The 46,041-nt window shown below is 36.3% G+C and carries 38 protein-coding genes (1 of these 38 running past the window's edge); 7 read left to right on the top strand and 31 right to left on the bottom strand.

Annotated features, from left to right (window positions below):
* Positions 1-173 precede the first annotated feature (173 nt).
* The 7 genes from MW695_RS11630 to MW695_RS11600 all read right to left on the bottom strand — a co-directional run bounded on the left by MW695_RS11630 (position 174) and on the right by MW695_RS11600 (position 9,377).
* Positions 174-1,271, bottom strand: a complete 1,098-nt coding sequence (locus tag MW695_RS11630) for a GntR family transcriptional regulator (protein WP_247105484.1) — start codon at positions 1,269-1,271, stop codon at positions 174-176.
* 181 nt (positions 1,272-1,452) lie between these two features.
* Positions 1,453-2,919 (bottom strand): L-arabinose isomerase, encoded by a 1,467-nt coding sequence (gene araA / locus MW695_RS11625; RefSeq protein ID WP_247105483.1) that lies wholly within the window; start codon positions 2,917-2,919, stop codon positions 1,453-1,455.
* A 51-nt stretch (positions 2,920-2,970) separates the two neighbouring features.
* Positions 2,971-3,660, bottom strand: a complete 690-nt coding sequence (araD, locus tag MW695_RS11620) for an L-ribulose-5-phosphate 4-epimerase (RefSeq protein WP_247105482.1) — start codon at positions 3,658-3,660, stop codon at positions 2,971-2,973.
* A gap of 207 nt (positions 3,661-3,867) precedes the next feature.
* Complete coding sequence (locus tag MW695_RS11615) at positions 3,868-4,914, bottom strand: aldose epimerase family protein (RefSeq protein ID WP_247105481.1); 1,047 nt, start codon at positions 4,912-4,914, stop codon at positions 3,868-3,870.
* A 191-nt stretch (positions 4,915-5,105) separates the two neighbouring features.
* Positions 5,106-6,617, bottom strand: a complete 1,512-nt coding sequence (gene arfA, locus MW695_RS11610) for an arabinosylfuranosidase ArfA (protein WP_247105480.1) — start codon at positions 6,615-6,617, stop codon at positions 5,106-5,108.
* Between the two features lie 260 nt (positions 6,618-6,877).
* Positions 6,878-8,377 (bottom strand): alpha-glucosidase/alpha-galactosidase, encoded by a 1,500-nt coding sequence (gene melA / locus MW695_RS11605; protein ID WP_247105479.1) that lies wholly within the window; start codon positions 8,375-8,377, stop codon positions 6,878-6,880.
* Between the two features lie 106 nt (positions 8,378-8,483).
* Positions 8,484-9,377, bottom strand: coding sequence for an AraC family transcriptional regulator (locus MW695_RS11600; protein WP_247105478.1), 894 nt, complete (start codon positions 9,375-9,377; stop codon positions 8,484-8,486).
* Between the two features lie 200 nt (positions 9,378-9,577).
* Here MW695_RS11600 and MW695_RS11595 point away from each other — a divergent pair, with 200 nt between their 5' ends.
* Entirely contained in the window at positions 9,578-10,141 is a 564-nt protein-coding gene (locus tag MW695_RS11595) for a hypothetical protein (RefSeq protein WP_247105477.1), read from the top strand.
* A gap of 31 nt (positions 10,142-10,172) precedes the next feature.
* On the opposite strand, the gene MW695_RS11590 is transcribed toward MW695_RS11595, so the two are convergent.
* From MW695_RS11590 to desA, 11 genes are all read right to left on the bottom strand, one after another.
* Positions 10,173-11,873 carry an ABC-ATPase domain-containing protein gene (locus MW695_RS11590; RefSeq protein WP_247105476.1) on the bottom strand — a complete coding sequence of 567 codons (1,701 nt, stop codon included), beginning with the start codon at positions 11,871-11,873 and terminating at the stop codon, positions 10,173-10,175.
* A gap of 20 nt (positions 11,874-11,893) precedes the next feature.
* The gene (locus tag MW695_RS11585) at positions 11,894-12,901 is read right to left on the bottom strand and encodes a BMP family protein (protein ID WP_247105475.1); all 1,008 of its coding nucleotides are present in this window, start codon (positions 12,899-12,901) and stop codon (positions 11,894-11,896) included.
* Between the two features lie 166 nt (positions 12,902-13,067).
* Positions 13,068-13,787, bottom strand: coding sequence for a nucleoside phosphorylase (locus MW695_RS11580; RefSeq protein ID WP_247105474.1), 720 nt, complete (start codon positions 13,785-13,787; stop codon positions 13,068-13,070).
* 1 nt (position 13,788) lies between these two features.
* Positions 13,789-14,451: a sulfite oxidase-like oxidoreductase gene (locus MW695_RS11575; RefSeq protein ID WP_247105492.1), complete on the bottom strand. Its 663-nt coding sequence runs from the start codon at positions 14,449-14,451 to the stop codon at positions 13,789-13,791.
* 16 nt (positions 14,452-14,467) lie between these two features.
* Positions 14,468-15,385, bottom strand: a complete 918-nt coding sequence (locus MW695_RS11570; RefSeq protein ID WP_247105473.1) for an ABC transporter permease — start codon at positions 15,383-15,385, stop codon at positions 14,468-14,470.
* Positions 15,372-16,433 carry an ABC transporter permease gene (locus MW695_RS11565; RefSeq protein WP_247105472.1) on the bottom strand — a complete coding sequence of 354 codons (1,062 nt, stop codon included), beginning with the start codon at positions 16,431-16,433 and terminating at the stop codon, positions 15,372-15,374. Before MW695_RS11565 ends, MW695_RS11570 begins: the two co-directional genes overlap by 14 nt.
* On the bottom strand, positions 16,414-17,940 hold the full coding sequence (locus MW695_RS11560; protein WP_247105471.1) for an ABC transporter ATP-binding protein: 1,527 nt from the start codon (positions 17,938-17,940) through the stop codon (positions 16,414-16,416). Before MW695_RS11560 ends, MW695_RS11565 begins: the two co-directional genes overlap by 20 nt.
* A 224-nt stretch (positions 17,941-18,164) precedes the next feature.
* A complete protein-coding gene (locus MW695_RS11555; protein ID WP_247105470.1) occupies positions 18,165-19,214 on the bottom strand; it encodes a BMP family lipoprotein in 1,050 nt (349 codons plus the stop codon).
* A 258-nt stretch (positions 19,215-19,472) separates the two neighbouring features.
* Positions 19,473-20,072, bottom strand: a complete 600-nt coding sequence (locus MW695_RS11550) for a response regulator transcription factor (protein ID WP_247105469.1) — start codon at positions 20,070-20,072, stop codon at positions 19,473-19,475.
* A 20-nt stretch (positions 20,073-20,092) separates the two neighbouring features.
* Positions 20,093-21,202 (bottom strand): sensor histidine kinase, encoded by a 1,110-nt coding sequence (locus MW695_RS11545; protein WP_247105468.1) that lies wholly within the window; start codon positions 21,200-21,202, stop codon positions 20,093-20,095.
* A 104-nt stretch (positions 21,203-21,306) separates the two neighbouring features.
* The gene (gene desA, locus MW695_RS11540) at positions 21,307-22,359 is read right to left on the bottom strand and encodes a Delta(5) desaturase DesA (protein WP_247105467.1); all 1,053 of its coding nucleotides are present in this window, start codon (positions 22,357-22,359) and stop codon (positions 21,307-21,309) included.
* Between the two features lie 282 nt (positions 22,360-22,641).
* Here desA and MW695_RS11535 point away from each other — a divergent pair, with 282 nt between their 5' ends.
* Positions 22,642-23,256 carry a YesL family protein gene (locus MW695_RS11535; RefSeq protein WP_247105466.1) on the top strand — a complete coding sequence of 205 codons (615 nt, stop codon included), beginning with the start codon at positions 22,642-22,644 and terminating at the stop codon, positions 23,254-23,256.
* A 97-nt stretch (positions 23,257-23,353) separates the two neighbouring features.
* On the opposite strand, the gene MW695_RS11530 is transcribed toward MW695_RS11535, so the two are convergent.
* The 3 genes from MW695_RS11530 to MW695_RS11520 are packed head-to-tail and all read right to left on the bottom strand — an operon-like array spanning position 23,354 to position 26,906.
* Complete coding sequence (locus tag MW695_RS11530) at positions 23,354-24,253, bottom strand: carbohydrate ABC transporter permease (RefSeq protein ID WP_247105465.1); 900 nt, start codon at positions 24,251-24,253, stop codon at positions 23,354-23,356.
* Positions 24,254-24,273: 20 nt separating this feature from the next.
* Positions 24,274-25,242: an ABC transporter permease gene (locus tag MW695_RS11525; RefSeq protein WP_247105464.1), complete on the bottom strand. Its 969-nt coding sequence runs from the start codon at positions 25,240-25,242 to the stop codon at positions 24,274-24,276.
* Positions 25,243-25,295: 53 nt separating this feature from the next.
* On the bottom strand, positions 25,296-26,906 hold the full coding sequence (locus MW695_RS11520; RefSeq protein ID WP_247105463.1) for an extracellular solute-binding protein: 1,611 nt from the start codon (positions 26,904-26,906) through the stop codon (positions 25,296-25,298).
* A gap of 261 nt (positions 26,907-27,167) precedes the next feature.
* Between MW695_RS11520 and MW695_RS11515 the strand changes: the two genes are divergently transcribed.
* Positions 27,168-28,070 (top strand): AraC family transcriptional regulator, encoded by a 903-nt coding sequence (locus MW695_RS11515; protein WP_247105462.1) that lies wholly within the window; start codon positions 27,168-27,170, stop codon positions 28,068-28,070.
* A 49-nt stretch (positions 28,071-28,119) separates the two neighbouring features.
* Here MW695_RS11515 and MW695_RS11510 read toward each other — a convergent pair whose 3' ends face one another.
* Positions 28,120-30,396, bottom strand: a complete 2,277-nt coding sequence (locus tag MW695_RS11510; RefSeq protein WP_247105461.1) for a glycoside hydrolase family 127 protein — start codon at positions 30,394-30,396, stop codon at positions 28,120-28,122.
* A 324-nt stretch (positions 30,397-30,720) separates the two neighbouring features.
* Here MW695_RS11510 and MW695_RS11505 point away from each other — a divergent pair, with 324 nt between their 5' ends.
* The 4 genes from MW695_RS11505 to isdG are packed head-to-tail and all read left to right on the top strand — an operon-like array spanning position 30,721 to position 33,842.
* On the top strand, positions 30,721-31,680 hold the full coding sequence (locus MW695_RS11505; protein WP_247105460.1) for an ABC transporter substrate-binding protein: 960 nt from the start codon (positions 30,721-30,723) through the stop codon (positions 31,678-31,680).
* Positions 31,677-32,672 (top strand): FecCD family ABC transporter permease, encoded by a 996-nt coding sequence (locus MW695_RS11500; protein ID WP_247105459.1) that lies wholly within the window; start codon positions 31,677-31,679, stop codon positions 32,670-32,672. The genes MW695_RS11505 and MW695_RS11500 overlap by 4 nt, the downstream gene beginning before the upstream one ends.
* Entirely contained in the window at positions 32,672-33,469 is a 798-nt protein-coding gene (locus tag MW695_RS11495) for an ABC transporter ATP-binding protein (protein WP_247105458.1), read from the top strand. Before MW695_RS11500 ends, MW695_RS11495 begins: the two co-directional genes overlap by 1 nt.
* Positions 33,470-33,497: 28 nt before the next feature.
* The gene (gene isdG / locus MW695_RS11490) at positions 33,498-33,842 is read left to right on the top strand and encodes a heme oxygenase (RefSeq protein WP_247105457.1); all 345 of its coding nucleotides are present in this window, start codon (positions 33,498-33,500) and stop codon (positions 33,840-33,842) included.
* 49 nt (positions 33,843-33,891) lie between these two features.
* On the opposite strand, the gene srtB is transcribed toward isdG, so the two are convergent.
* The 9 genes from srtB to MW695_RS11445 all read right to left on the bottom strand — a co-directional run.
* Entirely contained in the window at positions 33,892-34,644 is a 753-nt protein-coding gene (srtB, locus tag MW695_RS11485; RefSeq protein ID WP_308446086.1) for a class B sortase, read from the bottom strand.
* 19 nt (positions 34,645-34,663) lie between these two features.
* Positions 34,664-35,434 carry an ABC transporter ATP-binding protein gene (locus tag MW695_RS11480; protein ID WP_247105456.1) on the bottom strand — a complete coding sequence of 257 codons (771 nt, stop codon included), beginning with the start codon at positions 35,432-35,434 and terminating at the stop codon, positions 34,664-34,666.
* Entirely contained in the window at positions 35,421-36,407 is a 987-nt protein-coding gene (locus MW695_RS11475; protein WP_247105490.1) for a FecCD family ABC transporter permease, read from the bottom strand. Before MW695_RS11475 ends, MW695_RS11480 begins: the two co-directional genes overlap by 14 nt.
* Before the next feature lie 19 nt (positions 36,408-36,426).
* Positions 36,427-37,344, bottom strand: coding sequence for a heme ABC transporter substrate-binding protein IsdE (gene isdE, locus MW695_RS11470; protein ID WP_483299856.1), 918 nt, complete (start codon positions 37,342-37,344; stop codon positions 36,427-36,429).
* Positions 37,345-37,481: 137 nt separating this feature from the next.
* Positions 37,482-39,548, bottom strand: a complete 2,067-nt coding sequence (locus MW695_RS11465; protein ID WP_247105455.1) for an NEAT domain-containing protein — start codon at positions 39,546-39,548, stop codon at positions 37,482-37,484.
* Positions 39,549-39,563: 15 nt separating this feature from the next.
* A complete protein-coding gene (gene isdC / locus MW695_RS11460) occupies positions 39,564-40,238 on the bottom strand; it encodes a heme uptake protein IsdC (protein ID WP_247105454.1) in 675 nt (224 codons plus the stop codon).
* A 368-nt stretch (positions 40,239-40,606) separates the two neighbouring features.
* Positions 40,607-41,263, bottom strand: coding sequence for an RlpA-like double-psi beta-barrel domain-containing protein (locus MW695_RS11455; RefSeq protein ID WP_247105453.1), 657 nt, complete (start codon positions 41,261-41,263; stop codon positions 40,607-40,609).
* A gap of 295 nt (positions 41,264-41,558) precedes the next feature.
* Positions 41,559-43,439 (bottom strand): molecular chaperone HtpG, encoded by a 1,881-nt coding sequence (gene htpG, locus MW695_RS11450; protein ID WP_247105452.1) that lies wholly within the window; start codon positions 43,437-43,439, stop codon positions 41,559-41,561.
* 409 nt (positions 43,440-43,848) lie between these two features.
* A protein-coding gene (locus MW695_RS11445) for a glycosyl hydrolase 115 family protein (protein WP_247105451.1) crosses the window boundary here: on the bottom strand, positions 43,849-46,041 show its 3' portion. 1,236 nt of this gene lie beyond the right edge of the window; 2,193 of the gene's 3,429 nt are visible here — the last part of the coding sequence; its start codon lies beyond the right edge, outside the window — the gene reads right to left on this strand; the stop codon is at positions 43,849-43,851.

The following is a 46,041-nucleotide window of genomic DNA, read 5'->3' as shown; positions in this document are numbered from 1 at the left end:
TTCGTTTTATAGAAGTTGGTTTGACGGCCATTTTCTATTATAACGATTGGAGATTTTTTCTGTCACTTTACCACTCTAGAAGTTTTATTTTCACACGTGTAGAACACGTGGTTTTAAACCCATATAAATGAAAAAGCCATTAAAAGAATGATGAATTCTTTTAATGACTACATTTAATTTATATCTGTCGTTGATTGCCTTACGATTAACTGTGGATGGTAAACAATTGATTCCAACGACTGCGTTTCTTTATTGCGTTGTTCTTTTTCAATCATTTGAATAATCATTTCAGCGGCTTGCTCGCCCATTTCCGTTTTAGGATGACTAACGGTCGTTAGTTTCACTTCAGAAATTTCAGCGAGAAATGAATCATCATAACCAACAATTGACATATCCTTAGGCACTTGCAATTTTTTAGCTCGTAAAAGATCGAGTAAAATTAATGCTAGTTCATCATTATAGCAAACGAGTGCCGTCGGCTTCTCATTTTGTGATAGTAACTTTTCTAGTTCTTTTGTAGGCTTTTCAAGCTTTTCTTCAGAATAGTACGTAACAATATTTTGAGGATTAATAGAAACTTGATGCTTTCGGTGAGCTTTAACGTACCCTTTCATTCTCTTGATCCCTTGATTATCATCCGTCTTAAATAAGCCAACAATATTGGTATGTCCTTGATTAATTAGATGCTCCGTTTGCAAATAGCCGCCTTTTTCGTCATCTACTAATAAGCAAACAGGCTCCAACTCATCATAGAAAGCGTTAATCATTATATACGGAATATTCATTCTTTCTAAATTGAAATAATAGTTAATATTAGGATTCGCAAATGAACTTTTCGTTGGCTCTACGATGATGCCATCCACAGGTTGAGATAATATATTCTCAAGAATGCGTTGTTCATGTTCGATTTTATTATTCGTACTAAATAAACTAACTTGATAACCCCGCTCACTTAAATAAGATTCAGCTCCACGTATGATGCTTGGAAAAATATAATCTGAAATAAATGTTGTAATAATCGCTATCGTTTTCGTATCATTGGAATGTGTTCTATCTTGTTTCGTCCTATCTGCACAGAAAGTACCTGAACCTTGCTCACGATATAACCAGCCTTCTGATACTAATTCACCAATCGCAATACGAATAGTATGTCTACTTACTTCGAATTCCTTCATTAATTCATTTTCAGAATTAATTTTTTGATTAGGTACATATGTCCCATCTAAAATTCTTGACTTAATCGCTTGTTTTACTTTACTGTATTTTGTCACAACCGAAACCTCAATTCTACACGTACTTATAAATATACGTACATGTTACCACATTATCCATCCAACACGCAAAAATACTTCAATATTCTAACACATTCATAAGTGAGAATGATGAGAAAGTGTCTTAAATGGTAAGCCCATCTAAGACACTTTTCTTTTGATTATTCGTAGGATTTACACCTTAACGAAAGGCAATATCATTCCATCTTAATTCATTTTGGAATGCCATTACATTTGTCGAATCATTAATAAAGACACATTCAATATTTACCATCGTTGCCCAATCATATAATTGCTCTGGAGTCACTTTAAATGAAAAGACCGTATGATGAGCTCCGCCCGCATAAATCCAGGCTTCCGCAGACTCACTCAACGACGGCTTAGGTTTCCAAAGAACCTTAGCAACTGGTAAATGAGGCATTTCCTTCTCCGGTTTGACTGCTTCAACTTCATTAATTACTAGGCGGAAACGATTCCCTAAATCAACAATCGATGCATTTAATGCTGCACCTTCATCACCATCAAATACCATACGCGCTGGATCATCTTTACCACCAATACCTAGTGGATGCACTTCTAGCTTTGGACGAGTTGCCGCTACAGTTGGGCATACCTCCAACATATGAGAGCCGAGTACTAACTCATTACCTTCTTCTAAATGATACGTATAATCTTCCATAAATGAAGTTCCTTCACCATCAGCTATGATTTTCATTAAACGAACAAGAGCTGCTGTTTTCCAATCACCTTCACCAGCAAATCCATAACCTTGCTCCATTAAACGCTGAACAGCTAAACCTGGCAATTGATCCATTCCATGTAAATCTTCGAAGTTCGTTGTAAAGGCTGTAAATCCACCTTCTTCTAAAAACGCTTTCAAGCCAAGCTCGATTTTCGCTTGATATTTAATCGATTCAATGTTCTCTCCATCAGCAATGTCATACTGTTCTTTATATTCATTGAACAGTCTTTCCACATCATCTTGAGAGAATTCATTCATCTTGGCAACTAAATCACCAATACCGAAATAAGATGTAGACCAACCGAATTGGATTTGTGCTTCGACTTTATCACCTTCAGTAACCGCCACTTCACGCATGTTATCACCAAAGCGAGCAATTTTTAATGTTTTGCTTTCTTCAAAAGCAGCAGCTGTTTTTAGCCAACTACCCACACGGCTGATCACTTTTGGACTTTGCCAATGACCTACAACTACTTTACGTCCAATTTTCATTCTAGTACCGATAAAGCCATATTCTCTGTCACCATGAGCTGATTGATTTAAATTCATGAAATCCATATCAATTTTATCCCAAGGGATATCGCGATTAAATTGAGTATGCAAATGTAATAATGATTTGCGTAATTCTGAAAGCCCAGCAATCCACATTTTAGCTGGTGAAAATGTATGCATCCAAGTAATAATACCTGCACACTTCTCATCTGAATTTGCTTCAATACACAATTTTCTAATTTCATCAGCTGTTTTCACAACAGGTTTAAAGACGATCTTATATGCAAAATCATTTTCATTTAACCCATCAACAATTTGCTGTGAATGATCAGCAACCTGATCTAGCGTCTCAGGCCCATATAAATGTTGACTACCTGTAACAAACCAAAACTCATATTCTTTTACCTTTAACATCTTTCATCCTCCTAAAAACGATTTAAATTCTAACTTATTACAAAGCAAGAACTACTTTTGTCCATAATAAGCATTTGCACCATGCTTACGTAAAAAATGTTTATCAAGTAAATCTTGATCCATTGCTGTCGTATGAGGGTTTAATTGCAAGGTACGAGATGCCATCTTTGCAACTTCTTCTAAAACAACTGCATTATGAACAGCATTATTAGGATCCTTACCCCATACAAACGGAGCATGAGACTTCACTAGTACTGCTGGAACTTGCATAGGGTCCACACCCTTAAATGTTTCGACAATGACATTCCCTGTCTCTAACTCATACGCACCTTGAATTTCCTCTTTCGTCATATCACGCGTACAAGGAACTTCTCCATAAAAATAATCAGCTTGAGTTGTACCAAATGCTGGTAATGATTTTCCTGCTTGAGCCCAACTTGTCGCCCACGGTGAATGAGTATGTACAATCCCTCCAATACTTGAAAAAGCTTTGTATAACGCAATATGAGTAGCAGTATCTGATGACGGCTTAAGGTCACCCTCTACCACTTCACCTTCGAGGTTGACAACAACCATGTCATCACGTTTTAAATCGGAATACTCTACTCCACTAGGCTTAATGACTACTAGGTTCGAACCTCGATCAATCCCACTTACATTTCCCCAAGTGAAAGTAACGAGTTCATGCTTAGGTAATGCAAGATTCGCCTCTAAAACAGATTCTTTAAGACTTTCTAACAACTATCACAACCCCTTTCAAAGTGCTAACTACCTTCAACTCTATTATACACTTGTACGTACAATAAATAAATAGTTTTCTCAATAAATTGAGATGAATCCTTTCTATAAAACGTCGTACAGGTTTCTTTCTTGGTTAAACTTACGATCAACCATGCTCAACGAACAAAAATGCCCCAAAGAATAACTCTTTTAGGGCATTTCCATCACTTAATTAGTTGTAAAAGTATACGTTGTTCTCTTCTTGTATTCAGTCCCTTTTTTAACAACAATAGAAGGGAAGTGATCGTGATGAATGGCATCAGGTAACCCTTGCGTTTCTAGACACAAGCCTAAATACTTTTCTGCGGGAACATTTCTAATTGAAAAGTCGTCACTTATCATATTCCCAGTATATAAGACGACGCTCGGTTCATTCGTTTCGATGATAAGTACACGACCACTTTTCTCATCTTCAAGACGAATTTCTTCATCTTGGTTTTCATCTAAAAGGAATGGGTGATCATAGCCATTTCCAGCCAACTCGTTTTGTTTTAAGTCTGATTGGATCCCCTCTTTAATTTTTCTTCCATTTGTAAAATCAAAAACAGTTCCTTCGCTATCAACGAATTCTCCAGTCGGCATTAAATCATCTTCCAAGCTTAAATATTGTTTGCTTTTCAATGTTAATTGGTGTTCTTTAATCGTTCTTTTTAAGTTCCCACTTAAGTTGAAATATGTATGATTTGTCATATTTATTAACGTATCTTGATCAGGTATAGCTTGATAATTGATAGCAAACTGATTATCGTTTGTTAACGTATACGTGACTTGTATTGAGACATTCCCAGGGTATCCTTCTTCTCCATCAAAGCTGTCATAAGTGAAAACAACACCAATTTTATTATGTTCTTCAAAAGATTCAGATTTCCAAATAACCTTATCGTAGCCTTTTATTCCTCCATGTAAGTGGTTAGAACCATCATTTTGCGCTAGATTATATGTTTGATTGTTTAAAGTGAACTGAGCTCCTTTTATTCGTCCCGCTACTCTACCACACACTGCTCCGAAATAAGGAGAATGCTCCACATATTCCTCAATTGTATCAAAACCGAGTACAACATTTTCAATTTGATTATTGCGATCAGCTGTAGAAATTCGTGTAATAATACAACCGTAATCAATGCTAGTAACTTCCATCCCCTTATCATTTGTTAATGTATATGCATATACATTTTGACCGTCAACTTGTCCGAACAGATCCTTAATAACCTTCATTAAAACTCTCCTCCTCTAATCACACACATCACTTCGCTCCAATTGAAAGAAAACGAATTCATTATCATCATACACTAGCATCCATACTTTTTACAATGTAAGAAAATACATTACGTGACATTATATACACCTTTTAATATGTAGCATTAACGATTAAAAGGCCGCCGCAAGACGACCTCCCTAGATGATTTTTAGCGTTTACTTAAACGAATAACATTCCAAGAAGCATTCGAAAGGACCGCTTGGATACTTCCATTATCAAGCTTTGCGTTCCCATTATGATGTGGTTTTACAACTTGTTCATCAACGGTATTCACTGCTTTCAAATCATCATGTTCTAATACGATATGTTCATCAAGGTGATAGCCTTCAAAGCTACGAACATCAATAGAAAATTCTAAAGACTCGTGTACATGACGATTTAAGGCAAAGATCGTTACTTCTTCTTGCTCTTCATTATAGACAACCGCACTATCAACATAAGGTACATCTGTAAAATCCTTCGTATCATATACAGGAGAAGAGATGGCCGGCTTCAATGATACCCCTCTTCCAAATACAGAAGCATGCATATACGGGTAATAAATCGTTTGCTTCCATGAACGTCCTTCATTTTCTGTCATAATTGGCGCAATAACATTAACCAATTGTGCCATACAAGCCATTTTAATTCGATCTGCGTTCTTTAAGAAAGTAATTAAAATACTACCAACTAATAAAGCATCTTCAAAATTGTAATGATCCTCAAGCTGAGGAGGTGCAATTGTCCATGGGTCAATTTGTTTATCAGCCTGATTTGAATGATACCAAACATTCCATTCATCAAAGCTTAAATACATTTGTTTCTTACTACGTTTTTTCGCTTTAATGTAATCACAAGTTGCAATGACCGTTTTAATAAAATGGTCCATCTCAAGGCCATTCGCTAAATAATTCTCTGAATCATTGTCTCGATTACCGAAATATTGATGTAAGGAAATAAAATCAACTTCGTCATACGTATGCTCTAATGTCGTTGCTTCCCATTGTGGAAATGTTGGCATTCTAGAATTAGAACTACCACAAGCAACAAGCTCGATAGAAGGATCAACTAGACGCATCGCTTTAGCCGTTTCTTGTGCTAGCCTGCCATATTCATCTGCTGTTTTGTGACCGACCTGCCAAGGTCCATCCATTTCATTTCCTAGACACCATGTTTTAATGTTATGAGGTTGTTCATAGCCGTGTTCTTTTCTCAAATCACTCCAATATGTACCACCCGGGTGATTGCAATATTCGATGAAATTTCTCGCAGCATCAATACCGCGAGTTCCTAAATTAATCGCCATCATCACTTCAGAGTTAACTTTTTTAGCCCAATCAACAAATTCATTTGTCCCTACATCATTAGGTTCGATTGTTCTCCATGCTAGCTCTAAACGACGTGGACGCTCTTCCTTAGGTCCTACTCCATCTTCCCAATCGTAAGCAGAAACCATGTTACCACCTGGATAACGTACGATCGGTACTTGCAAGTCTTTCACTAAATCAATGACGTCTTTACGAAAACCATGCTCATCTGCATTTTGGTGATCAGGTTCATAAATCCCACCATATACTGCTCTTCCTAAATGTTCAATAAATGATCCGTAAATTCTTGAATCGATTTCTGCAATTTTGAATTCCTTGTCTACAACCATTTTCGCTTTTTTTAACTGATTCATCGTTCTCCTCCTCTAGTACTGCTTTCCCATAAAGTTAAACGTTTACAAACTAATTAAAAAACTTATAATCGTTAATAAATTTATAAATAAATTAACCATTTGCTTTTATTATAGTAAAGCTTTCTGTTCTTGTAAATAGTTTGTGCATACAAATATACTTTCAATATACGATAGTTGTACGACTAACATTGAAGTGCGTTTACTAACTCATTAAAACAGGCATTCTAAAGTGATAACCATTTAGAATGCCTTACTACCTTTTACAATGAAGGTCTTTCTTTTGCTTTATCAGCTTCAGCTGCATTCTTCATTGCTTCATTACGGTTTTCCTGCATTTCTTTAATTGACTTTGTTTTTAATCGAGCTGCTCCTTTATAATGACGAGTAGGAATTAATTCCTCTGAGGACATTCTTACTTTCGCCAATTCTATCGCTTCTACATATTGTGGTAGCCATTTCTCTTGTGCCACAAGCATTTCATCTACTAATTGCCAGATCTCAGGTGGATTACAAACAGCTCCTACTAATGGATCCATCATAAATGCTTGTCGTAGTAGCTGATCTCTGCCATGAATAGCCGCTTCAACCGATAATCGTTGTACGGAAATGCTAGCCTGACAAACTGCCGCACACCCTAAAGGTAACTCTCCTATACGAGGCATATTAATACCATTGCGATCTACATAGCCTGGCGCCTCAACGATGGCATCATCTGGTAAATTGGTGATGATTCCATTGTTTACTACATTAAAATGTCCACGATAAATTCGGCCTGTCTCTAGACCTTCAATAATATACGAACCATGCTCCTCACCACGCTCTTCGGAAGAATATGTATAGGCCGGCTCCTTTAACCAGTTTGGAAAGTCTGTTTCAAACCATGTCCTTCCTTCCGTACAAACACGTAAATACCCTCCGGTTTCCCCATTAATCCAAGTTCCAAGGTCAATCCAATCATGAACCTCTTCTGGCCGCTTCCGATACCAAGGCACATATTCACTTAAATGTCCGTTGGATTCGGTACTATAATAGCCAAAACGTTTCAGCATATCGATGCGTACCTTTTCCGTCTTTTTAAATTCAGGATGACTCTCAAAGGCTTCTAACATACGGCCTGTCAAATCTTCTCCATTATGCTTTACTTGGATATACCATGTTTGATGGTTAATACCAGCACAAACAATATCAACTTCTTCTTTTTTCAATCCGAATGCTTCAGCAATTTGTCGATGTCCACCTTGAACGCCATGGCATAGACCAACCGTACGTACACCACCATACTTGTTACAGGCCCACGTTAACATCGCCATTGGATTTGCGTAGTTTAATTGTAAGCAATTAGGTTCACTTACTTCTCGAATGTCTTTACAAATATTCATCATTTCTGCTATACCGCGCTGACCGTACATAATACCACCAGCACAGAGTGTGTCACCCACACATTGATCAATTCCGTATTTTAGCGGAATTTCAATGTCTGTTGAGAACGCTTCCAATCCTCCTATTCGTACGACAGTAAAAATATAACGAGCGTTCTTCAAAACTTCCCTACGATTCAATGATGATTGAATTTGAATGTTCAATCCATTTTCATTAATATCTCGCTGGCAAAGTTCTGTTACCATATCCAAGTTTTGTTCATTAATATCCGTAAATGCGACTTCAATATTGTGAAACTCAGGAACAGATAACAAATCACGCAATAACCCTCTCGTAAATCCAATACTTCCAGCACCAATAAAAGCGACTTTAAATGACATATAATCATCTCCTTATTCAAAATCCATTTCAATGAAATTGTAGCATTAAGAAGAGATACACCGCTTTCAAATTTCTGACGTTTCTTCATGGTAAATGTATAAAATGCTAACTTATAATAGAAGAATGATTTCGCTCTTGTTTCGTTTCATTTCGAAATTGCAAGGGACTTACACCTACATTTTTTTTAAATAGAGTACTAAAGTATTGACCACTACTCATTCCAACATAATCAGCAATTTCTGTTATAGGAATATCTGTGCGTTTTAATAAATCTTTCGCTTTCTCGATACGATGAGAAAGTAAATAATCCATAATCGAAATTCCAGTGTACTCTTTAAAAATGCGATGCAAGTAACTTGGATGTAAATGTACAGAATCGGCAATATCCTTTACCTTAATCGAACAATCATAGTGATGATGAATATAATGTATCACCTTTTTCACATATGGATGATTCCATTTCGATTGAAATTGCTTTGCTTCTTGATCTAATTGAGCTATTTTTATTAAAAGTTGGCACAAGTATAGTGCGACCATTACTTGATTTTGCTTTTCCTTTTTATCAAGTTCGAGAATGAGGCTTTTTAATATAAGGTACACTTCACTTGAATCTTCAAGCACATTAAAATCACGTGCACATTTGAGGAATGACATTAAATACTGGTCGTCTGTGGCAAGATCGGAAATCGAAGGTATTGAAACGCTATTTTGACTGAACATAAATTCTACATTCAGCATTCGACAATATTGATCATTACGAACGGTTAATCGGTGCTTAACGTGTGAATCAATAAGAATAAACTGACCTTTCTTCATCCGTATTCTTTTCTGCTCAAAACCAATCTCACATTCTCCTGAAATAACATACATAATCTCAACTTGTGGATGACTATGATTATCCATTTGGTAATTATGCCATTTTTTATAATAATAAAATACAATTGTAGGATAAAAGTCAGATTGTATTAAAGCAGGATTATAGAGACTCATATAAGTCATGAACGTTTCCTCCTAATCAAATTAAAAAACCTATTCAAGTAAATACTTTTCATTGATAATACCTTATTTCTATTGAGTCAACAATCGATGAATACATTTTTTTATGTAAAAAGTGACAGCCTCGCCTGTTAAATGGATAAACCGTTTCATGTTGGAAACAATAGACATACAGAAGTATTAATGAGGGGGATCATACTTTTATGAAAAAAGAACAACTATACGAAAGCATTCTAAACAAAAAAGAGGAACTTGTTATACTAACCAAGCAATATTGGTCACAATATGCAGGAATTCATACGTGGTATTTTTGGACAAATATCGCTACTATCATTATACCGCTCTTTATATTGTATGTATTAATTGACCGCAAACGTATCTTCGAAATTTCCTTTTTTGGGTATACTGCTCATGTCCTATGGGCAAACATTGATAATATTCTTTCAATGAACAATTTACTTATACACCCACATAGCTTAACACATTTGCTCCCCGTAGGAGTTACGATTACTGCTGTATTGTTCCCTGTAACATTCATGCTTATCTATCAATTTTGCACAAATTATAATCGAAACTTTTACTTATATGCTGTCGTCGCTTCGATTATATTCGCTTTTGGCTTCGGGGGACTTTCACTACTTTTAGGCTTATTACATTTAGAAAACGGTATGAATTTGTTTTACCTATTTCTTATTGACCTTGTGGTTGCTTTTTTATCCCTATGGTTAACAAAATTATTTTTGAAAATAAAAGGAACGTACGTCTAATCCTAAAACTAGCGTACATTCCTATCATACATTATTTTATTTGGACTGAGCGCAATCGGTTTAGAGCTGCAACTATTTCAAAGACTCTTGGTCTAGCTATATCACCAGGATGCCCGTTATGTTGAGATACAAAAGTGATTCCTTGTTTATTCAGCTGTGTTTCAAGAAAGTCAGCAAGCTCCTTCAAACTATACTGTTTAGTTAAGTGATTATTTTGTTCTACGTAATACAATATATCCGCTATCATTCTCGTTTGACTTTCTTCAACCAATTGTTCGATATAATGAAGGTTAATGCTTTGGGAGCCGTATTGAATTTCATACATCCCCCGTGCTTTCACCTTTCTTTTTCTTCCTTCCATGCTTTTCAGACTATTGGGCAATAAATAGCGATCTGATACATAGCCAAATGAATGACCACCTTCATGCTGACGGTCTACCTTTATTTGTTGAGCTATCGCTTTAGCTTCACCTGTTACTTCGAAGGGGCGATATTCTTTCATTTTAATCACACAATCAGCTACATCGAAATAATCACCTGAACCACCCATAACAATGATGCTAGAGATATCCTTTTCTTTTTTTAATTGTTCGATCTTATCAATAAAAGGCGTAATAGGCTCTGATTCTTTCTCAATTAGTTGCTGCATTCTTGCATCGCGTATCATAAAGTTTGTCGCTGTCGTATCTTCATCAATAAGAAGTGCTTCCGCTCCGATTTCAATCATTTCCATCGCATTGGCTGCTTGTGATGTACTTCCACTAGCATTATCGGTTGAAAAACAAGTCGTATTGTTTGAAAATGGTAAAGACCTAATAAATGGAGAAATGTTTACACTTCTTACACTTCGTCCATCTTCAGCACGAATTTTCACCGCCTGCTTGTTTGTTATGACAAACTCTCGTCCATCACCTTCACAATGATCATATACACCACTTTCTATCGCTTTTAAAAGCGTCGATTTCCCATGATAGCCACCGCCAACGATTAATGTAATCCCTTTTTTAATGGCCATTCCTTTTATAGGCTCAACCTGATGAGGAATATTTATAGCTATTTCGAGACAACCTGGTGAAGCAAAAGGAACAACATCTGTTTTCATTGGCTGATCACTTACACCACTTTCACGAGCCAGTATTGCTTTATTTGCTATAAAAGCAATAAGCTGATGTTCTTTTAAATAACGCCGTATCGTTTGTTGTTGATCAGCTAATTTAATTTCATTGTACAGCTCCGCCTCAGTAAGTTTTAAAAGGGAGTTTTCGATAATAATAGGAATATATGAACACAATAGCCTCACAGCATCTTTACCAGCAATCCTTCTACCATTTGCAGGTAAACCGACACTAAGGCATATAGTAACAAACTTATGATCAATCATTACCGCTGAACGTTCAACCACTTTTTGCCTTGGTTCATCAAATAAGATTAGACCACTTTTCCCCGATCCTCTTATATTTCGATTTTGTTTTTTAACCGCTTGACCTACTTTTCTTGCTATTGTATCCTCACAACGTATTCGATGATGGGATAGCATACACCAATCTTCATTCATTTCTGTTTTGTTCAACGGGATACGAAGGCGTATTTTTGACGGACTTGCAAATGGATCCCCTTGAACATAATCAATATGAAGAAAGAAATGTGAAAATTGATACATACCTTGTATTTCTTTATAAGATTTGTACCCTTTTTGATCAATGTTAGATAAAAGTTTCTTTAATCGATCCATGTTATAACCCACCATTCAATTTATTGTATATCCTCCAAAGGGTTTGGAATAACAATCTCCTTCGAAATAATTTGTTCTTTGAAATTATTTAATACATGTAAGATCTCTTCATTTATAACATGATTTAATGGTGTGTTAGTAGGATGAGTAATATGTGTCACTCCGATAAATTCGTCTTGTAAACCATAAGTATATTCCTTTCCTTGAAAGGTCTCATTTAAGAATAACTCAAGTGTATGATAAACAGCCTCATCTGCCATTTTTAACTGTGAAATAAGAATGTGCTCTGGGTCAATTGTTAACTGATCATGATCTTGTCCAGCAGTATAAAACCCTTCCTCTATCGCTGCTTCAAAAACACCATAATTGCCAACAGCAGCTGCACCAGCAACAAAATCAGCATTATCACGTGCGAATTCAATGGCTATATCCTTTGCAGTTGCTGGATCTGAAAAATGACCGACATAGTCTATTAAAACCTTAGCATCAGGATTTACAGTATGAACTCCTAACTCATAACCAGTTACCCACTTTTGCAATAACGGAACATCCATTGCAGCCACCATTCCAACCACATTCGTATCCGTTATATTACCTGCTAGCACACCAAGTAAGAAAGAAGCTTCTTGCTCTTGAAACGTAATACTCGCCACATTAGGAAGATCAACGAAAAAGTCAACGATTAAAAAAGGTTGAGAAGAATATTCAGAAGCGACATCATGTAGTGCATCATGGGCTTTATACGTTCCAGTCACAATTAAATCATACCCTTCATTCGCATAATAGTTTAGATAATCATGTAATTGTTCCTCATCTCTTGATTCAATTGTTTCTACATGCATGTTATTATCTTCACTAAATCGTTCTAAACCCATTCGAATATCATTTAGAAATGGATTAGTACCCATTCTCTCAGGTAGAATTAACAAAATGGAATGTTCTTCCCCTGTAAATATTTCATCATTTTGATCAATTGCTTTACAACCTACTAGTAAGAAAATCGATAGCAAGAATAGTACATATTTCAAGATTATAGACCTCGTTTCTTAGAAAACTAACATAGTCCTTAAAATAAACAATAATAGTAAATACGTCAACTGAAATTATTCATCATATCAATAAATCCAGCTTAATCTTCTACAATTACAACTAAAACAACCGTTTTGCATGAAGTATACAAAACGGTTGTTCATATTAGAGTGTACTAATGGCATCGAGTGCGATAGTTGCTTCGAGATGAATGGCTCTACTTACACTTTCTCTATTAGGGTTATAGTTTTCTCGTAAGTTATCATCAGCATATCCATCAATGGCAACAATAGCCCCCGCACGTATTCCCCTTAAGCTTGCAATTGTAAACAGCGCAGCATTTTCCATTTCCACAGCTAATACATTCGATTGTTTATATATCTCATGTGGAAATGGAACACTCCCTAAATAAAAAGCATCTAATGTCAAAGTCATACCTTCAAAAGTAGCAATGGTCTCTTTCTGATTTGCAGCTGCGGTAGATAATGCTTGAATGATTTCTCGATTAGCAACTGCTGGAAAGCCTGAAGGAACTAATTGATTCGATAAACCATCACACCGAACAGCTGCAGTACTAATAACGATACTACCTGCTTCAATTTCTTTACGATATGAGCCAGCTGTACCAACACGAATCATCGTTTGGGCACCACCGATAATGAGCTCTTCAAAGCATACTGCAGCTCCAGGACCGCCAACTCCATGACTAACTATGGCGATGTTTTCTCCATGATAAGTGCCGAGATAAGAATGATATTCACGATTTTTTGCCAATACACATGCGTTTTCTAAATAAGATGCGATAACTTCCGCTCTATTTGGGTCTCCACAAACAAGAATCTTCTCAGGTAATTTCTTAGGATCAATTTTAAGATTTGCTAGCAAATCAATCAAACTCCTTTTTTTCCCACTCATCTTCTGGTATATCTAAATCTTCACCAGAAAAGCGTTCTTCTTTAAAGGGATCTCCGCGTAAATGAAATCCATTTTCCTCCCAAAATCCTGGTTCATTTTCATCAATAAATTCAAATCCTCGTAACCATTTTACACTTTTCCAAAAATAGAGATGGGGAACAACTAGTCTTAACGGCCAACCATGCTTGTCTGTTAGAGGCTTTCCATCAAATGAATGAGCTAATAAAATATCATCACCCATTAAATCCTTCAGTTCAATATTTGACGTATAATCATTGTCTCCATGAAGCATAACATAATTACTTTTTGGTTCGACTCCTATCTCTTTTAAAAAATCTTTAAACCGAACGCCAGTAAATGCATTATCAAACCTTGACCATCTAGTAACACAATGTATATCAACTGTAATATCGGTTTGCGGCATGTTCATAATGTCCTTATACGTTAGTGTTACTTCCTTATTTACGTTACCTGTCACTTTTAATGACCACTCGTCAAGGTCATAGGTTGGTACATCACCTTCATGCAAGATTGGGAATTTTTCTGTTAAAACTTGCCCTTCTGGAAGACGTCCATTAAATGAATCACGGTTTTTAGGCGTTTTCATTCGTTTAATTCGATCAGCTTTTTTCATCATATTTCACTTCCTTTTAGCGTGAACTTTGTTGATTAGAATGATTCATTTCTACTCCTCTTCCTTTAAGTAAAAACATCGCAACTAAAGTTAAAATATATGGAATCATACTCGTAAATTGAGTCGGAATTGAAAAGCTCTGCATCCGTGTACTAAGAGCATCTGTTAATCCAAATAATAGACTAGCTCCTAATACGCCAAATGGATGAGATTGACCTAGCATTGTTGCGACAAGAGCGATAAAGCCTCTTCCAGCTGTCATCCCTTCAGAAAACATCGTTACAAGCCCTAATGACAATTGGGCACCAGCTAACCCACAAAGCACACCACTCATTGCAACAGCTAAGTATTGTAACCCTTTAACTCGGATACCTAAACTATGTGCAGCAACTTGATTATAGCCTACGGATATCATTCGAAATCCAGTTACGGTACGATACATAAAGATAAACAAAATAAACGGTACAATTAAAGCAACATAAACAAGAATCGTATGTCCTGAAAATATTGTACCAAGAACAGGAATATCTTGCACAATTGGAATATGAATGTTTGATAAACCTGACATTGTATTATCGTAAAATGCACCTTTCACATCAAAAATTGTTCTCAACAAAAAGGTCGTAAGTCCTAAAGCTAAAAAGTTAATGGCAATACCAACAACAATCATATTTGCCTTAAACTGTATTGTCATAACAGCTAAAATAAGTGAAAAAAGCATACTCATTAATGCAGCAAAAAAGATTGAGAACCACAAGTTACCAGTAAAATAATTAGCGACAATGGCACTGAAGGCCCCAACTAATATTAAACCCTCAAGTCCGACATTAAATATTCCGACACGAGCACACAACATTCCACCGAGTGCTGCTAACAAAATAGGTGTGACCATTCTTAAAGTTGAATTTAAAAGAGAAAGATCAAATAGCTCCATTGTTTTTCCTCTCTTTCTTGAGTGCCTTAATCCACGTTAACGTTAATTGAGCAGAAATAAATAGAATGAGTACAGCTTGAATGACACTTGCGATTTCTAAAGGAACATCTGTATTACGCTCAACTCCTAAAGAACCAGTATGTAAGGCCGCCAAAAAGATCGAACTAAAGACGATCGCAATTGGATTAGATTTCGCTAGTAGAGCTGCCATAATGCCAATCCACGCATACTCCGGCACCGTTAAGGCATTATCAACAAAACGATGATGGGAGCCTAACACTTCAAATGCACCTGCTAACCCTGCAATTCCACCACTTACAAACATACTTATAAGCATAACCTTTGTTCTGTGAACTCCTCCGTAAGAAGTAAAAAACGGGTTCTTTCCTAGCATATTCACTTCATAGCCAATCGCGGAGTAACGAAAAGTAACAAATAAACCGATAGCAATAACAATAGCAATGATAAATCCATAATGAACACTCATCCCTGTTAAAATTTTAGGGATCCAAGCTGAAGCATCTATCAATTTAGACTGAGCGAGTGCTGCTGAGCCATCTCGATCTTGAAACGGATGACTAACTAGATAGCTCGCAAATAAAACCGCTATATAATTCATTAAAAGGGTTGAAATAATAAGTTGTACTTTAAATTTCGCTTCCATCCATCCAGCAAGAGCTGACCACCCTCCTGCGACAGCAAAACCAACAATGACTGCACCCATTAATTTAACAAATCCAGGTCCAGGAAAATAAAGTGCGACAAGAGCAGCACTTACTGCCGCTAATACCATCTGTCCCTCTCCTCCAAGATTAAAAGCCCCTGCCCGAAAGGCAATACTTACACCTAGGGCAATTAAAAGAATAGGAGTTGCTCTTGCAAGAGTAGACATAATAAAATAAAGATTTCCAAAAGCACCTTTCCATAACTCACTGTACGTTTCTATAACAGGTTCACCTAAAGCTCGCATGGCAATTGCTCCTACTAATAAGCCGATAAAAATAGCAAAAAGCGGTTGGATAAGTGCATTATTTTTCATTGAGCGCATCTTCCAAATTACCTCCTGCCATTAATATACTGAGTTTTTCCTCCGTTGCTTCAGAACGACTCATTTCACCAACAATTTCTCCTTCATACATGACAAGAATTCGATCAGATAGCTTCATAATTTCGGTTAATTCTGAGGAGACAAGTAATACAGACCCATTGTCATTTCGTTTTTGTATAATCGAATCATGAATAACTTCCATCGCTCCAATATCAACACCACGTGTTGGTTCAGCTGCAATTAGAAATGGTGTATTCTGTCCTAATTCGCGTGCAACAATTAGCTTTTGAAGATTCCCACCAGATAGATTAGAAGCTTCCTCTTTTATTGAACTTGTCTTAATTGAATATTGATTCACCCAACGTCCAATAACCGGATGAAGTGATTTCCTTTTAATCCAGCCATTCGCTATAAACCCTTCTTTACGATGAAAACCGATTATGGCATTCTCTTCAACCGTTGCATCTTTTGCAACACCCCATTTATAGCGGTCTTCTGGGATATGGGCGATCCCTGCATCTCTTCTCTCTTTCACATTAAGAGCTTGTATAAAGTTCCCATCTAGCTTAATTGAACCCTTTTGAATGTCAATGAGCCCTGAAATCGCCTGAATAAGCTCTGACTGACCATTTCCTGATACTCCGGCAATTCCTACAATCTCTCCTCGATTAACATGAAGGGAGACACCCTTTAATAAAGGCTTATCGTCATTCTCCTGTACACGAACATTCGCAAGTTCAAGAAAGCGTTCCCCATTCATTGATATTCTTTCATCTACCTTCTTCAACTCACGACCGACCATTAAAGTGGCTAGCATATGTGAGGTTGCTTCACTAATCGGCATAGAACCTGTCACCTCGCCATTGCGCAGTACAGTTACATAGTCAGCGACATCCATCACCTCTTGAAGTTTATGAGTGATAATAATGACACTCTTACCTTGAGATGCCAAAAAACGAATCGTTTTCAAAAGACCTTCTACTTCTAAAGGTGTCAATACAGCAGTTGGTTCATCTAAAACAATAATATCAGCCCCTTGATATAGGACTTTAATAATTTCAATTCTTTGTTGTTCACCGAGTGAGCATTTCATTACTTTTTGCTTTGGACGTAATGGAATACGATATTGTTCTGCTAAAGCGTCTACTGCTTTTATCGCTTCTTTTCGCTGAAAGAACCCTAACTTTTTTGGTTCACGACCAATAACGATATTTTCTGATACGGTCAAATATGGAAACAACATAAAATGTTGATGAACCATCCCAATTCCATGATGAATTGCATCGGATGGGCTTGAAAAGACAACACTCTTCCCATTCATCCAAATCTCACCTGTTGTAGGAGTTTCCATTCCATATAACATTCTCATTAAAGTCGTCTTACCAGCACCATTTTCACCAATGATGGCATGAACTTGTCCTTTATTTAATGAAAATGATATATCCTTATTTGCATAGAAATCACCGTATTTCTTAGACATATGTTTCATTTCCAAAATAGTCGACATGAGGTTATCCCTCCTTAACGGACGTTTGTTTTAATAATAGAACCTTTAAAAACAAGGAAAAGGTGACTCACTAAATTCATTAACCTAATTGAAAGGGTTAATACGTAGGAGTCACCAAACTGTAGGTCACCAAAAATGTTAAAAATCAACAACCTTTTTCAGTACCTATGTAAAAAGAAAGGAACCCTTCTTCTTACGTATCTTTACACACGACTGGCCAAGCATCACTCTGCGTGAAGAGGGTTAGGAACCTCTAAAGAACCTGAAACAATTTCATCCTTTATTTCTTTCACTTGCTCAATAACGTCTTCTCCTACCTTATCACTTAGTGGCGTCTCACTCTCATGAGTCACATATGTTAAACCAACACCATCATCTGCAAGACCGTAGCTTACGACACCAGCCTCAAGACTACCTTCTACAAAGGATCTAATCGTCTCGTATGCAGCTGCATCAGTACCTTTGATTTGTGAAAGCACAATATGGTCAGGATCGATAACAGTTCGATCGACATCTTGTCCAGCTGTTAAGAAGCCAGCTTCCTCAGCTGCTTCAAACACACCTAGGTCACCAACCGCTGCCGCTCCCGCGATAAAGTCTGCACCTTGAGAAGCCTGTAACATAGCTAATTCCTTAGCTCGAGCTGGATCTGCAAAGTCATTTACGAAATTCAGAACAAATTCTGCATCTGGATTCGTAGCTTGCAACCCATCTTCAAAGCCTACTGTCCATTTTGAAAGTAAAGGAATATCCATTGCTGCTACCATACCGACAACATTCGTTTCAGTTATTAAGCCAGCTGCTGCTCCTAATAAGTATGCAGCTTCGTGCTCATCAAAATTCACACTACTCACATTCGGTAAATCTACAACGGTATCAATAATCGCAAACGCTTGATCAGGGTGATCAGTTGCAACATTTGTTAAAGGGTCCTCAGCTTCAAATGCAGCTGTAATAATTAAATCATACCCTTCCGCAACAGCGACTCGAAGGTTTTCTTCAATGACTGAATAGTCAGTAGACTCCACTGATGTTACATCAATACCGAAATCTTCTCCTGCTTGCATCGCTCCATCTTCCATTTGCTGAAAAAATGGATTCACACCAATTCTTTCTGGTAAAATTAATGCTATTTTCAAATCAGAAGCTGTCTCTTGTGTTTGTTCGTCTTCATCACCTGATACACTATCATCTTGACCTTCGTCATTATCATTCGTTCCACATGCTGCAAGTAATAATAGAAGCAACATTAGCACAGTTAATACCTTTTTCAACTTATTATCCCCCACTCATTTCTATTTTTTCGTCAAAACAAACCTTCCTTTTTATCAATTAGAAACATAGAATGAAATTGTATAAAAATTTGAAGAATTTTGTCGACTATGCTTATCTTATGAAGAAAACAGTATGCTGTCAATATTCTTAATAGATTTTCATATATGAATGAGGAGAACAAAACCAGTTAGCTAAACGCTTACATACAGTAAACATAAGAATTCAAACGATCAAAAGAATCCCCCTCATTTGAATGCTTACTTAAACCAACCTTTTTCTTTAATCTTCGCAATCGCTTCTATACGATTACTGACATCCAATTTATCAAGAATGACTGAAATATAATTACGTACTGTGCCATTCGTTAAAAAAAGCTCACTTGCAATTTCCTTTGTGCTTTTTCCGTCTGCCATTAATTCGATGACTTGCCTCTCTCTTTCGGTTAAAGGATTATCTGCTTCAAACACAAGGTCAACCAATTCTGGTGAGTATATTTTTCTTCCTTTCATAATCGTTCTAATCGCACTCGCCAGTTCCTCACTTGGACTATCCTTTAGTAAATATCCACATACATTAGCCTGGCGAGCTCGCTCGAAATAACCTGAACGAGCAAAAGTCGTTAGGATAATCACTTTACAGGGTTGTTTGATTAATCTTTCTGCAGCATCTAGACCACTCATCACGGGCATTTCAATATCCATAATACAAATGTCCGGCTCTTTCTCTTCAACTAATTGTATGGCTTCTTCACCGTTTCGGGCCTTTCCAACAACAATCATATCCTCTTCCAAATCAAGAAGTGCTCCTAATGCTCCTAATAGCATTCCTTGGTCTTCTGCGATAACAATTCGTATCATGTTACCCCCTCCCCCGGTCATCACTTAATAATATTCGGTACATATATATCGAGAGTTGAACCATCTTCATTTCGAATGTCAACACTACCATTTACAAACTCTAAACGTTCCTTAATGCCCCTTAACCCGTTTCCTGTTGCTTCAGCTTCCATTTGAAAACCAATTCCATTATCGTGAATGAGAATCCGTAACTCCTCATTCGTTTCTTGAATACTTATTTGGCATAATGTCGCCTGACTATGCTTGACAATGTTGGTAACAGCTTCTTTCACACACATACTTATGACATTTTCAACTAGCAACGGCGTATGCTTTAAGTTTGTTTCACCTTCTAAAGAAAAGTCAATATCTGCAACTAATAGTAGCTGTTGCACATGTTCAACCTCTTCTTCTAATTTAATTCCGCGCATATTCGAAACCATCTCTCGTACTTCCTTCAATGCTGTTCTTGCCGTTTGATGGATATCCAACAATTCATTCTTCGCCTGAGATGCTTGAACATCTACAAGCCTTCTAGCTAAATCACTTTTTAATCCGATCAATGATAATTTTTGCCCGAGAGTATCATGAAGGTCACGAGCAATACGCTGTCTCTCTTCGATGACCATTAGCTTTGATATTCTCTGATTTGCGTCCTCTAATTGATTCTCAAGCTGCTCCTGCTTATTGCGGTTGTATGAATTAAAAGGCATCAAAATTACACCTATAACGGACATGACGATAAAAGGAAACTGAGACATAAACAATTCTCTTTCAATGAAAAAACAAATACATACCGAAATAATCGTTGTAATTAAATGAATGACATAGAGTGTAAAAAAGCCAACTTTGCTTTTAATATTTCCGATAAAAAACGCCAAAAATAAAGCAAAATATACATAACCATAAAGCAATGTCATCGTAACGCTAATTGTCATTTCGATAGCTACACAAAGATAAACAAGCTTCCCCTTTGAAATAAACGAAAGACGATACGCTGTAAAAAAGAATAGAATCATGACAAAACCAAAAATAATTTCAAAAGCTGAGGACGTTCTAAAAATAAAGTAAAAGGGCAAAAGGCAAAAAATAATCCAAACATAAATGCTTAATCCTGTGTTTTTAGGAAAAATATTGTACCACTTCTGCATACGAACCTCATTTCTAGTCATAAGCCTTCCTTTTATTATACTTGATTTTATACCTTAATTGTAAAGAAAAACCATTCAATCGTCATTGAACGGTTTTTCTTCTTTTACTTCCCTTGTAAGCCTAGCCTTCTCTTTTCTAATTGAATTGTCTTTTTATTTTTTTGAAGCTCTTGCTTAATATCTTTAAATGTCACGAATGTTTTTGATTCTTCATCATACAACCTAAATCGAATAGCTTGTAGACTTGTTTTAATCGAAACAGTTGTTGCCTTCTGGAGTGGTGTAACCGTTTCATGCACCGTTTGTAAATGATAATTAGGAACACGAGGACTTAAATGATGAACGTGATGATAACCGATATTACCCGTTATCCACTGTAACACTTTCGGCAGCTTATAATATGAACTTCCATCTATAGCCGCTTTTACATAATCCCACTCTTGCTCATCTTCAAAATATGAATCCTCAAATTGATGTTGAATATAAAATAACCAAATACCTAACATTCCGGATACAAACATGACCGTTCCTTGGATAATGAAGAAGGCTTGCCAGCCGATTAGCCAAATCATGAATGCATATATAAGAACGATTGATATGTTTGTCACGTATAAATTTAAGCGTTCTTTTTTTCTAGCCTTCTTACGATTTATTCGGTTTGTAATTAGAAAGAGATAAGCAGGTCCTAATCCAAACATAACTAGCGGATTACGATATAAGCGATACGCCAAACGTTCCTTAAACGAAGCATTAACATACTCGTCCACAGTCATCACCCACATATCACCAATCCCGCGCTTATCCAGATTGCCACTACTTGCATGATGCATTGAATGCTCCCATTTCCATTTTTCAAAAGGGAACATCGTCATAATACCTGTTATCGTTCCTAGTAGCGTGTTCATTTTTTTATTTTTCAGAAATGAGCCATGACAGCAATCATGGAAGATAATAAAAATTCGAACAGCAAATCCCGCTGCAATAATGGAGAAAAATAACGTTAACCAAATAGATAAAGTTAAACTCATATAAGCTAGACCCCATAAAATAAAAAACGGAGGAATTGTGTTAACGATTTGTTTCAAACTAGAGTTTTGATCAGAATTTTCAAAAGGTACAACTTTCTTTCTAAGCTGAGCCAGTTTTTGATTACTCATATTGACGCCTCCCTAAAACGAGTACTTTTACTACATTTTAAAGGATAACCCAAAACATAAGAAGTCATGAACGTCAAAGGATACATATGACAAATGTCATATGTAATGATTACATGCATCATTTCAAACAAGATTTCTGTTTCATCAATAGCAACACAATTTACTGTTTATACTGGCATGAAACGACTTATAAATTGAATTGTAATGTTACAAAAAATCAATTTACATTTCTATTACTATTTCGTAAAATATACATACGAACTTTTTTATGGAGGTGTTTTTTTGAAAGGGGTTTCAGAATGGTACATTCGTTTAGGTAATATGGCACTCAACCTTTTTCTTCTCAACATATTGTGGCTTTTATTCACTGTATTAGGTCTCGTCGTTATTACGATCTTCCCTGCAACCGCAGCACTGTTTTCTGTTACTAGAGATTTTATATTAAAAACTGATCAAAGTGCTATTTTTAAACCATTTCTACACTCATTTAAAAAAGAATTCCTTCGAGCAAACTTAATTGGTTACATCTTTTCTTTCGTAGGTATACTCTTATTTGTTAACCTATATATATTGCAACAACTCGATTATACATTTTTTCATTTATCATTGACTGTTATTACTTTATTAATTTGTTTAATTTTTTCATTAAGTGCACTAATGATTTTTCCAGTTCTCATTCATTATGATTTAAAAGTGTGGAGATATTTCCAATATGCTGTTTTTATTACAATTGGACGCCCCCTACACTCTATTATGTTACTCTTGGGTGTTGCAGCGATATTCTTTTTATTTTTAAAAATACCAGGATTAATTCCGGTATTCGGTGTCAGTTTAATGGCCCTGCTCATTATGAAAATTGCCTCTTTATCATTTCCACATAACAAGCAGCCAGCATAAAAACATTCACCACTTAAATTTAGACATAATTAAAAGCAGCTCAACAATAACAGCGAATTCCCGTGTTGAGCTGCTTCTTCATACAACTTCACATATTCTATCCTTTAACTGATCCAATCATTACACCTTTTTCAAAATATTTTTGTATAAAAGGATAAATAATTAATACAGGTAAGGTTGAAACAATAATAACACCATATTTAATCTGATCAGCGTATCTTTGGGCATACCCTCCTGCTGTTCCACCGCTACCAGCTCCTTCAGCAAAAACTTGATTAGAGATCAATATATCCCTTAATACAATTTGTAAAGGCTGTAAACTGTAATCACGTACATAAATTAAACCAGTAAAAAAGTTATTCCAGTGGAACACTAAATAATATAAACCAATTACTGAAATAACTGCCTTTGATAAAGGTAGAACAATACTTATGAAGAAGCGAAAATGATTACAGCCATCAATCGATGCTGCTTCATGCATTTCTTTTGGAATCGTATGTTCAAAAAAAGTCCTTGTAATAATTAAATTAAATATATTAACAGTCGCAGGATTAAAAATAAAAACCCACATCGTATTCACTAAGTTTAAATCTCTCATTAACAAATAGGTTGGGATTAAGCCACCATTGAAAAACATTGTAAAGACAAAGAAAAACATAAAAAACCGCCGTGCTTTAAATTCATAACGTGATAACACATATGCAGCTGGTAAAGTAAATATTAAACTAATAAGTGTCCCTAACGTAGCATAGATAATCGTATTTTTATACCCAGTCCATATACGAGAATCAGAAAATATTTCTTGATAACCAAATAAACTAATACCTTTAGGGAATAGTAGAACTTGCCCGGTTGAAACGAGTGTTGAATCACTGACAGAAGCAATGACGACAAAGTATAGAGGATAAGCAACGACTAGAAAAACAAGTACACATATCACATAAACCATTATATCAAAAAGTAAATCAGATCGTTTCTCATATTTGAATTTCCCCATCGTAAAAACCTCCTGTTAAATCACCATAAACTTATTTTCGATGTACGATTGGCGATATAATTCATTAGAACAAGCAGCGAAAAATTAATGACCGTATTAAATAGACCAATGGCTGCAGCATAACTAAACTGACTTGACATGATCCCTACTTTGTAAACGTATGTTTCTATTACTTCTGAAACAGGAAGGTTTAATGGGTTTTGCATTAAATAAATCTTCTCGAAGCCAGTACTAATAATCGTCCCCATATTTAAAATGAGTAAAATGATGATTGTTGGAACAATCGCTGGTAACTCTACATTTCTTATGATTTGCCACCTACTTGCTCCGTCCATTTTGGCAGAGTCGTATAATTGTGGATCAACACTAGCTAAAGCAGCCAAGTAAATGATGCTATTCCATCCAACATGTTGCCATACATCGGATAATACGTAGACAGGTACGAATGTTTGGGTAGAAGCAAGCAAATTAATGTGACCTAATCCTATAGCACTCATAAAGTGTCCAACAACACCTGAATTAGGAGACAATAATACATTAATCATCCCGACAATAACGACTATCGAAATAAAGTGTGGCAAATAGACCGTTGTTTGTAATAGTTTCTTTGTACGTTTAAAGCGAATCTGATTAATTAATAAAGCCAAAATAATTGGTGCAGGAAAACCGACAAGTATCGTCGTCAGGCTAATAACGATTGTGTTTCTGATTAAATCAGTAAATAGATGACTGTCTATAAACTGCTGGAAATATTTAAAACCAACGAATTCTCCACCTGTTAGCCCAGCAGCAAAGTCATACTCACGAAAAGCTAACTGGATTCCATACATGGGTACGTAGTTAAAGATGATCACACACAGAACAGCTGGAAGTAGGAGTAACCAAAGCTGATAATCACGTTTAAACGTGTTAAAAACGGTTGGCTTTTTATTAAGTTCAACTTGTGCCGTTGACTGAGTGGTATTCCTATTCGTTTGAATCAGAGCCATGAACAACTCCCCTTTTTTGGAGGGTCTAGTATATGAACCCCCCACATAGTTTCCTATTCTATTGATTGAACGTAGTCATCGTAATAGCGTTGCATAATGTCGAGGTTTGTTTGCAGTCCGATTCTTTCTATTTCCGCAACGTAAGCATCCCATTCATTTTCAATGCCACCTTCTGTGATCCACTGTGAATATTTGGCCATTGCTAAGTTCATAAAGTCAGTATTAATTAAACTCATTTGATTATTATCTTCATCGCTATACTTAATGAAAATTCCTGGATACACATCAGTCAAAGTATCAATATTTGATAATACATCATTAAGAGGTTCCGTTTGTCCTAAAACATCTTGCATATCTTCTCCCAATATTAAATCGAGAGAATCGGAGATATACATTGGGCCATTATCTGCCCAGGTTGTCGTCCATTTCCACGTTCCAGGATCCATTTGCTCATCTTCTGGAGGAAGTACAGTGTAAGAGCCATCTCCATTATCTTCAATGTTCGTTCCAAGCGATCCAAATAATACTTGCATACTAACTTCGGGATCATATAATTCATTAATAAATCTCATAGCAGCTTCTTTATTTTCAGTTGCTGAAGACATTTGCACCATGTTAACGCCATAATTTAACTCGTTATAATCATATGTCCATGAAAGATCTTCTGTTTGATTTGCTGATGCTGCAATTTGTGGCATCGACGTATACTGGGACGCTAATTCATTCCCAAATCGATCTGTTTTTTCCCAGCCAAATGTAAAACCTACCTTCGCAGTCGATCCATCACCTCGACCTAATGATTGGTAAGTTGTATACTCTTGAGTAAATACTTCAGAATTAATTAACCCATCTGCCCATAAGCGGTTCAAAAATTGAACATGCTCCTTATAGCGCTCATCAACAAAAAAGTTCTTCACTTCAGAATCTTCCACGAAATACCCTTGACCTCCACCACCAGAGATCGTCATTCCTGTACTGCCTAGTAAAACAGTTGGATGGAAGAAACCGAAGCCCCCTGTTCCAACAGGAGCAAAATCCATTGGAATTTCATCATTAGGATTACCACTACCGTTGGCATCTTGCTCTTTAAAAGCAAGTAACACTTCATGAAGTTCATCCCAATTGGTTGGCATGTCTAATCCTAGATTGTCGAGCCATTCTTGATTAATAAATTGTCTCGTACCCGTATCTGGCCAAAAACGTTGATATTTAGGTAAACCATAAATGTTTTCATCCAATTGGGTAGCAATAATTTTTGTCTCAGGTTTCTCATCAAACATTTTTTGAACGTTTGGTGCGTGGTCATCAATCAATTCTGTTAAATCTTGAAATAACCCAGTAAATCGAGCGAAATCAGCATCTGTTATCGCATTAGGCCCCACAATTAAATCAGGTATGTCACTCCCAGCCAACATCGCTCCCTTTTTCTGATCCCAATCAGCCGTGACCTCTTCCCATTCAATTGAGACACCAGCTCTATCTTCAGCCTCTTTAAGCCATTCAATATCGTTAACATCTTTCGTGAGCGGATGTTTCAAAATAATACCAGTCAAATGAACAACTCCGTCTTCGGCCTCCTCTTGGTTTGTTTCATTATTGCTACAACCAGTAAACAAGATGACCATCAAACTGCATATGAAAACGATCAAACTGAACTTTTTCATCTGATTCCCCCCAATGAATTCAAATTTAAACTTCAATCATCATGATTTTAAAGCGGAATTAAATGAAAACCCCCCTTCTTATCAATCAAATAAACAAAAAGAATACGCTTACATAATTTGAAATTCATATTTGTTATTTGATTTTGATTAATGTGTGTATAAATTTATCTTATAGAAAGGAATTGGATTTGTCGGTAGCGAATTATTTATAAAGGGTAGATTAATCCGACTGAATTCACTATACCAATGAGGAGGATGAAGATGAACGAATTCATTAAATCGTCCGTTGAACAGCCAATCAACTTTCATTCTGGAGGTCAATTTATTACGACGGAGAATTGGACCCATATGAAACGCAATATTGATATATTTGTTGTCATTATAAATTTGAATGAAACGCTTTACATTGAACAGAATGATCAACGGTACACCGTCTTACCTGGGGAAATCCTTTTTTTAGTTCCTGGACAGCTTCATGTAGGATTTAACCCTTCACCAATAGGCACTTCCTATTATTGGTTTCATTTCACATTTCCTAACAACTATTCATTACTCACACGTAAAATGATGGATAGTGAAGTAACATCCATGCGTTCAAATCTGATACCCATTAATAATCATTCGTGTTCAACTGTTTTATTACCAATCCATACTAAGCCTCGCGAAGTTGAACGAATTCATATTTTGTGTAAGCAATTATTTGATGTTGTGAAAGCTAATTACTACAATACGTATAATACACACTATTTAGCCACTTCACTACTCATTGAAATATCTGAACAAACGATCTATCATTATAAAACGGTTTTATTGGATACAGCAGCTGAGCGAAAAGTAGAAATGATAAAAGAGTGGATTCGAATTCACGTATTCAAGAAAGTCTCCGTAACGATGATAGCCGAGGAATTCCAATATAATAGTGACTATTTATCTCGCATCTTTAAACAGGCAACCGGTTATAACATTCAAGAATACATTCATCGAATGAAGATTTCTAAAGCTAAAGAACTTCTCATGAATACTAATGTAACCGTTAAAGGAATCGCTATCACCCTAGGTCTAAATGACGAGAAGTATTTTATGCGATTATTTAAAAAATACGAGCAGATGACCCCTACTGAATTTCGAAAAGCGTATTTTCGTATGCCAATGAATAATGTTTAACTGCATCGAACCGAAAAGAGGTGCCCGTAATGTGAGCACCTCTAAACATTTAACTACGAACTGTTCTAACTTCATAAATACGTCCAGTAGCTTCTGTTTCATCGGTTGTAAATTTTACTTCAATTGTTTCTTTCCCTTTTGTGAGTTCAAACGGGATTAAACTTTCCTCTACAAATAATTTCTCATCATTTTCTGAGTTATTTATTTTAATCTCTGAAAGAGTCGTGCCATCAATTTCAATTGTAAATTGACGTTTATACCAGCCCCCATCTATATGGATGCGCGATTCATTATTAACATACATGACTTGTAAAGCCATTTTTTCATTAGGAGATACTTTTAGCTCATAACTGAAATATCCTCCAGCATAGCAATCACGCCAACCTTTTTGCATGACATTAAAGTAGCCCGAACGAGAATTATGTTTCTTTAACTGGTGTTCAACTTCTGGTTGCTGTTCATGCGGTTGTACTTCATCTATCGTCCGTTCTCTCAATTTCTTGAGCGTTTCTTTTTCATCGTCAATAAAATGATTGTAGGAAGCCTCATTCATTACATGCCAATATAATGTATATCTCTGGTGATGTAATTGATAAAATGGGATCAGCTTTAATTTCTTTTGACCGGGTTGTCCAATCTCTTCTGTTTCAAAGGTTAATGACTTCTCATCAATTAAATAGATTTGATCAAGAATTTGATCACGTTCTGTTACTAGTGTTGGAACATCTATTAACGGATGATTATTAAGCGACAAGTGGTTTTCTAATATATCTGTTTTAGGAAACTGTTCCTTTCCTAAAGCGCCTGCTAAAACGATTGGTCCATACATAAAACCAATCTTGTTCTGATCATCCTTTGCTACGTACATATGTAAGTTCATCGGCAATTGAACAGTTACCTTATCACCTTGCTTCCATTTACGTCGAATGCAAATGTATCCCGAATCTAAAATAGCTACATCCTCTTTTTGACCATTGACATCGACAATGACTTGACCATTCACCCAATACGGAACACGAATATGTAAGTTCCATTCATCTACGGGTGTATGTTCGATGAAGAGGTTAGCACGATCTGAAAGCGGAAACTCAGTTTCTTGCTTAATTGAAATGGAATTAGACTCAGACTTAAAGCGAGACGAAATAAACAGGTTGACAAACAAATTGTTTTGATCTGAATAGTATATCCCCCTAGAATATCTAGCTGGGTTCTCCATTCCTGTCCCAGTACAGCACCAAAATGAATTCTCAGCAGAGCAATATACTTTGAAATGTCCTGGTTGAGTTGAAACAAAGTATGTTTTCATCCCGCTATCGGGGTCTTGTGACGCTAATATATGGTTATATAATGCTTTTTCATAAAAATCAAAGTACTCACTTTTTTGATCCCATCCAAATAACAGCTCTGTTAGTTTGAGCATATTGTACGTGTTACACGTTTCTGCTGATTGAACGCCTAATTTTTCACTATTTAACGGCCCAAAGTGCTCATTAATACTATTACCACCAATGACATATGAACGATGTGTGGTTACTTCATTCCAAAAGAATATAGCCATATCCTTATATTTTTTTTCGCCTGTCAAATTATACAATTTAGCAGCTCCGATTACTTTCGGGATTTGTGTATTAGCGTGCTTACCCTCCAATTGATCTATTCGTTGTGCCAACGGTTCTAGAACCTCTTCATGGCAAAATCGAATCGCTAATTCAAGAAAGTCTTTGTTACCTGTTATGTCATACAAGTCTGCCATCGCTTCATTCATTCCACCATGTTCACATATTAGCATTCGTTGAAATTGTTCATCTGTTAATAAATCAGTGCCTTTTTTTGCCCAATTCGCTAACGTTACTACTACTTCAAGAGCCTTGTTCAACCCCATTAAGCGATAAACATCAATGCATCCAGCAAACAATTTATGTAAACTATACCAAGGCACCCATTGACCAGCTAAACTGAAATTCTCTACTTCAAAGTCGCCTGAAAACGTCAGATCAAAGCATTTTCGTGGAAACCCTCCTACATAACCATCTGTATCATAACTTTGAATAAGAGCAAGTTCATCAATCGTATACATAACTTTATCTTTTAGAGACTCATCCTTCGTAGCCTCATACATTTGCCCCATAGCTGATAACCAATGACCAACTGAATGCCCACTTATACCCGTGGACTCCCACCCACCGTACCGTGGTTTTCTTGGTTGCTTCGAGACAGCTTCATAGCACGGAGCCAATAATCGATCAATATCTAAGTAAAGTAAATATTCCTTTCCTATTGTTTCTGATTGTTTAAACAATCCTTCTAGTAAATATACTTGATCCATCTATTTCTCCTCCTATGACATCAGACCATTTGTAGTATCGTAACATGAGCAGTATCAAAAATCGGTATGAAAAATCATATATTTGGTAGATAAATCCGACTTTCAACTTAACAACCTATCGATTTATAGAACTTAATTATTCAACTCATATCGTTAGAACTCACCTCGTCTACTTTTCATTGTAATACTCATTTTCTTGTTAATAGAAAAAGGAGGTTTAAAAGAAAATTTTAGTAATTATCATTGACATCAATAGTGATATTCATTATCATTTATAGTGAAATCGATATTCATTATCAGTAAAGTGTTGTAAGGAGGACACCTATGAAAGAACAGCTTACCTTTGTTTTATTAATAATGCTTATACCAATCATTATCTCCTGCTCCAATGTCGAAATAAATGAAACAGAAGATCGTAGTGATGAAGTGACACATATGATTACAGACTTTTCAAACGAATCGATCTCCTTTAATGGTGTTCCAGAACGAATTGTTGCGTTAAGCACCGGTGATTTAGATATGATTACGGCACTTGGAGGGCAGGTTGTCGGAAGACCTACTGCATTATTACCTGAGTCTCTACTAGAGCTGACAGATGTTGAGCAAATTGGTTCTACTCATGAAATAGATCTGGAAAAAGTCACATATGTACAACCTGAAATCGTCATAGGACATACTCAAATGAACCTCGGTGATCGCCCAACTATTGAATCACTCGGTGCAAAAATGGTTTTATCTCATGCCCAATCTGTTACAGATATTCAGGAACAACTTCTCCTGTTTGGAGAGATGCTTCAACAAGAAGGTAAAGCAAGTGAACTTATTAACTCTATCGATGAGAAGGTTGCAGAAATCGCTCAACTACAAGAAAGTACTGAAGAAATACGTGTATTACTTATTTACGGAGCGCCTGGTACATATATGGCCGCCTTACCTAATTCACTAAGTGGTCATATGCTTGAGTTAGTTGGTGCTCATAATGTGGCTAGTGATTTTCCTAGCTTAGAAGCCTTTCCTCAATATGCTCAATTAAATACCGAACGAATTGTTGAAGCTGATCCGCACTATATTTTACTAATGAGTCATGGCGATTCGGAAGCTGTCAAAGAAGGCTTTATAAAAGAAATGGAGCAAAATGCGGCTTGGAATCAAATAACCGCAGTACAAAACAACGCTGTTGATGTATTACCAAATGATTTATTTGGCTCCAACCCTGGTACGAGAATTATAGAGGCACTCGATTTATTAGTCGATTTGTTCTATTTCAATGAGGAGCAATCATGAACATTAAAGAACGCCAAAAAAGAAGAACGATAGCGATTTCTTTAGCGCCTCTCCTTCTTTTACTATCGCTTTTTTTCGGTTTGACATATGGATCGGTCACCATATCACTTCAAGAAATTTTAATGGTATTTTTTTCAGATGAAGGTTCTCTCAATCACACTATTATTTTCGACTTGCGACTTCCACGAGTCTTAATTGCGCTACTAGTTGGTGCTTGCTTAGCTGTGTCAGGTGCCTTATTACAAGGTGTCATGAAGAATCCTTTAGCAGATCCAGGTATTATTGGTGTTACAGCTGGTGGTGGACTAATGGCTAGTTTAACGATGCTTATTTTACCACAATTTAGCTACCTTCTACCAATATCAGCTTTCATTGGCGCCTTCGTAACAGCCATGATGATTTATTTTCTCGCTTGGGATAAAGGAGCTTCGCCTTTGAAAATCATATTGGCAGGTGTTGCGATTAATGCATTATTAGGAGCTGTTCAAAACGGTGTCATGATCATTTATAGCGATCGTGTCCAATCCGTCCTTCCTTGGTTAGCTGGTGGTCTTAATGGACGAAGTTGGTACCATTTAGATTTTATGTACCCTTATGCGCTTATCGGCTTACTGCTATCACTATTAGCTATTAAACCTGCCAATTTATTATTACTAGGAGATGATTCTGCCAAACTACTCGGCCAACGCGTAGAATGGCAACGATTTTTACTCATTTCCTTAGCTGCATTTTTAGCGGGAGCAGCTGTGAGTGTTGCAGGATTAATTGGATTTGTTGGACTCATTGTCCCTCATATCATCCGTATTTTAATTGGTGAGGATTACAGATTTCTCTTACCTCTTTCTGCAATGTATGGAGCCATACTCGTTGTCGTTGCTGATACGATTGCCCGTACATGGTTTGATCCGATTGAACTACCAGTTGGCATCTTGCTTGCCGCTCTAGGTGCACCATTCTTTCTCATTCTTTTGAAGAAACGAGGCTTGATTTAATGAATGCTATTCAAACAGAACACATTCAATTGAACATCGGTTCCTTTTGTTTATCTAATATTTCATTACATATTCCAAAAGGGAAGCTTACAGCCATCGTCGGACCAAACGGCTCTGGGAAATCAACATTATTAAAAACGATCGCTCAACTTCTCAAACAAGAAAGCGGTAATATTTACCTAGAAGGGCAATCGATTAGAGGGCTACACCCAAAAATATTCGCTCAAAAGCTTGCTATGATGCCTCAATCAAAACAATCGCTACCGAATCTCACCGTAAAGGAGCTTATCCATTATGGTAGAGCTCCATATAAGAAATGGTTTGATCGAATAAACGATGAGGATCAAGACATCATTGAATGGGCTATGCGAATCACAAACATTACAAAGTATGCTGAACGAATGTTTTATACTTTATCTGGAGGTGAACAGCAAAAAGTACGTATTGCATTAGCGTTAACTCAAAGAACACCTGTATTGCTTTTAGATGAACCTACAACGTATTTAGATATCGCTCATCAACTAGAAGTACTGAATATTTTAGAAGAGATTAATCGTCATGAAAAGACAACCATTATTATGGTACTACATGAACTTCAACATGCCGCTGCCTATTGTGATTATTTGTTAGCAATGAAACAAGGAAAATTAATACACTCGGGTGAGCCAGATTCATTACTAAGCTCACAATTTTTGAAAGAAGTTTATCATATTGATGCAAAAGTGATGTATGAAGACGACTATCCACTGATTATTCCGTTAAAAAAACAACCATTCAATAGACGAATGCATGCTTAACATTTATTAAAAACAAGGAGGAATTACAATGGTTATTGTTACAAATCGCTCAAAAATTACTAAAGGAAATGGTGAGAAGTTAATTGAACGTTTCAAGAAAGTTGGAAAAGTCGAATTTATGGAAGGTTTTCTTGGACTTGAAGTTCATTTTACACAAAATACAAAAGATTATGATGAGGTGTCCGTTGTTACTCGTTGGGATTCGAAGGATGATTTTAAGAATTGGACGAAAAGCGATGCTTTCCGTGAATCTCATCAAAAAAGGGAAATTCCAGAATACATTATTGAGAATGACATTTCCTTCTATGATGTAAAAGTCGTTCGAAATCCATTAAATGGTACTGATCCGTCTATCGACCAAGCTGCACAATAATTTATATAGATAAGAACCTGCTACCTTATTTCAGTGTAGCAGGTTCTTATTATTGTTCTCTTAAAGTTAATTTACCGTGAACGACTAGTCTCCCCTCATCACGATCAAGCTGATAATCACAGGTGGATAATGTGATAATCTGATCATCTGAATGAACCGTCACATTAGAATGAATGACTGAACGTTCCTGGATATCCTCTAGAAATGATACATAATGTTGATCATCACGAAAATCTGTTTCAATATAGTAAAAGTCTGTCGTAGTAATATAGGCAGAAAAGATTTCAACATCATATTGTTCATATAATGTATCCCACAACATGGTCGAATTTTCATCATAAAATTCTTGCTCTAAAAATCGTGGTAATTGCCCAAACATCGAACCATCTCTCATTCGATGCCCATAAATGATCGTATGACTATTTTCTTCATTAACATCATTACGATAATCTAAAAATAAACTCCCTGCTCTCGTCTCATCATGTAAATAGTTGCGGTTTAAATAATATTCGTTATCTTCCGCTTGTAATATAGGATAATCAATTCGAGTGCCATCAATCGTTATCCATCCAACGATATTTTCATTTATTTCTAAGAGTGGATCAAACGACATTTGAATCTGATCACGATCATCACCTAACCCATTCTCATCCACTTCATACACATCTTGAATTTGTGCTAATACATGCCGGTTGTTCCCATAATCATAGACAATTGTTATTAATTGATACATTGCAAAGGTAAACACGGCGATACATAGGATCGTGATACACCGTTGAATCACTTTTTGGATCTTATTCACTGACTCAACCTCTTTCTCTTTAAACTCCTATTGGTACGATATAGAGCCCTGCATCTTTATCCGATTTCATTAGTACATCTAATCTATAAATTTCCTTAATGATTTGCTCATTCATCACTTCAGCAGGTTTACCATGTTTAACAATGGCTCCATCTTTCATGATAATTAGTTGATCACTATATTTAATAGCTTGATTCAAATCATGTAAAACCATAACAATCGTCATGCTATTTAATTGATTCAATTGAGTAATTAATTCTAGAATTTCATACTGATGAAATAAATCTAAATAAGTTGTCGGTTCATCTAAAAATAAATAATTTGTTTTTTGTGCTAGAGCCATTGCAATCCAAACTCTTTGTCTCTCTCCTCCTGATAATCGATTTAGTACAACATCCTTTTTATCCTCTAAATTCGTGCATTTTAAAGCCCAAGCGATGATATCGTAATCTTCCTTTTGCTTCATTTGCAGTAGCTTTTTATACGGAAGACGACCATATTCTATCAAACGCTCTACTGTCATATCGTTAGGAGCATCATTTTGTTGATGAACAACAGCAATTTTACGAGCAAATTCTTTTGTTGAGTATAGTGAGATGTTCTTTCCGTCTAATAGCATTTCACCTTTCCCCGGTGTTAAATGCCGTGACATCAATTGTAGTAATGTTGATTTCCCAGAACCATTTGGACCAATGATAGTCGTGATTTGTCCTTTTGGTACTGTCATAGATATGTCACTTAACGTTTTAATACGCTGTTGATATGAGTAGTCAACATTACGAATTTCCATGAATGTGGTCACTCCTTCTTAACAGAAAGATTAAAAACGGCCCACCAATAATCGCCATTATAATTGAAGCGGGTATTTCATTTGGCGCAATAATCGTTCTCCCTAACGTATCAGCAAGAAGTAACAATAATGCACCAGCTACAGCTGAAAATGGAATGAGCCATTTATGGTCTGATCCGACAAAATATCTTGATATGTGTGGGATAAGTAAACCAATGAAAGCAATCAAGCCAGCTACTGCAGTAGAAGCAGCAGCTAGAAGAACAGCTACAGCTGAAACAAACACTCTTGATCGAATCACCGAAACTCCTAAATTCTTTACCGTTTTATCTTGTAAAGCTAATACATTACATGTTGCAAAAAGCACTACAGCACATACAAGGCCAATTGATCCAAAACTAACCATCATTTCAACATCGCGCCATGTTCTCATCGCTAAAGTCGAGGTTGTTGTCGGACTAATACTTGTTACTGTATAGCTACCTCGATAATTAAACGTATCACTTAACCCACTAAAGACGGCATTAATCGCGACACCAACTAGAATCATGCGCACAGGACTTAAACCCGATTTCCATGAAAAGAGATACACGAGAATACAAGCTATAGCACCTCCTATAAATGCAAATAGTGGTGACCAAAAGTAAAGCGTTGGAAAGAAACTAACAGCTAATATCGAGGTAAACCCCGCACCTGCAGATATTCCGATGATGCCAGAATCAGCTAGTGGATTTCTCATAACAGCCTGTAGTAGAGTACCTGCTACAGCTAATGCAGCACCTGCAAACATAGCAATAATAATGCGAGGTAATCTAAGGTCTTTTATTACCTGTACTTCTTCATTTGTACCAGAAATCAATCCACTAATGAGTTCATTCATTCCCACCTGAATACTACCCGTAATAGCGGAATAAATTGCGACCACTAAGAGCAATACAGTTACTAAGATCATGCTGACTATTTTTTTTCTCATCATACGATTCTACCTCATTTTATTCTGGATATAACATGTCATAGAGAACATCCATAGCTTCAATGACAGCTAAGTTACCTGTTGTTGGAAACAACTCTTCTTCTAAGTCATATACTCGATCGTCTTGGACTGCTTTAAAATGCTTCCAAATATCATTTGTTGCAAATTCTTCATCAAACATTTCAACAACCTCATCTGGCATTCCGTGAGCAGCTCGTAAAATGATATCTGGGTTTGCTTGTTGGAGATATTCTGTATTAGAAGCTAAATACTCGACATCCTCACCCGCAACAATATTTACTCCTCCAGCTCTCTTCACTAAGTCACCTATGTAAGAATGTTCAGTAGCAACTAAATAACTTCCAGGTACCCCCATTAAAATTAATACGGTTTGTTCCTCGTTACCTTGTGCTTTCTCTTCAATGACCTGAAACTGATCATGAATCGTTGAAATCAGCTCAGTCGCTTCTTCCTCTCTATTAAAACGTTCAGCGATAAATTGAATTTCTGAGAGCATCTCATCAACACTTTGAAAATTTAAAAAGGTTACAGGGAGATCCACAGCTTCAAATATATCTTCTAAATCTGTTTGTAATGTTGTTACAGACATAACATCAGTCGGCTGCAGTGACTTAACTAATTCCATATCTGGATTCATCGGATTTCCTACCTGCTGTACTCCATCATATCTTCCAGGAAGATCTTTATAGCTAGTTGGAATTCCAACTAAATCAATTTCCAATGCATCAAAAATTTCAGTTGCTGCAACAGTTGTGGAAACAATGCGATGCACCTCTTCGATCTGTTCATCTATTTCTTTGGACGCTGTCATCGTCTGATCAGATTTTGTGTGTTCTTCATTTGGTGGTTCTTCATTTGCGCAGCCAACAACCATAAGTAGTGTTGCTATCATTACAAACCATTTCATGTTTTTCACGATTCTTTCCACCTCTATTCATAAACCTTTGAAATGAAAGAGAGGCATTATCAAAAGAATGATTTTATTCTTTTGCAATACCTCCACTCTCTTAAGCTATCAAGCTTTCAATCTAACGCTTTTCAATAGATAATATGTTACAATGTTCCGAGACGATACTTACGGAAAAGCCAAATTCCTGACGTTAACATTAACAGTATCAACCCACCAATCATAGCTCTGTCTGCAGTTTTCGCGTTGGTTTCTTGATTTGTTGATGGATCATTCTTATCATTGTCGTGATCTTGCCCATCACGATTAATCGTTAAATCGTCAACATCCTTATTAGTTGAATTATTGTTATTGTTATTGTTATGTTCGTTTTCTCCGTTCGTATCGTCTTCATTCGATGTATTCTCATCAAATACTTCCATACTCTCTAGGTCGAAGGCAATTTGAACCTCATATTTACCATCATATAAAAATGGTTCTTCAAAATAGACCTCTGTATACGCATGTAATAACTGCGATAAATCCTCTACTTCAAATTGTACGGTTCTCGTATTTTCACTTGAATCTTCTGAAACAACTTCTACATCAACATAGTTACCATTCTTTTCTGTTTGAAATACTTTAATCCAATCACTATGTGTTAAAGTCATTTCAACTGTTTGTGTATCTCCTTCGATCATTAGGTGAGCTGGCTTCACTGTATACTCATCCATGACAGAAATATCTGTTGTTTGATTTTTGTAAACAGTAAAGTCAATTGTATATGTGCCTTCATCAAACTCATCATCTTCGTTTTCGATCACACCATCATCATGATTGCCGTCTTCATTTTCATCTATTTCTTCTTCATTAGACTCTTCGTTTTCTTCTTCATGATTTTGAACTAATTGTGCGGACTCCTCATCTAACACGATACGGAACGATTGGGTATTGCTATAGTTTGCTGCAGCTACATACATATCTACTTCTGCTGCTATCTCCGTTACCGCATTTATATCATACGTTACAACTCTTGATAGCTCTTCTTCATTCTCACTTTCTACTGTCCCACTTTTGAACTCTCCGTTATGCAGCAAGCGTACATCCGTTAATTCTTGTCCTTCTCTCTCTTGAATTTCAAGTGTTAAGGACATATTCTCTCCTGCTACTGAGAGAGTTGCGGGGTTCGTTAAATACCCTGCCATTGCTGATGCACGGTCTTCCGTTGCATGTAGAGCTTCAAAATCAATCGTATATGTCCCATCTGCTAATTGAAGGTCGTTTGCTTCATCACCTTCATTTTCATTTGATTCTTCTTCATTAGACTCTTCGTCTTCATTGCTCCCTTCATCTTCTTGAAGCAGTTGTGCGGACTCCTCATCTAATACGATACGGAATGATTGGGTATTGCTATAGTTTGCTGCAGCTACATACATATCTACTTCTGCTGCTATCTCAGCTACCGCATTTATATCATACGTTACAACTCTTGATAGCTCTTCTTCATTCTCACTTTCTACTGTCCCACTTTTGTACTCTCCATTATGCAGCAAGCGTACATCCGTTAATTCTTGTCCTTCTCTCTCTTGAATTTCAAGTGTTAAGGACACATTCTCTCCTGCTACTGAGAGAGTTGCGGGGTTCGTTAAATACCCTGCCATTGCTGATGCACGGTCTTCCGTTGCATGTAGAGCTTCAAAATCAATCGTATATGTCCCATCTGCTAATTCAAGTGCAGGTACAGGCTCAGGTAACTCCTCTAATTCAACAACCTCAAGTGAATCTTCATCAAAAGTGATTTGAACAACATATTCATTGTCATAATTGATGAATGGAATAACTACATGTGTAAATACATCAAGCTTTGATGATAAATTGGTAACAGTGAAACGAACGACACGAGTATCCTCTTCCTCATTTTCTGAAATGACTTCCGCGTCTGTAAAAGTTCCGTTTATATCTGTTTGGAACACTTTAATCCAATCACTACTCGTAAGTGTCAAATCAACCGTTAATTCATCGTCACTGACATATAATGAAGCTGGCTTTTCAGTATATCCGTCCATAACAGAAGTTTCATCTGTTCCATCTTTTAAAACTGAAAAATGAATCTCGTACTCACCATTTTGAAGTGTTTGACCTTCAGTTTCAGCAACTGCGATCGAACTAAATGATGAGAAAATCAATAAAAATATTAAACTAAGAATGGTCAATTGTTTGAATTTTAATTTCATTATTTTTTAACTCCTTTATGGTCTTCCTAAAGCATGGACTCTTTTAACTAAAATGAAACCGAATACGATTGTAACGAGTACATATAACCAAATAAATGACTGATCACTCGTTTGTGGATTTGCTTCTTGATTCGTTGCTCCCCCTTGAGCTCCATTTTCATCGTCATCCTCTGTCTGAGCTACTGATCCATTATTTTCTTCTTGCTCACCTTCTGATTCGCTTTGTACACTTACCGGATTGATTTGATTCAAATCAAAATCAAAACGAACTGTGTAGCTATGGTCATAATTGATGTCCTCTACAATAACATGAATGTGTGAGGCTAATGGACTTGATAGGTCATCAACGGGAAATTGTACAACTCGTTTATCGGCTGCATCGTCTGTTCGGATAACATTTACATCCTGATAGCTACCGCTTACCGGTGTCTTAAATTCAGTAATCCATGAGCTATGGTTTAGTGTCATCTCAAGTTTCATTTGTCCATTCTCAACATAGAGTGCTGCTGGTTTCTCCCAATAATCGTTTGCTATTGAAGCAGAATCATTATCAGCATGTAAAACCGTGTACCCAATCGTATATGTACCATCCTCAAGATCAGGAGATGCAAATACTTGGAACGGAATCATGAACAAAGCGATGAATGTAAGCAACAATAGTAGTTTCATAGAAATCTTTTTTAATGGCATTCTCTTTCTCCTTTTCCTCGATTGTTGCTATTGATTATTATTATCAATAACACCTACAAAAAAAGTTCGCATTGCAGCATACGAATCCCGATATCGATTATTATTCTCAATTAGACAGTATAAAAAAATGACTTGCTTATGAAAATATGTGCTGTCACAATTCTACTTAATCTCACCCCTCCTCTACAAATACAAGCCTTCCTTTCGAACGATCACTTCCTCTCTAATATGTATTCGAATCTATATTAACGAACAATGAAAATTTTGTCAATCATAAACAATGATGATTTCATTATTTTCATGCTAAATTAAAACACTGATAAAGGGAAATAATACCTTCTCAGTGTTCACACAATGATATATTGAGCTTATTCATTTAACTCTTGAAGATCGAACGATATCACACGATTTGTTGTCGGATTATAATTGACTTTTGCTTGTACTCGTATTGATTCCTGAGGCGATTGTAACATTAATTCATAGGTTCTCCTAACATGAGATGTATCGATCGCTTCTTCCTCCATTAATTCCTCGTTGATTACTTGGTAGTTTGGAAAAGCACTTTGAACAATTCTTTGCAAATACGGGCTCCATGGATCCTCTTCTATAGGAGTTATTGACGTTATGTCTACAGGGATAAGACCTTCGTCCAATTGTGCTCCTAATGCTTCAAATGCTTGACGATGTAAATTAATTCGATTTGACGGGAAATTCGGTACTGTATCGACTATTATGACCGTTAACTCACGTTGGTTATTTCGATTACGAACTCTTAATGTATCTCCACATCGATAAGTTGATTGTTCACTTACTGCAGCTGTCATAGATTGATTCATAGTCCACGGTAAACCACATTGAGTTGTTGGCCCTCCATTTGTCCAAGTCGCATCACCTGAAATCGTTTGCTCCCTCCAACTATTGCTGAATTGATGCTGTGGTAGATGACGATATGGAGAATATGAATGTCTCATTGGTTCGTATTGAACAACTGGGTAAGCATAAGGATTGTAGCCATTTACATACACACTAAATTCCTCCTATCCTCACTTATGTCTTTCCACCATAGCCTATGTTCGTAGGAGCTTAACCTGTGACAGTTAAATGCAAAATATAAGTTTTAAATCATTAACCTAAAAAGAAAAATCAGCTTTTACGTAGCCACTAAAAATACAAATCAACTTTTTCAGTGGTACGATAAATCCACCCGTAGCAAACATTTCAAGATAGGCAACGGTTTCGTACATTTCTTAAAAGGGCACCGAAAAAGTTAAAAAACAAACTTTTTCAGTGCCCTCGCTTTTGCTACTTTTTCTCCGTCATTTATACCATTACTTTACACATGTCGTTCGTGAATTCTACTGGATCTTGAACAGGTAATCCCTCAATTAAAAGTGCTTGATTATATAGTAAATTCGTGTATAGCTTTAGTTTTTCCTCATCTTGCTCAAATGCCTTTTGTAATGAATGAAAGACATCATGATTAACATTGATTTCTAACACTTTATCCGCTTCAATATTTTGGTTATTATCGGGCATCGACTTTAATACTTTTTCCATTTCGATTGACAGTTCACCTTCAGTAGCAAAGCACACTGGATGCGTTCTTAGACGTTTTGAGACACGTACATCCTTTACTTTACTAGAAAGCAATGATTTCATTTTATCGAATAATTCTTTATGATTTTGCTCATTCTCTTCTGAATTATTTGACTCTTCATCTTCAATGCCTAGATCACCACTAGCAACGGATTTAAACTCTTTTTCTTTATAGCTCGCTAACATTTTAATCGCAAATTCATCCACATCTTCCGTAAAGTATAATACTTCATACCCTTTATCCTTCACAGCTTCGATTTGCGGTAATTTCTCAATCCGATCATAGGATTCACCTGTTGCATAATATATATATTTCTGCTCCTCAGGCATTCGTGAAACATACTCATCCAACGTCACCTGCTTTTTTTCTATAGAAGAATAGAACATTAATAAGTCCTGTAGCACTTCTTTATTTGCTCCATAATCCGAATATACGCCATATTTTAATTGTCGGCCAAATGACTCATAAAACTTCTCATACTTTTCACGATCATTTTTCAACAACGTTAGCAGCTGACTCTTAATTTTATTTTTTATATTTTTGGCAATGAGCTTTAATTGGCGATCATGCTGCAAAATTTCACGAGAAATATTGAGAGATAAATCCTCAGAGTCAACCATCCCTTTTACAAAACTAAAATAGTCTGGGAGTAAATCAGAGCATTTATCCATTATAAGCACACCACTTGAATATAACTCTAGCCCTTTTTCAAATTCTTTAGAGTAAAAATCAAATGGAATCGTTTCTGGAATATATAAAATTGAATGGTATCGAACAGCACCATCTACACTAATATGAATGTGCTTCAAAGGCTTATCAAAACCATAATGCTTCTCTTGATAAAAGTTTTCATAATCCTCATCAGTTAATTCGCTTTTATTTTTGCGCCAAATTGGAACCATGCTATTAACCGTTTTTTCTTCTGAATACTCTTCCCATTCATCTTCACTATCTTCTTTTTTATGTCGTTCAATAATGTCCATTTTAATTGGGTAACGGATAAAATCAGAATATTTCTTAATAATTGACTTTAAACGATACTCTTCAAGAAACTCATCGTAATTTTCTTCCTCTGTATTTTCTTTAATCGTTAACGTAATAACTGTCCCGATTGAATCTTTTTCCGCTGGCGCAATTGTGTAACCATCTACACCGTCTGATTCCCATTTGTAAGCTTGATCACTATCAATTGATTTACTAATGACCGTTAATTTATCAGCTACCATGAAGGCCGAATAAAACCCAACACCAAACTGACCAATAATATCATGGCCATCTTTAATTTCGTTTTCACTTTTAAATGCTAAAGAACCACTCTTAGCAATCGTTCCTAAATGAGTCTCAAGCTCATCCTCAGTCATACCAATTCCAGTATCCGTTACTGTTAATGTTCGTTCGTCTTTATTAAATTCAACCTTTATGTAATAATCTTCCTGTTCAAATCGAATAGATTCATCCGTTAATGCTTTATAATACATCTTATCAATAGCATCACTTGCGTTCGAAATTAATTCCCGAAGAAAAATTTCTTTTTGCGTGTAAATAGAATTAATCATCATTTCTAACAGACGTTTTGATTCTGCTTGAAACTGTTTCTTTGCCATTATTCATTACCCCTTTCAGTTGTCTATTAGCACTCGAATACATAGAGTGCTAACACTAATGTTTTTTTACCATATTTTCGCTTACACGTCAACGCCTTCACTCGGATAAGAATGTAAAATCTCACTTCTACTAGAAAGAGTTTCACCTTTTAAAGAAGCTGAAAGATACGCAAAATCCTGCTGGATGAAAGGGAGTCCACTTCGAATTTTTACGTATCTTTGGTTGGACTATCAATGGCTTCACACGTTGCGCGCTTGATACAAGAAGCCCACTCGCATCAAGCTTTCAAAACAGACAGCGGTTTCGAACATTGCTTAAGGGACACCAAAAAAGTTGAGAACCAAACTTTTTCAGTGCCCTTGCGTAGCATGAGGAAGTTTTAGCTTTCCGCGAAAGGCGAAGTATATTTTATGATAGGACAAAATTTTTATTGAATTGATATTCCTTTTTACTCTTTTGATCAAGCAAAGTGATTTTCAATTGAAATTGTGTGTGTTGTTGGCGGTCAAATATAAGATTATGCATTTCCTTTGCTGATCTAGCTAATCTTCCTTTAAGTACAGAAACCCCTAATGACTGACTATTTTGATTCTTTAGTTCTACTCTTAGTGTATATAAATGAGAATAGTGATCAGAATTGTATAATGATGTTTGTACAATTATTTGATCATCCTGCTCCGGATCGATTCGAATAGTTGGTTTTATTTTAATAACATCTTCATCTTCTAACTTCGCTTTTATGTTCTGAACTGAAACATCACCCTTAACCTCAACTTCATTCATTTTACAATAGCCTGCTTTCAAATACATTTTGAATTTCCTTTGTTCCTGATTCTCGGTAGAAACGATTTCATATTCCTCATCACCTATTACTAATTTTATAGATCCAATACCAACCGTATTTAATTCCATTTCATACGCCCCATCCTTTTCAACGAATAGATCAACAGATTTATAAAAATGAAAAACTTTATCTATTTTTTCTAATCTACCTGGAATGAGATAAGAATCAATAGAGTGACGATTTGCTTGAATTGTATCTATTTTCCCTCCGTAATAGCTTTCAGGTGGTCCTAAATAACTTTTTTTAAGCCCACCTGTGTCAATGACAAGTTTTTGAAGAACAACGATTGGGTCAACCATCCATATTTTAAGCGTATGATACCCCATCTTTTCAATGCAGTGGGTTGTTGTGCTTTTTCTAACATTAACTATTACACTTTGAGCCCAATCCCCTTCATCAAATCCCGTATCTTTGTACTTTATCGCATCGACAATCTGTATTGGCTGATCATCAAATGAAATTCCAAATCGTAAACCTTGGTCTGAAATGAAATTTAACGTAGGCGCAATGAATGTGTGAACGTCTAATTTCCCAGGGTTCGTTAAATAAACTTGATATTCTAAACAAGGTGAATTGTGAGGAGGATGCACACTTGGTGTAGTTACAGGAAAGACAGCCATAGATGATAATGTCCGTCCATAATCAGGGATCACATCCCAACGCGCTTCCTGACTATCTATTTTATTCGTGTAATGCTCCGCTTCAATCGAAATATACCCATCTGTTTCCATAAACCCAACAAGTGACTCACGATTCGGCTCAATTGGATTAAATAGAGTTACGCGTAATTGAACAGCAGAACCTTCTGAACCTGTTACCGTTATAAATGACTCTACATCGTGACCTTTTGGTGCATTCTCCCAATCAATATCTACGACTATTTTCTTTTCCTGGATAATGACTCCTTCTTCGGAATCGATTTTTAGCCAGTTTACGTTAGCTTTTACATTGTACAAAAACGGAGCTGTACCTTTGTTATAAATATCAATCACACGACATTGCCTCGTAAAGGAATTAAAGTGAAGAGCATCGTAATCAGCAATCCCCATTTTCCCTTCCATTTGGGGTTTCATTCGTTTTACAGTCGGCATCGTATTTTGTTCAGGCTGTTGCCAATACGTATACCCTATATGTGTTTGATCCATCATATGATTCCATTTACCGAGAGACGTTCTTTTATTGTAATCAAAGGACAATAAGTGATCCTGTTCAAACAATAACTCCGCTTCTCTTGCTGCAATGTTAGTCGCAATTCGCTCTTGCTTCGCGTATAATTTACTGATCTCAGCTTTAATATGCAGCTCTAGAACTTGTTTAGAAGCCTTCGTCGGATATAAGACAATTTGAAAGAATGGATCCTTTAACGATTCTGGTAGCTTTTCATAAATTTGTTTAGCTAAGTCGGTTATTTCCTGAAAATCCTCCATTACCCTTTCTGCTTCATCATAGTTTAGCAGACTATATAGCTCTACATTGTTTAATTGTTCTGGCTTTAATCGTCCATTAAACTTTGAGTATCGATTAATAATATAAGCAATATCATCTGCATACTCCTCTCCAAAATGTCTCTTCACCCACTCAACACTATATTCCCAACTGTAATCTCGATTAAAATCATTCATATTCCATGCCATGCGTAGGAAATATTCGAGTTGAAATTCCATTGGTTTTAGATCACCAACATTTAATATCCAAATTTGATTAGCTCCATAATGATACGCTTTATGCATTTGCTCCCAAATCTTTTGAAGTGGAAC

Source organism: Halalkalibacter sp. APA_J-10(15), assembly GCF_023017105.1.
Classification (GTDB): Bacteria; Bacillota; Bacilli; order Bacillales; family Bacillaceae_D; genus Halalkalibacter.
The sequence above is the reverse complement of the archived record's forward strand: the minus strand, read 5'-3'. Positions and strand labels throughout refer to the sequence as shown.

Excerpts from the sequence above, each read along its gene's own strand:
- araA (WP_247105483.1), bottom strand. The coding sequence starts at position 2,919 with ATGTTAAAGGTAAAAGAATATGAGTTTTGGTTTGTTACAGGTAGTCAA.
- MW695_RS11615 (WP_247105481.1), bottom strand. The coding sequence starts at position 4,914 with ATGAAGGTTATTAAGGATCTGTTCGGACAAGTTGACGGTCAAAATGTA.
- arfA (WP_247105480.1), bottom strand. The coding sequence starts at position 6,617 with ATGAATCAGTTAAAAAAAGCGAAAATGGTTGTAGACAAGGAATTCAAA.
- melA (WP_247105479.1), bottom strand. The coding sequence starts at position 8,377 with ATGTCATTTAAAGTCGCTTTTATTGGTGCTGGAAGTATTGGATTTACG.
- MW695_RS11600 (WP_247105478.1), bottom strand. The coding sequence starts at position 9,377 with ATGACTTATATGAGTCTCTATAATCCTGCTTTAATACAATCTGACTTT.
- MW695_RS11595 (WP_247105477.1), top strand. The coding sequence starts at position 9,578 with ATGAAAAAAGAACAACTATACGAAAGCATTCTAAACAAAAAAGAGGAA.
- MW695_RS11590 (WP_247105476.1), bottom strand. The coding sequence starts at position 11,873 with ATGGATCGATTAAAGAAACTTTTATCTAACATTGATCAAAAAGGGTAC.
- MW695_RS11575 (WP_247105492.1), bottom strand. The coding sequence starts at position 14,451 with ATGAAAAAAGCTGATCGAATTAAACGAATGAAAACGCCTAAAAACCGT.
- MW695_RS11570 (WP_247105473.1), bottom strand. The coding sequence starts at position 15,385 with ATGGAGCTATTTGATCTTTCTCTTTTAAATTCAACTTTAAGAATGGTC.
- MW695_RS11565 (WP_247105472.1), bottom strand. The coding sequence starts at position 16,433 with ATGCGCTCAATGAAAAATAATGCACTTATCCAACCGCTTTTTGCTATT.
- MW695_RS11560 (WP_247105471.1), bottom strand. The coding sequence starts at position 17,940 with ATGTCGACTATTTTGGAAATGAAACATATGTCTAAGAAATACGGTGAT.
- MW695_RS11550 (WP_247105469.1), bottom strand. The coding sequence starts at position 20,072 with ATGATACGAATTGTTATCGCAGAAGACCAAGGAATGCTATTAGGAGCA.
- MW695_RS11545 (WP_247105468.1), bottom strand. The coding sequence starts at position 21,202 with ATGCAGAAGTGGTACAATATTTTTCCTAAAAACACAGGATTAAGCATT.
- desA (WP_247105467.1), bottom strand. The coding sequence starts at position 22,359 with ATGAGTAATCAAAAACTGGCTCAGCTTAGAAAGAAAGTTGTACCTTTT.
- MW695_RS11530 (WP_247105465.1), bottom strand. The coding sequence starts at position 24,253 with ATGGGGAAATTCAAATATGAGAAACGATCTGATTTACTTTTTGATATA.
- MW695_RS11525 (WP_247105464.1), bottom strand. The coding sequence starts at position 25,242 with ATGGCTCTGATTCAAACGAATAGGAATACCACTCAGTCAACGGCACAA.
- MW695_RS11520 (WP_247105463.1), bottom strand. The coding sequence starts at position 26,906 with ATGAAAAAGTTCAGTTTGATCGTTTTCATATGCAGTTTGATGGTCATC.
- MW695_RS11515 (WP_247105462.1), top strand. The coding sequence starts at position 27,168 with ATGAACGAATTCATTAAATCGTCCGTTGAACAGCCAATCAACTTTCAT.
- MW695_RS11510 (WP_247105461.1), bottom strand. The coding sequence starts at position 30,396 with ATGGATCAAGTATATTTACTAGAAGGATTGTTTAAACAATCAGAAACA.
- MW695_RS11505 (WP_247105460.1), top strand. The coding sequence starts at position 30,721 with ATGAAAGAACAGCTTACCTTTGTTTTATTAATAATGCTTATACCAATC.
- MW695_RS11500 (WP_247105459.1), top strand. The coding sequence starts at position 31,677 with ATGAACATTAAAGAACGCCAAAAAAGAAGAACGATAGCGATTTCTTTA.
- MW695_RS11495 (WP_247105458.1), top strand. The coding sequence starts at position 32,672 with ATGAATGCTATTCAAACAGAACACATTCAATTGAACATCGGTTCCTTT.
- isdG (WP_247105457.1), top strand. The coding sequence starts at position 33,498 with ATGGTTATTGTTACAAATCGCTCAAAAATTACTAAAGGAAATGGTGAG.
- MW695_RS11480 (WP_247105456.1), bottom strand. The coding sequence starts at position 35,434 with ATGGAAATTCGTAATGTTGACTACTCATATCAACAGCGTATTAAAACG.
- MW695_RS11475 (WP_247105490.1), bottom strand. The coding sequence starts at position 36,407 with ATGAGAAAAAAAATAGTCAGCATGATCTTAGTAACTGTATTGCTCTTA.
- MW695_RS11465 (WP_247105455.1), bottom strand. The coding sequence starts at position 39,548 with ATGAAATTAAAATTCAAACAATTGACCATTCTTAGTTTAATATTTTTA.
- isdC (WP_247105454.1), bottom strand. The coding sequence starts at position 40,238 with ATGCCATTAAAAAAGATTTCTATGAAACTACTATTGTTGCTTACATTC.
- htpG (WP_247105452.1), bottom strand. The coding sequence starts at position 43,439 with ATGGCAAAGAAACAGTTTCAAGCAGAATCAAAACGTCTGTTAGAAATG.